This is a genomic window from Siphonobacter sp. BAB-5385 (assembly GCF_002261125.1).
Taxonomy (GTDB): domain Bacteria; phylum Bacteroidota; class Bacteroidia; order Cytophagales; family Spirosomataceae; genus Siphonobacter.
Genome location: NZ_NMPS01000191.1, coordinates 1 through 43,686 on the forward strand (window position 1 = coordinate 1; position 43,686 = coordinate 43,686).

Here is a 43,686-nt window from a genome sequence, read left to right on the forward strand (position 1 = left end):
AAGGGGTTCAATCTGAATAGCCCCGTATGCAATACGGGGATACGATCAACCCGGCAGGCACAGCATACCCCGGAAGAGGTTTAACTTGAATAGCACCGTATGAAATGCAGGTAACAAACCGTATTACTACTGAAACTATACTCGCCAACCCATAACTCCGTACGAACCCAAACTACCCAGGCATTCCCCTATCAAACATCAAACCACTTCAAACACAGTTCTTCAAACCTTCACTTCAACACTTCCAGATCATTCAGCTCCGGACCACCGCCGTGATTGGCCGAACCCGCTCCGATGTAAATTTTGCCCTTATAAACCACCGCCTGCGTCGCATGACGTCCTTTTTTTAATGTAGGACCTTTCGTCCAGGTATTGGTTTTGGGGTCCAGAATTTCGGCTTCGTTGTGAGCCAGTACCTGCGGACTTTCGCCGCCGATCACCCAAACCTTGCCCTGGTGCGTTACGGCCGTACCACCCGCCCGTTGTGTGGGAATGTTGGAGGTAGCGGGTAGGGTCTCCCACGTGCCTTTTTTGAAGTCGTATACATCCACTTCGGCAATGGTTGTTTCCAGAACTTTGTTAATCCGGGCCGTGGAGTTCCGACCACCCGCCAGATACATCTTGTCTCCCACGACCGCCGCCGCAATGTGGTCGCGGGTACGGGGGGCGTCGGCGAGTTTTTTCCAGGTATCCGTCTTCGGATCGTACTCATCCAGCCAGGCTACGTGTCCGTCGTAATGTCCATCCATGATGCCGCAGCTCAGGTAGATTTTATTTCGGTATACCACCACGCCCGTCGAACCCCGTAGCCGATCCTTGGGAATCGCCGGCCCTTTTCGCCACTCCCCTTTCGTAGGGTTGTAGATATAGATGTTGGGGATGGGCGTCTCGTGGGGAAATTTCCCTTCAAAGGCTCCCATCACGTAGATTTCACCGTTGTAGGTGATTGCCTGAAAATGATGCATCTCCAGAGGTGGCGACGGCAGGCGTTGCCAGACCAGCGTATTTAGGTTGAGGGCCTCCAGGGGCCGCGTACCCCGGCCACCGATGGCGTACAAACTATCCCCAACCAGCGTTGCCGCACTTTCGTGACGCGTTGCACACGTGTTTTGCGTGAGTACGGACTGCCATTCCTGTGCCTGAGCCGCCAGTCCCAGCAGGATCAAAGCTCCACTGTATAGCATTTTCATAGGTAGATCCATGAAGAGTGTGAACCGAAAAGACTACAAACGCCGAATCTTAATATCCCGTAACCAGACTTTTTGCCCGTGGTGCTGAAACATGAGTAGTCCATCCGTAGAGGTGGCAAACTTGGGATTACTCGAAAACTTGCTCTTGCGAATCAGCTCCTGTAAATCCTTCGAGCCAATTTCGTAGGTCACCACTTTTTCACCATTCAGCCAGTGCTCCACGTGATTCTTATTGACAATAAGCCGGGCATCGTTATACGTCCCTACGGGTCGAAGCTTTTTGTTCGTAGGCGTAATCAGATCATACAGAGAACCCGCCGAGCGTTTGGGCTCTTTGTCGTTGAAATTAATGTCGTCGAGAATCTGCATTTCGAAATTATCCAGCCAATTTGGACTGTTGCCATTTCCGGCCTGACTCGCGGCATCTTCTTTCATGTAATAAAAAACGCCGCTGTTACCTGCTTCCGACACTTTCCACTGAAAGGCCAGCTCGAAATCCTTGAATGATTCTTTGGTCACCAGATCAATGTTCGGTACGCCCGTTTGCGTTACTAGGGCCCCTTCTTCCACTTTCCAGGCATCCGTTGGGAAGGTTTGCATCCGGTATCCCCGCAGAGCCGCGGTTGATTTGCCATCGAACAAATAGATCCAGGTGGGCTTGGGCTTGGAAGCCGTACATACAGCCAACATGAGCAGGCTAAGGATTACTTTTTTCATGCGTTAAAACAGGATTTAGAGTGTGATTCAAAGGTACTCGCTTCTAGGATTCTTCGTTCAGGATTTGCTGAAAAGTCTGGGCGTCTTCGACCATGTGTCTATTATTGAAAAAGACGTAGGCCGGTCCTTCTTCGGGCAGCAATTCCTTCAGTTCACATAGTTCCTGCTCCTCGTACTGGTACCGCCAGCCCTCCCGTCCGTGCAAGCGAAAGTAAGCGGTTTCGGGCGTTGTTGTCTGCTGAACAAAAGGATCAACTGCGTGCCAAAGGTGCAGATCCTCGCACAAGCCTTCCACTACGTCCCATTCCCAGTCACCCCGGGGTTCCCAGGCCAGATGTAGTGTACCCCGATCCAGTTCCGAAAAAAAGCGTTGCAGCTGATGCACGTTTTCCGGCGTTTGTCGAAAGCTGGCCGGGCATTGAAACAGTACGACGCGAGCCCCCAGGGCCTCCGCACAGGCACGGGTCGTTTGCCAGGCCTCTTCGACAATGGCCGTGGGCCGAAAGGCACCCGCCTCTTGTTTCTCCTGATCCGTGAGTTTTCGTTTGAGTCGTTTGTAGGTCGGACTTTTCGCTTCGTGCGTAATGAGCTGCCAGGCTTTCAGCGTAAACTCGAAAGGGGCGGGTACTTCCTGCCGCCAGCGTTCGAGCGTACGCAGCTGCGGAGGCTGATAAAACGTATGTTGAACTTCCACACAGGAGAGTTTTTGAACGTATTCAGTTTTGGTACTATTGAATCCACAGGTTCCCACGTGAACGTTTTTCATAATCATCCATATAGTCAACGTATAGGGTAGTAACGAAAAACGTTCCATTCGGTTTTAATTCCGTTTTATCGGCTGGTAACAAAAAAATAATTTGGCCCGTTAGCCACGTGTCGCCAGTTTTGTGGGCATTCTTTCGTTACCAGCGTTCGAAAATTCGTTTCCCATTTTACCTGCCTGATTGATCCATGGATTCCAGAAGAGATTTTCTAAAAAAAGCAGCCTTATTATCCAGTGCAGCCGGACTGGCAGGATTGCTCCCCGCTTCCATTCAGAAAGCTTTTGCCATCGATCCCGAAGCCGGTACTACGTTTCTGGATGCCGAGCACGTGGTAATTCTCATGCAGGAAAACCGTTCGTTTGACCATACCTACGGCACTCTTCAGGGCGTACGGGGTTTTAACGATCCACGGGCCATAGAGCAGCCCAATCGTAAGAAAGTATGGTTTCAAACAAACGCGAAGGGGGAAACGTACGCTCCGTTCCGGCTAAACATGAAAGATACCAAAGCTACCTGGATGAGTTCGCTACCGCATTCCTGGGAAAATCAGGTGGATGCGTTTAATGGCGGTCTCATGGATGGGTGGCTGGAAGCCAAGAAATCGGGGCACAAGGATTACGCCGATATGCCCCTCACGCTCGGCTATTACAATCGCGAGGATCTACCCTTTTATTACGCTTTGGCCGATGCCTTTACGGTTTGTGATCAGAATTTCTGTTCGTCGCTGACGGGTACTACACCCAACCGCTTGTACCTCTGGACGGGCACCCTCCGCGATCCCCGCGACCCGAAAGCCCAGGCCAATGTTCGGAACGAAAACGTTGATTACGAGGATGAAGTAAGCTGGAAAACCTTTCCCGAACGTCTGGAGGATGAAGGGATTTCCTGGAAAGTATACCAGAATGAGATTAGCCTTTCGACGGGCCTGGAAGGCGAGGAAGATAGCTGGCTGGCCAATTTCACCGACAATCCGCTGGAGTGGTTTTCGCAATTCCGCGTACGTTTTCATCCGGCCTACCGCACTTATATTCAAAAACAGGTAACGGTTTTACCGGAGAAAATAAAGACACTGGAAGAAAGTCTGCGTAAACTGGAAACGAGCGATCCCACCTACGAAAAGACGAAACGTACGCTGGATTCTTATAAGAAACGGCTGCAAACGTTTCAGTCTGACCTGAAACAGTATACGCCCGAGGCCTTTACCAAGCTTTCAGCGAAAGAAAAAAATCTGCATCAGCGGGCGTATACCACGAATGTTAACGATCCGGACTACCACCAACTGACGACACTGAGCTACGAAGAAGCAGGGCAGCAACGTAATGTCCGCGTACCAAAGGGCGATGTTCTGCATCAGTTTCGCAGCGATGTCAAGAACAAAACGCTGCCGACGGTTTCCTGGGTAGTGGCTCCGGAAAACTTCTCCGATCACCCGAGTGCTCCCTGGTACGGGGCCTGGTACCTCTCGGAAATGCTCGACATTCTGACGCAGGACCCGGAAGTCTGGAAGAAAACCATTTTTATACTGGCGTATGACGAAAACGACGGCTACTTCGATCACGTACCGCCCTTCATTCCCGCCCATCCCGATCAGCCCGAAAGTGGCCGGACGAGTGCGGGTATTGATACCCGACTGGAATTCGTGACAGCCGAGCAGGAAGCTTCCCGCAAGGAGCACGGCCGGACGGGCCCGATTGGCCTGGGTTTCCGCGTACCGCTGGTGATTGCTTCGCCCTGGAGCCGGGGCGGTTACGTGTGTTCGGAGGTATTCGATCATACGTCCGTCGTACAGTTCCTGGAAAAATTTGTCAGTCATAAACGCGGTAAAACGCTTAGGGAAACGAACATCAGCGACTGGCGACGGACCGTATGCGGGGATCTGACTTCGGCGTTCCGTCCGTATGCGGGTGAAAAATGACGCTTCCCACCTTCGTATCCCGCGATCCCTTCGTTCAGTCCATTCATCAAGCTCAGTTCAAGCCGTTGCCGACGGGTTACAAGGCCTTATCTACGGAAGATCTCCGTCAACCTGCGACCGTCTTACCCCAGCAGGAAAAAGGGGTACGCCCTTCGTGTGCTCTGCCCTACGAGCTATACGCCGATGTAGTACCTTCGAAGCAAAGCCTTCAGCTCGTTCTTTCGGCGAAAAACAAATTGAAAGGCTCTACGGGTGCCCCTTTTCAGGTGCATGAACAAAGCGAAGGTGCTTTGAAAATCCGCTCGTACACGGTAACGGCGGGTGATACCTTACAAGATTCCTTTCCGGTCGAGGCTCAGCTTAAGGTATACGGTCCGAACGGTTTTTACCGGGAATTCAGCGGGGAGTCATTGATTCAGGTTTCCTGCGACTACCAGCGAAACCGACAGAAGCAATATACGGGCCAACTCGTACTACGCATTCAAAATCTTAACCCTACGGAAGATTGTCCGGTAAGCATTACCGATGAGTCGTACGGAAATCAGGCTATTTCGAAAACACTGGCCCGAGCCGGACAACCGGGTGATCGAACGGAACTGGTGATTGATTTACAGAAAAGTCATCAGTGGTATGATCTCAGCGTAAAAGGGGGTGATTCGGTGTATCGGTACGCGGGCCGGGTAGAAACGGGCAAGGCCGGGTATACGGATCCTTTGCTGGGTTAGTTTTCGGCCAATTTATTTTCCCCGTATTTCATGCGGGGCTATTCAGGTTAAACCCCTCCGGGGTTAGAGTATTTAGTTGAAAAAGAGGGAGGTAATGGGTGCAGGTTTCCAAACCTCTACCCACCATTGGGCCGTTTCCAACTGCCACCGCTCCGGCATTCCCCGCATGGCATGCGGGTCTAATTACATTAAACCCCTTCGGGGTTATTTAGCAATAGACACACACAAGAGCAATTATTACGCGAGAAATCCAGTAAATAGAGTGAAGCGATTTCTCCGTACATTCGGGTTCTATACATGCTCGAATGATGGAATCGATCGGACGCCGCATTACTGCTGCCCCTGAACTGACCGACCTGATCGGTCATTACTACGAAATTCAGACACCATCGGGGTTTGATCCGCAGGTCTATCATCTGTCTCCGTCGCTGGAAATGATGCTGGCGTTCAATTTCGGTCCACCGATACGATTTTCGTTTGGTAGCCAGTTGGATCGATCCATTCAGAAAATTTTTATTCTGGGTCCGTTACGTCATATGCTGACGTATGAGTTGAGGGCCAACGCCGATCTTCTGATTGTTAATTTTACCCATAACGGTTTTTATCGGCTCCTGTCTCAATCGATGCAAAACCTAAATCTGGAAGAATGGTCTGAATCGAAGCTTCTGGCCCAAACGCAGCAACTCGAAGAACTTTGGCAGAAACTGGCTTCGTTTTCCGACACGCATCAGCGGACTGAATACCTCAATTCTTATTTAGTTTCACGCCTGACACCCGACGAAGCCGAAGCAGTGCCTTTACTCACGCACGCAGCGGCTTTTCATTCGCCCGTGGTAAGTCCGGTAAAAATCATCGCCGCAGAAACGAACCGGACTGAGCGTACCGTACAGTTACGCTTCAAAAAATACGTAGGTTATTCGCCGAAAGAACTGCTGCGGTTTCTTCGTTTCAAGGAAGTCCTGCATACGCTAACGAACCGATCAGAGGCATCCGTCAACTGGTTTGAATTGATTGAACAGTACGGCTATCACGATCAAAGTCATCTCATTAAAGATTTCCAGTACTACACGGGTGTTTCGCCCCGGCAATTTCTGAAACTCAGCGATGCGTTTTGTAGCAGTAGGGATTAGAAATATTTTACAGGCTGTTTATTGGCCAAGCCTAGATTCCTGCACCCGTTTCCCTCTCTTCAAGCATACCTCCTAACCCCGAAGGGGTTCAACGTGATTAGCCCCGTATGCAATACGGGGAATGCCGGAGCGGTGGCAGTTGGAAAGGGCCCAATGGTGAGTACAGGTTTGGAAACCTGTACCAGTTACCTCCCTCCTTTTCAAACACCCACAACCCCGAAGGGGTTTAACCTGAATAACCCCGTATGAAATGCGGGGAAACGACACACGCATTACCTCCTGTCACGATGCTTCCAACAGAATGAACCCAATAAAAAAGGCTCCAACCCTTGCGGAATTGAAGCCTTTCGATAGTAAAAATGGTGTTTAGTATAATTGATTAAATAACCATTTGAAGGTTCCGTGCGACTGAGCCCGGAACGTAATTTCCGGTCCGAAGGCGTATAGTTTTCCCTGGCCCACTTTGGCTTCAAACGCGGCTACGCCATCCTGCAGATAGGCTTCACCCCAGGCCCAGCCACTGCGTAAAGGTTTATTGTTGGGAAACCACGCTAACGGCGTCAATTGACCTTTGGCGACCGCTTCCGAACTCAGATGAAAGACGGGGCTATTGTCAAAATATACATCGGCCTGACCGGGCAATCCCCAGCTGGCTTTCGCTGAAGAATCGACACTGACCCGCAGAATACTGCCGGGTACGTAGTATTTTCCACTAGGTAATTCACGTTCTTCACCCGTAGCGGTCAGCTCGGACAAGGCACTGCGTACCGGTAACCCGAGGTGATAGGCCAGGTTCGTGCTCGAACCAATTGTGACTACTTTTCCGCCTGCTTCGAGGAACGCTTTCAGTGGAGCGATGGATTGGCTGGCCGTAATCCGTCCCATGGTAGGATGAAACTCAGACGGAATCTCCTCTTCTTTCGTTTCCGTCCGGAAAGCGGCGTAGGGATCATTATCCGCTCCGCGATACACTGGAATGGCCCGGGTTACGAATACGATGACGTCATACTTGTTCTTCAAATTACCCGCGTCAATCTCCTTCGAATAAACGACGTTACAGGGAAAATGATACTGCTCCATCAACCAGCGTACCCAGCCCGAGGGCATCGAGCCGCCGTACGTATCCCACAAGGCAACGCGTAGGGGTTTTACTTTTTCCATCGCCTGCGTCGGTTTTTTGGAAAGCCCCGTCACTCGCAGTCCAGCACTTTGAGCAACCTGATCCAGCGTCGCCTTGGCTTTGGCACTGGCGGGTACGTAAAAATTACCCATCTCCGATCCCTGCGTAATCCGGAATACTTCCACACCCGCTTTCTGAAGATCATTCACGGCCAGGAACGCGTCATTCATTTTCGTACTCAGCACGTACCCCCCGGAACCCGCGGCTACTTTGGCTGGAATCGTTTGTAATTCTCCGTAGGGCAGGCGTTGGAACGGTCCGTCAAAACCTTCCAGCATGCGGTCAAAGGTGACGCCCATCTGATACGCCAGCGTCCATCCAGCGGCATCGTACGGACGAATCGGAGGGCCACCGGGATACTGGAAGTCATTGGGGTAGTTTTGGGGTTCAAACATGTCAATGATGTGTGGACGGAAAGCCTGAGCCGTTTTCACGATGAACGAACCCGCTGGATACTTCTTCCCGGCAACGGTGAAATCTGCCGTTGCTTTTTCTACACCAATGCCGGTACGGATGAGGGCATTGACGAATTTGGTTGCCGTAGCAAAATCGGCCTGGTTGGCAGGAATAATGTATCCCCGCGGATCGCGTAAGAGCGGTTCCCGCATGACGCTTTCGTAAAATTTAAGCGGCATTCCCGCACTCCGCGACCCCCAACCCATGGGATCTGCGGCAGCGGCCGCTACGCCGCCCCCGCGAGCCCCACGGGTCTTGGCCTGGTCGGCCTGGTAGGCCGTATTAATCGCTTCAATACGTTTAGGGTACGGCGTCCAGTAATCGGAGCTGCCCCGCTCGATGGAGTTTTTCCCCATCGAATAAATGTTATACAGCAGGTGATCGCTGTTGCGGGCGGCGTAATCCAGTACGGCGAAGTTCAGCGAAACCGAATAGTCGATGGATTGCTTGAAATGCCACTTCTGCGGCGTGACGGGGTTGGGCGTATTGTTATTGGGGATCAATCGACTAGGTACTAGCGGTACCTCTTCGGGCGTTGGGCCGCCGATGATTTCCGTCAGCAAACCAATCATGTTGTGAAAGTGGGTCGTCGTCCGTAAGCCACCGTTGTACCAGGTTGAAAAGCTTGATCCATTCAGGCGGGTAAAGCCGGGCTTTTTCTCGGCGTTCAGGCGGTTGTACATCGCCGCACCCAAGGCATCAATACCCGTTACCATCATCGGATCAAAGACGTAGTTGAAGGGATCGCGGTACGGTGGACCCGCTAAAACCGACCCCGCCGGACCCCGTTGGTGGTGGTTGTACATGATTTGCGGAATCCACTCTACGAATAACTGCCGACCTACGTTTTGCGATTCTTTCATGTTGAGCATGAAATAATCACGGTTGTTGTCGTGACCGATGTACTTATGGTACAGCCGGGGAATGGTTTCCATTTTGCGTTTTGTTGGATCTTTTTCCCGCATGTACCAGTTGGCCACCAGTTCCTGCCCGTCGGGATTGATGTGCGTAAAGAGAATCACCACATTATCCAGAATTCGCTTGGTTTCAGCATCGGTACGCGTTGTGACCTGATACAATGTTTCGATGAGCTGATGCGTAGCGACCATTTCCGTCGAGTGAATGCCGCCGTCGATCCATACAATGGCTTTTCCTTCCGCGGCCATCGCCCGGGCCTGCTCCTCACTCAGTCCTTCGGCACGAGCCATTTTGGTGGAGATTTCCTTATACCGATCCAGCTTTTTATGGTTGTCTGCGGACGTTACAATCATCATGATCTGATCGCGGCCTTCTTCAGTCTTGCCAATAACCTGTAGCTTCACCAGATTGGGTACGGCCTGAGCCACTTTCTTGAAATACGCCTCCGTTTGCGTGTAATTGGCCAAGTGATAATCATCGCCAATGGCAAAACCAAAATGTTCTTTAGGCGTCGGCACCTGAGCCCTGCTCACGTGCACGCTTACGCAAACCAAGATGAAAATCAGACGTTTAAACATAGGCTAGTGATCAATTAGATGCGTTGATTGTTTAGCGTTTGGTACAAGCTTTGAAGAATAGGTACTTATTTACTGGTTTTTGAAGCGTACACCGATCCGGCAGTCACAGGGTTCCCCCCGGGATTCGTCGCAGGCATTGTCCTGAAACTGGACGATGCGTTTTCCATTCTGCATCGTCAGGATGAACTTGAAGAGAAAATAATCATTAACGGCCACCTTACTCAGGTCGGTGTTGGTAATCTGAGCCAGTTGCGTCGGGGTGAATCGGTAGGTCTTGGGAAACTGCGTAACCGATTCGTACAAAATATCCGTTTTGGCCACCGTACTCGGTAAGGGAAACTGCCGTTCCGTGGGCTGTACCCCGGCCAGGGATAGCGTGATGGGATACGCCGGCGGACTCGATTCCCGCTTGTTATAGCTCACGTATACATCAATGGACTGTACCGGGCTATCCCCAATGTTATTCGCATCCAGGGTCCATTCGAATACTTGACTGGTAGCGAAGTTGGGATCTTTCAGGTTGAAAAAGGAAACCTTGGCCGTCTGCACCGTCGGTAAAGCGGATGTCTGCAAATTCAGCGTAGCCTTGGGCGTGGCCGTAGTCGTATAGTTTTCCCAATCGTAATCGACGGTTTTGCAGGAAGCCAAAGCCGCGAGCGTCGTCAGGATTGCGTGAATCAGGTATTTGTTCATAGAATATGGTTTCATCAAATGCCGTTTATTACTGGAGTTTAAACGTTTCAGCGGTTTATAAAAGCGTCAAATGAAGGGTCGTTAGGGGTTTGCTTCGTTTTCTAAATAGGTCCTTGTAAATAGATCAGGACTTGTCCTTGAGCGACGGCTGACTAGTAGCCCCTAAGCATTCCATGCGAACCAAAAGATCAACCTATTATATGATCAGCTTATTTTAGCCCAATAAGCCTTTCAAACCCTACTTATCCCAAAACACCGGCGTTAGCTGCTGAGCCCGTTGCACGGCATCCCGATTGGCGATCACCGAAGCATTGGAGGTCATTTCTGTTTCGGAATAGTAGAAGCGGAAGGGGAACGTATCCAGGGGCGACACCAGATCTTCGAGCTGCGGTAGACCCGTCCGGCGGTAATCGTTGTAGGCTTCAACACCGTTGCCGTACAGGGCAATCCATTTTTGCATCATCAGTAATTGCATCTTCCCCGCGGCATCAGCGGCATCGTACTGCTGACCCAAGCGGGTAATAAAGCCCGTGATGGTAGCCGCCGGAATGGCGTTTCCTTTATTACTGGCCGAAAGCGTACTGACGCTCGTGAGTTGAGCCGTTACGGCATCAAGCAACAGTTTGCGGGCATCTTCGCCCGTATTCAGCGTCAGGGCCGCTTCCGCCCGGATGAAGTTGACCATGGCATTGGTAATCAGCGGCAGAATACCCGCCCCCGTTCCATCGCCCGACGTAAACAAGGCAATCCGGAAAGAATTGGCCGTTGTACCAGCACTGGCTCCTTCGTTGTTCAACAACTGATTGGCGGAAGTCAATGTCGCAATGGTCCCGTTGTCGTACAAACCCGCGGCGGGGTAAATGCCGGAAATAGCCCGCGTACTGTGGTCGGCGGGGGAAGCCGCTCCATCGCCCGGATACCGTCCGTAGTACCCATCGCCGTTGGTGGCGTTGGCCAGACCAGCATTGGACCGCATCCGGAATACGTAGTACCGCAAACGAGGATCATCCTGTTGCTTGAGGCGGTTAATTAAGGTCATACTCATATAACCACTCCGACTGGTATTGTACGAATTGATGTACCAGGGATGGCGGGAGTTGGGCGTCACGTTGCTACCGTAGCGGAAGGTGAAATCATGAGCATTCTGCGTCATGAGCGGGACACCGCTGCTGAGCAGCGTCCGAATGCCCTGCTCGGCCCGGGCGGGGTCAGCCAGACGAATCTGATTGAACATTTTCAGTTTCAGCGAATGAGCCATGCGTTGCCAGCGTTCCTTCGAGCCCTGGTAAAACAAATCAGCACTGCTCGTAACCGTAAAGCCTTTTTCCATGTCAGCCAGGGCCTCGTCAATCAGCGTGAAGAGGCTGTTGTAAATATCCTGTCCCTTATCAAAAACCGGATCGGTATAGCTTCCACCCGCCTGCGTATAGGGAATGTTGCCCCATACGTCCACCATGATGCTGTAGAGATAGGCTTTCTGTAGTTTCGCGATGCTGACGTAGCCCCACTGTTGCTGCTCGGTACCGGTCTTAATGATCGTCTCCAGATCGGGAATGGCCCCGGTGTAGAAGCCGGACCAGGACGAAGAAAAGGTGCCCCCCGACTGATCCCAGCGGTTCAGGTTTCCCGAGCCCCAGTGCTGAACCACGGCTGAACCCCCACTGTTGATGCCCGTAAAATTGCCCGCAATCGATACCTGGGTACCCGATAATAACAGGCTCAGGTTAGGTTCCGTCGGGTTATTAGGGTCGCCATTAATGTCAACAAATTTCTTGCAGGCACTCGTCGTGAGGATCAACACAAAAGCGACTAAAAGCGAGATAGGACGATGCGTTCCGTTCATGATACCTGTGGTTTGCATTACGTTAAAAACTGGCTCTCAGGTTAACACCGAATCGGCGGGTGGTGGGTACGCCGAGTGAATCGAAGCCCGCGTTATTCGCCGCTCCCGTACTTACTTCCGGATCGTAATTCATGTACTTCGGGGTGTTGGGAGCCTTGTACCAGAGATTCCGACCACTCAGGGAAATGGATACGGAGCCAAAGGGCGTTTTTTGCAGGATATTGGAGGGAAGCTGATAGCCTAGCGACAGCTCCCGCAACCGAAATACGGTCGCGTCGAACACGTAGCCCTCGCCAATTCCCCCCGGACCGTAGCCACCACTGAAGAAGTAGTCGATGACCGTCAGGGCCGTGTTATTGGGAATTTTATTGCCGCTTTCATCCAGGATGGGTTCCAGCGTATTCACGTTGCCGAGTACACCCGGTCCGACCCAGAGCGTTTCGCGGTTTTCGGTATCACGCGTTACGCCCCGCGACAGGGCATTCCCGATGTTGGTCGAGTAAATCGCTCCACCCTGTTTCCAGTCAAAGAGTACATCAAACGTGATGCGTTTGTACGAAAAGCTGTTGTTCAGGCCCACAATGAATTTGGGATTGGGATTACCAATGGGTCCGCTCGTGGCCGCCGCAATGGGCTTGGCCGTCTGGGGATTCACCAAAATGTTCCCCTCGTTATCGCGGGCGTATCGACTGCCGTATATCTGCCCGTAGGGTTGTCCGGCGATGTGGATATTGTTTCCGTACACCAATTGAGCAAAGCCGCCCAGATCATCCACGTTATTTCGGTTACGGGTGAAGTTGGCGTTGATATTCCAGCGGAAACCCGAAGCCAGCGATACGGGCGTTGCACTGATTCCCAGTTCAATTCCCTTGTTGGAGGTTTGCCCGAGATTAATGATGCGATCCGTGAAACCCGTCGATGGAGCTGACTTTACGGTAAAAATCTGCGAGGTACTACGTTTGTGGTAATACGTCAGATCAATGGAAAGGCGGTTGTTAAAGAACTGTAGCTCGGTACCGGCTTCAAATTCTGTGATGAACTCCGGCTTCAATCGGGCGTTGGACAACACGTCGCCCAGCGTCATGGTACTCACATTGGATTGGACCGGATTGGAAAAGGGAGCGTCCAGATCCCCCGCACTCGCGTTGGCGTTAAACACATTCACGGTCTGGTACGGCTGAGCTTCATTCCCCACCTGTGTATAGCCCACGCGAACTTTACCGCAATTCAGGATGGGACTATTGAGTCCGAAGGCTTCGGTAAAGATGAACGAACCGTTTACACCTCCATACAGGTAGCTGCGGTTTTCCGGCGGCAGCGTGGAGGATACGTCATTCCGCCCCACGATATTGAGTGAAGCAAAGCCCTTGTAATCCAGCGTTATATCTGTAAAAAACGCGTAAAACCGCTGCCGGATCATCGCCCGATTATTAGGCAGCGTTCCCAGGGTAATCGTGGAAGTATTGTTGATGTTATTGATTCCAGCCGTGATGATATTGGTACCGACAAAGGCCGAGCGGTCGGTCATCCGCTGGTTGATGTTATTGCCGAAAATGGCCCGTAGTGAAAAATCCTGTTTAATGGTTTTCGTGATCGTCACCAGTAAGGTATTGTCCAACTCCTGCCGGTAGATATTATCCGTATTGATGGTACCGTTGGCGTATACCGACGAGCCCTTACCCAGTACACTCACCCGGCGATCCGTGTAGGCGTTGAAACCCGCTGTATTCTGAATATTCAGCCAGCTTAAGGGGTCAAAACCGAGTACAAAGTTTCCGTAGTACCGGTCCACGTTACTGGTCGCCGGACTGTGTCGGATGGACCAGTAGGGATTGTCAACCCCCGCGTAATCGTACACATTGGCTCCAGTGTTGGGATTTTCGTAGGGGTAACCCGTCAGATCATAGCTCGTCGGCAAATAATACATCGTGCTCATAATGGAACCGCTACCCCCAATTGGGGGCGATTTCTGATCCGTCATGACGTAATTGATGGTTCCACGCACATAAAATTTGTTATCCAGCCGGGCATTTCCACCTACGTTGATGGACGTACGGGCAATCTCATTACCCGGAACAATGCCCTGGTTGGTCGTACGGCTCAGGCCTACCGTAAAGTTTCCTTTTTCGCTACCGCTGTTTACCGTCAATGCATTTTCGTAGACGGAGCCGGTACGGAAGAAATCCCGCTGGTTTTTTCCCGCGTACGAACGGTAGGGTACCTGGACGGGAGTCACCCCATCGGCTTCATAAAACTGCGGAAAATCGGCGGCTGAAAAACCAGCCCGGGCCAGTGGATGCGGAATCGTCGCCCGCGTACTGTAGGCCGAACCCGATGAACCATATACGGCACTTCGGTAATCGCCGTTGGTTCCCTGCCCGTATAATTGCTGATACTCGGGTAATCCGGCGATCGTTTCGGCGGAATAAGAGGTGTTGTACGTGATTTCTGTACCCTTCCGGCTCTTTTTAGCCGAAGCTTTCGTGGTAATGATGATGGCCCCGTTCGCCGCCCGCGATCCGTAGAGGGCCGCCGCGGCGGCTCCTTTCAGTACGGTCATACTCTGGATGTTGTTGGGGTCAATGTCGAAGGCCCGACTGGCCGTACTCTGGTTGCTCTGCGTCTGGTTGTTGCCGGTTACCGGGGCAAACGTCGAATTATCGAAGGGTACCCCATCGACGACGTACAGCGGCTGGTTGTTATTGCCCAGCGACGAATTTCCCCGAATCGTAATATTCGTGGCTCCGCCCGCCACACCGCCCCCACCCTGGACGTTTACCCCGGCTACTTTTCCGGCCAGGGCCCGTACGGGATCGGGTTCGTTTTTCTGGGCCAGATCGGTCGTGCTGAGCGTACTGACCGAGTAGCCCAGAGCGTTGGCCTTCCGTTCGATACCAGCGGCCGTCACCACTACTTCCGTCAATTGTTTGGTCTCATTTTCCAGAACGACATCAATAGTGGTTTTTCCCGCTATGTCCAATTCCTGACTGGCATAACCAATAAACGAAAACACCAGAACGCTGGTCTCGCTGGGGGCCGTAATCAGGTATTCGCCCTGGGCATTCGTCACGGCTCCGATGCCCGTTCCTTTCACCCGCACGTTTACGCCGGGCAATTCGGTACCATCTTTGGCGGTTACTTTTCCTTTTACCTTGATTTCGGCTTTCGAAGTTTTTTTAGACTCCACCGATTCCCGAATCCGCTCGGAAATGATATAGGTCTCGCCGATTTTTTCATACGTCAGGTTGAGGGGTGAGAGTACCTGCTGCAAATTTTCTTCCAGACTACGTTTACCAGTACCAACGGTTGCCTGTATACGTTTGTCCTGCACCAGCTTCTTCTGGTAGGCAAACTGTACATGGTACTTCTTTTCCAGTTGCTGAAAAACTTCCGTTAGCCCTTTTGTAGCCGGGGTGGCGGGCCGGGGCCGCTCTTCCCTTTCGGCCTCCGCTCGGGCAAAGTACGCCGGGGTTTGTCCCGCAGCCGAACAAACGATCCCGGTTATCAGTAATCCGACTAATCCGCTGCTCTTCCTTCGTAGTAGTAATCCCATAGGTAGCCATTGGTTTGCGAAATGAGAATGGTCGTACTTCAGCGGTAAGACAAGCGTACCCCAGGACTAAGGTCCCCCTGCCATTAAAGATTTTTCATTTTATTTAATAGGTTATACTCTTTGTTTATATAATACAAATTTTGATAAAATACAAAAATGCAAAATATTATTTCGAAAGACCGTTTGTAGTCATTACAGAAAAAGGCCGTTGCAGCGTAGTACTGCAACGGCCTTTTTGATCCCTAGACGTTTTTTATTCAGTCGGAACGGCCATCCCACTGGCTTCGCGAATGGTCACCAACCCTTTTCGCTGGATAATCTCCACATCGAGCGTACGGGCCAGAATTTTCAGTACCTGCCCCAGATCCTTTTGCGAAAGTTTGCCGGTGAATTTAAGATGATCGAGATGATCCTGAATCACGACGTGGATGTCGTAATATGCCTCTAGTACACGGGCAATTTCGGTAAGCGTAGCATCGTCAAACACGAACAGTTCGTTCTTCCAGGACAGCCATACGTCTCCTTTCGCGGACTGAACGGTAAGGCGTTGCTGGTCATAGGTGGCTAATTGTCCAGGCGAAAGTTCGGCGACTTGCTGTTCTTTCTTGAGGGCCACTTTTCCTTCTTCAAGAAAAATACGGGTACTGCCCTTTTGCGTGCGTATATTGAATTGCGTGCCTTTTACCTCGACCGTCAGTTGATCGGGCGTTCGGACAATGAACCGGGGATGTTTTTTATTCTTGGCCACCTGAAAATACGCTTCTCCGGTCTGCATTTGCACTTCACGGGTATCACCCTGCCAGGGATCAGCGTATCGCAAGCTACTGTTTCGATTCAACCAGATCACTGAGCCATCCGACAGACTGACTTTCCGGATTCCCTGATTCTGCGTACGTACCTGCGTGTAAGGGGTGGGTACGGGCGAGCGAAAGTACGGGCGGGCATAGAAGACTCCCCCACTGACGAATGCCAGCGTAAGACAGGCGGCCCAAAGTATTTTTACTCGCGTGTGTTTCGGACGGAAGGTGACGGACTCGCTGGCTTCAATCTGCTGTTCGAGGTATGCATCCAGCACCTGTTCCAGCTCGCCTTGTTTATAGAGTTCGATGAAGGTTTCCAGTTCCGGCAAACTGGCTTTCGACTGGATGTATCGCTCGACAAGCTTCTGGCGTAAGACCTTGTTTTCTTCCATGAATTAGTAATAAGAGGGTTGATCTCCGCTTCGGAGGTTGAGGTTGCGGGGGTAAGACAAGTGAGAGCACCCGGAAGGTCCCCTTACCCGTTAAAATAATTGGGATACCGTTCCTTTTTATCCTTCGAAAAGAACCGTTGCCAGCACGCTGAATGTGATGCCCAGGTCTTTTTCGACGGCGATTTTCAATACTTTCATCGAACGTACCATGTGTTTTTTGATGATGTTGCGGGAAACGCCCAGTTCAGCGGCGACCTCCTCGTAGGAAAGCCCCTGTTGACGGCACAATTCAAAAACCCGCCGACTCTGATTCGGTAAGGTGGCGAGTACCGATTGAATAAACCGCTGGTATTCAATCGTCTGCCATTCATCATCTACAGATGCTGAGGTTTGTTCATACGTTTTAACGAAGGAACTGAGATTTTTTTCTTCCGATAAGACTTTTTTCAGAACGTTGAGACTCAGGTTTTTACCGGCCGTCAGCAGATACGATTTGAAGGCACTGATTTCCGGTAGCCGACCCCGATCTTCCCAAATCCGCAGAAATACTTCCTGACAAATGTCTTTCGTTACATCCGACGATTTCACAATGGAATACACAAAGCGGTACAGAAGCGGCCGGTAGCGGTCGTGCAATTCCGCAAAGGCTTTCGCGTGGCCTTCGGAGGCGAGCTGCAGCAGTACTTCTTCAGTCAGGAGACGCATAAGTAGAAGTATTGGTTAAGTAAGTCGTTGCAATCGGAACTAGACAACTGCCATAGCCTAGATCCTCTGAAAAGGAACTAGACTACGTTTGCTCGTACGTATACACGGGAGTCGCCTACGCTTGGGAAGGATTTTCGACGGACTCCGGTAACGTAAGGAATTAAGGTACTGAATGCGTACGATTCCAAAGGAAAGCTGCGGCTCTTGCCTGAGGGGAAGAGCTAATTAAGCAAGGAATTTGTAGAAATCAAAGGATTATATCCGAAACGATTTTAAGCGTATGTTCTATTTTATCGGGCGTATTGAAGCAGACGAGAGCAGGACCACTGCTTCGTTCGGCTCATTCGGCTTATCCTATTTTTTCCGGTATTGTCAAATCATTAGCTTCCGTAGCTGTAATAAAAACAGCCCAGAAGACCTAATGGGCGTCTTCTGGGCTGTGGCATTTTAAATATGATCAGGATTGCGGTGATAGTCGATCATCCATTGAATACCGTAGGCGTCCGTCAGCATGCCAAAGACTGTACCCCAAGATGAAGGTTCTAGCGGTACGTTTACCTTACCTCCCCTGGAAAGCCCCTCGAACAATCGCTGGGCTTCGGCCTGGCTGTCCGGCGTGAGCGTAAGGGAAATCTGGTTACCCGGAATCAGGGTATGACACATGGAATCGGGCACATTCGTACCCATCAGAATTACGCCACCCTTGCCCAGCGGCAAGGCGATGTGCATCAACTTATGCTGCTCATTTTCGGGGCATTTGTGGCTTCAGTCGTGTCTTTGAAGCGTAGTAACGTCAGAAATTCGCCACCAAATACACTTTTGTAAAAGCGAAAGGCTTCTTCGGTAGTACCGGGAAAGTTGAGATAGGGATGTGCCGTCAACATACGTAAGAAACGTTGAATAAGTAAAGGAATTTAATTTAGACTAACTGGGGAATGGAGCCTTGTATCGCCAAAGAGCAAATCATCCAACGAGTAACGTTAATTACTTTTCCCGAGCAGTTCCTGGGCAAAAGTAGGGTCTCTTCCACCGACGAGCGAGGGTAAATCCGTCCATCTGCAGGGTTGATTGCTACCAGTTTTTTCCCTAGTTTTACTCACATGAAGCACATCTCTATTCTGGTGCCGCAGGGAGCTATTTTAGGAAGTCTGGAAGGCTCCCGTCAACTGTTAACGCAGGTAAACTCGTTCGTAAAAATGCAGGAACAGTCGCCCCTGTTCAAGGTACAGCTGGTCGGTCTCTGCCGGGAAACACTAGTGAGTGGCGGCCTTTTTACCGTCCACGCCGATCACTTGCTGGAGGAAATCACGCATACGGATCTCATCATCATTCCGGCGGTAGATGGCAATATTGAAGAGGCGGTAGAAAAAATAAACGCTTCATTCCCTGGATTACGCAGCAGTATCAGCAGGGGGCGGAGGTGGCCAGTTTGTGTATGGGAGCGTTCATCCTGGCTTCGACGGGCTTGTTACGGGGGCGTAAGTGTGCCACGCACTGGATGGCGGCCAACGATTTCCGACGCATGTTCCCGGATGTCGAGCTGTTAACCGAAAAAATTATTACGGACGAACAGGGCATTTACTCCAGCGGTGGGGCCTTTTCGTACCAGAACCTGATTTTACACCTGATTGAAAAATACGCGGGTCGCGAACTGGCTATTCTTTCGGCCAAAGTTTTTGCGATTGAAATTGACCGGATCAGTCAGTCTTCGTTCATGATGTTTCAGGGGCAGAAAGATCATGAGGATGCACTGGTACGCAAGGCTCAGGACTTTATCGAATCTAATTTTACGGAACGAATCACCGTCGAACAATTATCGGATCAGTTAGCCATCAACCGCCGCAGTCTGGAACGACGCTTCAAAAAGGCGACGGGTAATACCGTCAATGAATACATGCAGCGGGTCAAAATCGAAGCCGCCAAGAAGAGTTTTGAAGTGAGCCGTAAAAACATCAATGAAGTGATGTACGACGTGGGCTACTCGGATACGAAAGCCTTTCGGGTGATTTTCAAGAAGACAACGGGCATGACGCCCCTCGATTACCGCAACAAATACAACAAACAGGCGGCGGCTTTGTAAGTAGATTCGTCTGCTTATAGTCCCCTTGAACTTCGTAAAAGACCAAGGGGACTTGCGTTGCTACCGTCCCGTATTTCCGCCAGCATTCGTTACCATTGTACTCGCCGTAAAACTGCCGGATTGGGTTCCCGCTGTATACGTTCCGCTCGTATAAAGCCCATTAAAAGTAGTGCTCGCGTTTACACTGCCTCCGCTATATACCCGGTACGACTGACCCGTTTTAAGCTTTGGACTGGAAAACAACAGCGTTGTGAAGGTTTTGGGAAGTTGAAGTGTCAGTACCTCTGCTCCCTCATTCGATTCAATATGCAACAGTTGATTAGCTGAACCGCCGCTCATAATGACAGAAGGCTGCGTACTGACGGAAGCCGTGGGCGTACTCGTCGCTCCGCCCATACCGACCAGAATGCCGCCAGTGATTTTAAACGTATTTCGGTCGCAATCAAAACCTTCTTCGGGGGCGGCGGCTCCAATGGATACTACTTTTCCACCCGTTACGGTCAGCTTGCCGTTGGAATCAATTCCATCGTTCGACGAACTGTTCGCATAAACGGTCCCACCATTAATGTAAATGAAGGTACCTGCGTTCAATCCATCATCGAAGGTTTTAACCGAAATGTTGCCACTATTGATGGTTAGTACGCTTTTGCTTTCAATACCCTCCCCCGCCGTTGAAGTGATGTTGATCGTTCCCCCATTGATCGTCAGGTACGGGTCGATGCTGGTATCGGTATCATAAGACGCCGCAATTCCCTTGTCGGCCACGTTGATAGTAAAAGTCCCGTCGTTAATGACGACGTAGCCCTCTTCACACTGAATCCCGTCACCCTTCGTCGTCATAGTTACGGTCCCGCCGTCGGCAATAAACGCTTCATTGGTGTGAATGCCATCCGATACTGCACTGGGTATGGAGAGGGTTCCACTGATAATGCGGACATAATCATCACTACAAATGGCGTGTTTGTAATTTCCCTGCACGCTCAAGCTTCCCTGGCCACTGAAGATCAGCTGTCCTTCGCTAAACAGAGTAGCTTTTTGATCTTCCGTAGCGTTGGCGGCGTACGTTGCACCATCGGTCAGGATATTGGTAGTTTGATCGGCCAGTACAATAAACGCTCGTTTGCTGGATTGGATATTCAAGGCCGGACCATCCGTATTCGTTAGCGTCAGGCCATTCAGGGTAAGCTTGAATTTTTTATCGCTGTAAATTTTCACTGAACCATTGTTACTGACACCACTCAGTATGTAAGCCACTTCTGCAACGGTAGAGGTGATGATCACATCGCCGTTACTTTCTGTGATCGCTACCCCCTTCCCCGCCAGCGGATTAGAGATAGTAACACTCGATCCAAATGCAATGCTAACTGTCGAGGAAAAAGTGGCATTAGCCAGCATATCCTCTGCATTGACGGCCCGGTCGGTGTTGCCTTCGGGACTAGTGGAAATGGTAGCGACACTGTCGATGGGTACTGCGTTACCAGCGTTCGTTGTGATCTCGGTGTTGTCCTTGGAACACGCCATCGTCAGCGTACTAAAGATCAAAAATGGGAGCCGACCCGCCCACGAGCGGCCAAAAATTAGGTTCATACGATTACGTTCCGTTTGGTGTTGCTCTCTCCGAGCTTTTCTGTAACCTTTACGCAGTACGGAACAGGCGTGTTGCAAACCTCATTATGAATAGTAGTTATTTTAAACAAGAAACGTCCGACAAGAAGCTCTTGCCGGACGTTTCTCGGGTATATTATCCAATTATTAAACTTTCAATTTTCCTTCAATCGAATCATCCAGTGTTTTACCCACCAGAGCTCCCACGGCCGTTTTAACCATAGCTACAGCATTACCATGTTTATTGTCCCAGTAGTAACCTTCCTCAGCGGATACCTGAATAACTGTGATGCGGGGATCGTCTTCACCTTCGGTAAACCAGGCTTTTAAAATAGGATTCCAGAGTTCTTTGATTTTTTCCTTGTCTTTGGAAATGGTTGCCCGCCCGTATACGCTCAGGAAATCAGAATGAGCAGAGCCCTGGAATAACAGGTGAACGTAGGGATCTGCCTGAATATCCGCGTTTTTGTTACTGTCATCAGAACTCAGGAACCAGAAATTGCCTGATTCATCGACTTCCTGCACGGACATGGGTCGTACCTTTAGTGGCTGACCAGTCGTTATTCGGGTACAAAAATGACAGGTGCTGTTTTTTTCGGCCAGTTCGTTGATTTTCTTTCCGGCCTCATTCCCTGCTAAATCTTCCTTGTTCTTTTCAGGTTGCTGTTGATTGATACTGTCCATGATGTTAGCGTTTTATCTGTTCGCATAACCTTACAAAGACTGTTCCAGTACCTTACCGAACGAATCGCCGGGTCAGGGAGAACTGATCCATCAACCGGGCCATTAAATGACTTATGCCCAAAAACCGAAAGGGCCACCCTCAGCATGTGTAGCATCGGTTGCAATGATCCCATACCAACCCAAAGGTCGTAGGATATATCCACAAAAATGAAATGCACCAGTACATCCCAAACGTCAGATACGCCTGACGCGACTATCTGGCGGAAGGCGGAAAGCCTGGCTTCTGCTTTCTCAACAAAGCGAAATACGGGGAACGCCATCAGGAAAGCGTTGTTACCGGCGAGATACGACACGATTTCCAAATAGACGTAATTGCCGGGGAAGGACTTTGCATGAGCACGTACCTCCCAGCTGTGGTGGTATTAGCCGATTAGAAACATGGGTCTACTCACACCCAGGGTACGTTTCCAGTCCAAAGGAGGATAGGGTTTCAACCCTATCCTACCAGATGGATCGAGCCTATGGTTGTTCTTTGAGCTTCTGCTATGAACTTTCTTTTTTGATAGTAGGATTGGGTGCTTCGTTCACCTCAAGTACGGGCAGTCGTGCTACCCTCTCTAGAAAAACCGTATAGTAGATTCTCATGAAGTACCAGCGTTCATTCGAACCCGAGCAGTTACCTGCATGGTTTAGTATTCATTTGCCCTTAGGAACTGGCAATTTCAGTGGCCCGACCTTTTCATGCGATGTTATTCGCCCTATTTCATAAACAGAGCGTGTACGTACGCTCCTGTAACCATCTACGTAGGGAGCGATAGACTTTACCGAAATATAAATTAGAACCGCATGCATAAGTCTAGTCGAGAAGCAACGAAAGCGTTTTCTGGCTTTATAGAGGTAAAAGGAGCCTCCGAACATAACCTCAAGGCCGTAAACGTAACCATTCCCCGCGATGCATTAGTCGTCTTTACCGGGATCTCAGGATCGGGCAAATCTTCGCTGGCGTTTGGCACTTTATACGCAGAAGCCCAGCGGCGGTATCTGGATTCCGTATCGCCCTATGCCCGACGACTTTTCAATCAGCTATCAGTTCCCAGGGTGGAACAGATTGAAGGCTTGCCGCCGGCCGTCGCTTTACAGCAACAGCGGGGGGCGGTCAGTACCCGCTCCTCGGTGGGTAGTATCACGACGATTTCGAACCTCATCCGCATGCTTTATTCCCGGACTGGGGATTACCCTTCTGGACAATCGATCATTTACGCCGAAGGTTTTTCCCCCAATACGCCCGAAGGAGCCTGTCCGCACTGCCACGGCCTGGGAAGAGTCTATGAAGTAACGGAACGATCCATGGTGCCGGATGACTCCCTGACCATCCGCGAACGGGCCGTTGCGGCCTGGCCTTCGGCCTGGCAGGGCCAAAATCAACGGGACATCTTAACCACTTTAGGGTATGACATTGATGTACCCTGGAAAGATCTTCCGCAAAAGACCCGCGATTGGATACTCTTCACGGAGGAACAGCCCGTTGTGCCGGTTTATGCCAATCGTAGTCGGGAAGCAGTCAAAGAAGCGATAGCGAAGAAGCTCACACCTGACTACGTGGGCACCTTCACCAGTGTGCAGCGTTACGTCATGCAGACCTTTGCTACCACTCAAAGCCCCCTGATGAAAAAGCGGGTGGCTCAGTATATGTTGAGCAGTGTGTGTAAAGTATGCCAGGGAAAACGGCTCAAAAAAGAGTCGCTGACGGTAACCTTTGCTGGCCTGGACATTGCCGAAATGGCTCGCCTGACTATGGAAGAAATGGCTCAGCTGTTTGCTACATTTCTTCAGAAAAAGAAAGACCCGGAATGGGAGTCGGCACACCCGGAAAAGATTCTGGTGGCGGATCGTATTGTCGAAGATGTACTGGCCCGGCTTCAGGTAGTTTTGGATTTAGGGCTGGGCTATCTCACGCTTGAACGGACCACGCCAACGCTTTCACCCGGCGAATTGCAAAGACTTCGCCTGGCTACTCAGGTGTATTCCAATTTGTTTGGCGTTGTGTATGTACTCGATGAACCATCGGCGGGACTTCATCCGGCCGATACGCAGGCCTTACTCCGAACCCTGGATAAGCTCAAAGCCGCGGGTAACTCCCTGTTCGTCGTCGAGCACGAACCGGAAGTAATCCAGCATGCCGACTGGATTGTAGATGTAGGGCCAGCCGCGGGGGAATTGGGCGGACAGGTCTTGTACAGTGGTCCTTTGGAAGGCTTACAAAAGGTAGACGCCTCCGTTACTGGAAAATACATCTTTGGTAAGGTCCGTTTCCCTAATCAAAAACGTCAACCCGCAGGCTGGCTTAAGGTAGCGGATGTCACCCGGAATAACCTGAACCAATTAGCTGTGGATTTTCCTTTAGGCGTATTTACCTGCGTTACCGGCGTATCGGGCTCTGGCAAAAGTAGCCTCGTCAGTCAGGTACTGGTGGAGCTGGCAGGCAAAGCTCTGGGAACCACCTTGCCCGAAGCCACGGAGGTGGAGGACGAAAACCCTTTGGAACAACAAACGGTCGAGACTTTAGCAGGAACGATTACTGCAGGAATGGAATTCATCAAACGGCTCATCGTCGTGGATCAGAAACCCATTGGCCGAACACCCCGATCCAATCTGGCTACCTATACCGGCCTTTTTGATAACATTCGTAAGTTGTTTGCGGCTACTAGAATGGCTAAGGCCCGAAAGTACGATGCGGGCCGATTCTCGTTCAATGTCACCAAGGGCCGGTGTCCGCACTGCCAGGGGGAAGGTTCCGTTATGGTAGAGTTACTGTTCTTACCGAGCGTTTATTCCCCCTGCCCTACCTGTCAAGGGAAAAGATATAATCCCGAGACGCTGGAGGTTACCTACAGGGACAAGGACATTGCCGAAGTACTCGCCCTATCCGTCGATGAAGCGTTTGCGTTTTTCAAAGAAGATAAAACCGTCGCTCATACGCTTCAGGTGATCCGGGAGGTTGGGCTAGGCTACCTGCGACTGGGACAACCCGCTACGGAGCTTTCCGGAGGGGAGGCTCAACGGATTAAACTGGCTACCGAACTGCAACGGCAGCAGCAAGGCAGTACGCTTTATATTTTAGATGAACCCACTACGGGCCTGCACCCTTCGGATGTTGAAAAGCTCATGACTCAATTGCAGGGGCTTGTAGAAGCAGGCAATACCGTGATTGTCATTGAACATGATATGGCTGTAGCGGCCGCCAGTGACTATGTCATTGATATGGGGCCAGGGGCGGGCAGCAAGGGAGGAAACGTGGTGGCTCAGGGCATTCCTACGCTGGTAGCCCAAAGTTCTGAAAGTCGCACCGCTCCCTATTTAGCTCCTTATCTCTCGTAAGCCATCTGGATTGGCTTTCTTCCTGCGAAACGTACGTAGCATACCAGGTGGACGGCAGGTGTATCGAATAAAAAATGGGCTCATCAGGTGATACAACGGCAGGGTGAGCCCATGCTCAAAATATCTGTTTGGTACAAGTTGTTGTATGGATTCATCCTCGAAACAGGATAGGAAACCAGCTAGAGGAGCTGGCTCTCAAGCACTACTGGACTATTCATTTGGAAGCCAGCCATTACGTGTGCAGCGTACAACCAGCCAGGTTTTCTCGCTCGCTCCTGAAAGACGGTACTGGCAAAAACTTCCTGAACTCACTTTGGTAAACGGGGTAGGTTTGACAATTAACCCCATAAAGGGTCAGTTTTTATTGGCCAGATTTTTTTAAATACCCAGGGGTCTCAACTCTTGAAAAGTCAGCGTTACATCAACGCCGGGGTTGCTCCAGGTACTATAGATTCAGACGCGTAAAACGGTTTAATCATACCAGGTAAAGAATTGAGATAGAGCTAGATCATTAACGGTTAGCTTTTACTACTACAATGTTTCATACAACAGGTATTTAACCCATGAAAGTAACCAATATCTCAAGACGCAATCTTGTAAAAGGACTGGGAGCTACGGTATCAACCCTGGCCATCAGTGCTCCACTTAGTGCAAAAAATACGATGACAAACGCCAATGGTAACGAGCTGAACGCTCTGGAAGATCCCCGGGGAAAATACCCCCAACCACCCTACAAAAAACAAAATCAGCCGCATCCGGGCTTAGCTTCCCGAATGGATCCCTTACCCGATCATGGCGAAAAGTCCTATAAAGGTAATAATAGGCTCGCAGGACGTAAGGCCCTCATCACCGGTGGCGATTCGGGCATTGGCAGAGCGGCGGCCATTGCTTATGCCCGGGAAGGAGCCGATGTAGCCATCAACTATTTGCCTGCGGAAGAAAGTGACGCCAAAGAAGTGGTTGCTCTGATTCGTGCGGAAGGAAGAAAAGCGGTTGCGGTGCCCGGAGATATTACGGATAAGGAATTCTGTAAAAAGCTGGTTGACGAGGCCGTTAAACAACTGGGCGGTTTGGATATTCTGGTCAACAATGCAGGGTATCAGAAAAGTAATTTATCCATTATGGATATTAGCGAAGAGAGTTTTGATGCTACGATGAAAACGAACATCTACGCGTTGTTCTGGATTACGAAAGCGGCTCTCTCGCATCTAAAACCCGGTTCCTGTATCATCGCTACCACTTCGGTGCAGGCCTATGATCCTTCAGAAAATCTTTTTGATTACGCCCAGACGAAAGCGGCGAACGTAGCTTACGTTAAGTCGCTGGCCAAACAGCTGGGACCCAAAGGCATCCGGGTCAATGGCGTGGCTCCGGGACCCGTTTGGACACCCCTCCAGGTTTGTGGTGGACAAGAACAGGAAAAGCTGGTCAAGTTTGGCGGCGATACTCCGCTGGGTCGGGCGGGCCAGCCAGCCGAACTAGCTTCTATCTTCGTTCAATTAGCGGATAATACGGGTAGTTATTCAACCGGTCAGGTCTTTGGAGCTGCTGGTGGGGGTGGACATCCTTAATCAATCAAAGTAAGCGGCCCAGATTTCCCGATAGTATGATAGAAATCAATTCAGTGATCAAAGGGAGTTCGCTACACAAAACAGTAGGAACAGCTTCATAGAAGCAGTCGTCGATAACGAACGGAGCCCGATTGAATAATCGGCTCCGTTCGTTATCATTCAGCCAAGCTACTACAAGTTATACAGACTTGCTACTTACGGAGCTTTTTAAAACTGAATGGGTCAACGTACTCGCACCAGTTGCATATCCAGCGTATCCTGAAGCATAACGCCTCTGAGTCGTATGGTTTTGGCCGTGTAATCACTGACCGTGGCCTGAAACGTTTCGTTTGAAGAATAAAAGGACACGCTGAGGGTGTTTTTCAACGAATCAAAGGTATAGCTTCCGTGAAAACTTTCACTCGGGTCGTAGCGATAGGGATTCGGACTAAAAACGCACCCATCATTCCCGGAAAAATAGATTCGGCTCCAGGCGGTAGGGGTCGTTAGCCAATCCGTGGGGTATTGAATCCTGCCGTTGCGAGTTAACTGTTCCACTTTCCAGGTTCCCCGAAGCGTCTGCTCCTGCGGGTGCAGAGCCATCAGGGCCTTAAGTGCTACAAAAGCGATGACAACCGGCACCAATCGCAGGCCATATTTAAGCCAGCTCCCTAGTGATGGTACTGAAGAAAGAAGCTGAACCCCTGAGGCAAAGACCTCCTGGATCATTTTGGGTGGAATCAAAAACAGAAGACCGAGTACAAAAACAGCCGAGTTGAAGAAGGCACCCGGACTAATTGAGAAAAAAGCGTTGATCAAAACGATCGTTACCATCACGGGTAAGAGGATGAACACCCCCAGTAGAGTGGTTCTGCGGTAGAGTAGCAGTATCGACCCTCCGATTTGGAAAAGGCCCAGAATAACAGCAAACGCATAGGAGTAGCCAAAGTAGTACCAGGTCAGGGAAAAGCCATCGACTGCCTGTAGAGGCAGGTCCAAAACGTGTTCGGGAGTAGTAAACTGTGTTTTCAGAAGTTTAGCAAAGCCATAACTTGAGATCGACAGAGCCAGCCAGAAACGGATGATGGACTGCAAGCGGGCATGACGTTTATCGCTTGTAGTATGTTGACTTTTTTCCTGCGTCTGCCATCGCCAGGCAAATACCAGACTAGCCAGTAAAGCGACTCCGACCGTACCCGCTAATAAGTGCGGAAAATAAGAGCCATACGCCTCCAGCAGGGAATGGGGTAAAAATTCCAGTGGGAACAGTAGTAACTGGAGCAGAGCAGTGGCTGCTAACAAAGATGCCACAAATTGATACAACCTGGAAGAAGTAACGCGAACAGGGGATGAGGTCATAGAGGTAAAGCTAGCGAGTAAATCCGTAGGGGTTTGAGCACGTTCGATGATGAAACCATTATTTTTTCATCATCCGGCAGATGCGTATCCAGGCGGAGTTGTTGCATCAGACCTTGTTATTTCCAGAGCTATCGGGCCAAGGCAGCGTCACCGATTGCGAAAGGTTGCTCTTGCCTACACCCTTTTCTTACCCGTATGAATCTGTCTTCTGAAAACCACAGGTAAATCAGATTCGTACAGTGACTTTTATGGGTTTCAACTATTTACTGAAAACGGACTTAGGGACTATTATTCCTCCTTTTTCAGATCGCTTAGTAATGCTTATCAATAAATTAAAGTGACCCTTCCTAAATACCGTTTAACCAAGGCCTTATACTGCTTTACTTGAAATTCAATCAAATCCATCTATTTAAACGTATAGTCCATTCATTTTAACAGTTGCAAAAAGGCTGTTAATTCAAACCTCTATTTTACTACTATTTCCAAATAACGTACTCAAATAAACGTCTACTCAGATGTATACGATTAGCTTATTTATCTAGTCTTATCGGCCTAACTACGCAAGCATTCTCCCTTACTTCTGTATTCATTTTGTCATCTTTTAGGTTTAAATCAAGAGGGTATGATTGTATCAAATGTGATGATAAATCTACATAAAGTGTAAAAATAGAACCTCTATCTTTGATCAGCCTTAACGCGTCCAATGCTAGTCATTCTATGCGTTAACCTCTATACAAAAGTGCATTCAGTTCTTTTTAAACAGGCGAAAACCTGTTGTTTATCAGTGCATTAACAGTTGTTTTGATCGATTAACCGTTTGGGTTTATTGACGGTATCTTCTGTTTTCCCTGAATTATTTATCCATCCCTTTACAATCAATACTTACCGAATGCATGACTCGCTATTCTTACTCATTTATAGCAGGAATAAATCATCTTAACGCATTCATTCTGGATTGACATCAGGCATTGGGTTCGTCCCTGATCTAATAACCGCCAAGACCGAACATCTGTACCGTATCCACTCTTCTTTTTTTATCAACGTATGCAAGCTGCAAACGGCTTGAAGCGTCTGATACCTTGTCACTTAAACAATTTTATGAAAAAAAGTTTACGCATTTTTTATGCCTTTGTACTGGTGTTGTGGTATGGCTTTCCCGGTTTGGCCCAGTATGTTCCCGGAGATACGGTTACGCACAACGGAAAAAAATTCAAAATAGTAAGTACAAATTTGATTCCAAATCCTGGATTCGAAAACGGCTTCAGCGATTGGACGGACGCTACGTCTGCCGCAGCTCCGCTCCAATCCAGTAAATTTACGGTTATGACTATGGGTGGGGTAAACAACTCCAAATACCTGGTCGGAACAACCAATGAAGGTTCCAGTTCTTCGGGTTCACTGGGTACAGGCCGGGCTATTCAGGCGGGAAAAATCCATTACATTTCTTTTCAGACCTAGTATCAGAATGCCAGTACGGCAGCAGGTTCAGAGGGTTACTCCAGCGTCTCACGAACCAACAAGCGAACGGCCTCAGCAGAACCGTTGCTGGTACTGAATGCGACCCAGGTCAATGGAGATGGGCAGTGGACGGCCAATAGGTCGTTTCTACGAATACTTCCTCCTATGCTTACGTAGTGGCCCCTTTCCGGTGGTTAGCGGGTCGGGTGGGTTATGACGACTTTTTCCTCCATGAAGTCACGGAGCTCACTAATACGGCCGACTTGCAGGCTACCATTCAGGCAGCTAACGCCCTTTATCATAGAATAGATAAAGCCTTGATAGTAATACAAATCATTTGATAAGCTTCCGGAAACAGTGAAATGTCCCATTTTACTGAAATGACCCTCTTTTTTGATTAAAAAGGGCTCGGTAGGTGTGCCTTTCCTGTTCTAAAATTGCACAATGTTTATTCCAAGTTTACTTATTCAAATAAAAGGAGCAATACGTTTCTGCTTCTAAACAAACCTCTTCATTTATGATGCACTTTAGACCTGCCCTTCTTTTTAATCTATTGGTTAGCCTATGTAGCTCTACAGGCCTGGCTGAGCCCCCTAAGCCACCTGCCCAGACGATTCCCGGCAAGACTCTACTAGCCACAAATTCTTACCCAAACCGAATTGATAAGGTACACGTCTCAAAAGTCCATGTAAACGATGCTCCAAAAGCCAACCCAGTTGACGTAACGGCTCGAATCGTCAACCCCAGTTTCGAGTCTTCCTTTACAGGGTGGACTAACCAGGGCCTCTATACACAAACCAACGCGGATTTTAACCCTCAGAAAGCCGGCAACACCTACGCCGAGCGTTGGGTAGGCGGCCCGCCCCTGCCCAACGTAAGCCTTTCTCAGAAAATTACCGGTTTGCCCAACGGGCAATATACACTAGTAGTAGGAGCCCAAAACATTACTCAAAACCCAGATACGGGCCAGCCGGGCGGTTTCGTCTTTGCCAATAACGCTCAAACCGAAGTTGGAGCAAGGGGAGAATACTCGGTTGATTTTCTGGTTATCGACAGCACCGCCGTTATTGGCTTTAAAACGGAAAATTCCCGCGGTAACTGGATGGCCTGTGATAACTTTCGACTCCACTATAAAGGGGCGGCTACGGACCTAATGAATGCAAGGCTACAGACGCTGGTGGATTCAGCCACCACGGTGCTGGGTAAAAAGATGCAGAACGCCCGTCGTACGGCTCTTGAAAGTGCGGTTTCCGCTGCTCAGCAAAGTCTGTCGCAAAATGCAGCTGGAGGTGAACTGGCGAATCGAATTGTACAGATGCAAACGACGTTAGCCCCGGCCCGCGTATCGGCTGAGGCCTACCGCCAGCTACAAGTCGCTATTGACTCGGCAATGATTGTGTATGGCAATGGTACAGCCAACCAAGCGGCTGCGTTCCTGGCGGTTATTGACCAGAATAAAGCTCTCGCGGCTAATCTAAATGCGGAGTTAAGTGAGGTTGAGAAAGCTCCTAAAGCAATCTACGCGGCAACCTTGGCCTTTCGCTATGCGAATGCCTCCAGTACGGCTCCGCTGGACATGACCAAATATATCGTCAATCCGGGCTTTGATAACAACAACGCAGAAGGCTGGAAAGGCGGGGGTACGGTTGGGTATCATGCGGTTGAGTTTTACCAGCGAACCTTTAACTTCAACCAAAGCATCGCTGGGCTTCCTGCCGGAAAGTATGTGCTCAAAGCACAGGCCTTTGAACGCCCCAAACACAACGATGCCGGGGCTGCCTATACCGCTGGTACCGAAACGATTCATGCCCGACTCTATGCCCAAAGCAATCAATTCTCGGAGAAAAACATACCTTTTCCCTCGTTGTACCAACATCCCTATTCGGGCAGTGGCTCTGATAAGGGCTACATTAACACCATGGCCAGTGCGGAAGTAATGTTCACGGGTTCGAATCGTTCCAACTATCAGGTAGCCTTGACAAACATCCTCTTGGACGAAAATGACGTGCTTACCATTGGAGCCAAAAGCACCTTTCAACAAGGCGGATCCTGGGCCCTGATGGATCATTTCCGACTCGAATACCTGGGTGGTCTGGACGATGCCGACTACGTTGCCCTAATTAACGACCGGATTGTCAGAGCCCAGCAGCTCCTGGCGGAACGAATTCAGTCTTCGGCCCGGCAATCCCTGCGATCCGCCATCTCCGGTGGTCAGCAGGCCGTCGGAGCCAGTCCCCGGGTAACGGGCGATCTGGTGCAGGCCAAACAGACACTCAACGCCAGCATTGCCGCAGCCCTGGGATCGAAGAGTACGTACGATAGTCTGCAGCGTACGATTGCCTATGCTACTAAAGTGTTGGGCTGGTACACCAATGTTCCCGCTAAAAAAGATACACTGCAGCCAGCGATAAGCAGAGCTACGGCGGCTCTGAACGATTCGACGCTGACCGGAGAGCAGCTGCGGCAGGCTTCGCTCGACCTACGAAACGTCACCCGATACGTCGACAAGAAGACCTATATGGCCGGATGGATGATGGGAGACATGAACAATCCCGATAACAACTGGAGCTATACGCGAAGCGTAGAATCGAAAGACTGGATCATCGTCTGGGAAAAGGGTTTTAATACTACTAATCCGGATAGTCTCTATTATGGCAGCACCAGGTGTGATGTAAATCAGGCTTTCGAAGTCGCTCAGCGAAGTTTTGACTTGTATGCAGACTCGCTCAAGTTCATCACCCGGGGTAATTCCAAATCAGATACGTACAAGATGGTCATCCGGCTTCGGTACGCCGCAGGTTGGGAAGCCAACGGCTCCGGCGTAGACGACATGATTGGCTTACTGACGTTAAGTCCCTGGGCTTTCACTTCGGCAGAGACCATCGCTCACGAAGCCGGTCACTGCTTTCAGTATCAAACACACTGTGACAACTACGACTGGAATGGTTGGCTGTATGGTTTTGGGCCTGATGCTTCCGGTGGAAACGCTTGGTGGGAACAATGTGCCCAGTGGCAGGCGTATAAGGTGTTTCCAGAGCTGCAATTTAATAACAGATCTTTTTGGGCTTATCTAAATACGGTTCACAAGCATCTACTTCACGAAGCACCCCGGTATGATAATTTTTTCATTCAGGACTATTGGGTCAGTCGGCACGGACTCGACATCATTGGCCGCCTGTGGAACCAGTCCATCAAGCCGGAAGATCCCGTTGAAGCCTACCAGCGGATTACGGGTATCAGCCAGAAGCAGTTCAACGACGAAATGTATGACTGTGCCGCCAAGTTTGCCAGCTGGGACCTTAGCCGCATCCGGTCCTACGGTGCCAGTGTCATTGCCTCCCGTCCACAGCCCAAACTCAACGATGCAGGCGGCAACTACTGGCGAATCGATCCCTCCGTGTGTCTGGAAAATTACGGTCATAACATCATTCAGCTTAATGTACCCACGGCGGTAGCGGGCGGCCGGACCAAAGCGGATGCCTTCACGACCGTTCGGGCTTCGTTTCAGGGCTTAGCGGGCACGAGTGGCTACCGGGCTAATTACGTATCGGAAGCTGGCTGGCGGTACGGTTTCGTGGCGTTGCTCAGTGACGGTACCCGCCTCTACAGTCCCATGCAATCGGTGGACATGACCACGAATGCGGGCGTAGATTCCCTGAGTTTCCAGGTTCCCACTACGGCTACCCGATTGTGGCTGATCGTTTCGGGGGCTCCTAAATCGCACTGGCGACATGCCTGGGATGACAACGATAGCAACGACGAACAATGGCCCTATCAGGTACGATTCGCGTATACGAATCTGCTCAATGAGCCCAATGTGATTCCAGCCGAACAGCCGACACCCGTCAGTCTGGTCAGTTTCGCAGCCGAAGTTCAAACCAATAAAACGGTGGAAATCAATTGGAAAACCGCTGGCGAGCTTAACAACAAAGCCTTTATCGTGGAACGTAGCCTGGATCTGAGCACGTTCGAGAAAGTAGCCGAAGTACACGAGGTGGCCGGCACCAGTACGCAGCAGCATACCTACCGAATCGTTGATGAGAAACCGTATCAGGGCACGAGCTATTACCGACTCATTCAGGTGGACCGGGATGGTACGCCCCACCCGTACCGACCGAAGTCTGTACTCATCGATGGCTCTTATCTAGTCTATCCGAATCCCGTTCAGGGTTCCAGCTTCCGGGTATCGCTGGATGAGCCGTTGAAAGCAAACGTATCGCTGTCCACCGTAGAAGGACGAGGAATCCCTCTGAAGCGAACGGTCGAAACGGATCGTAGTTTGCTTTTAAAGGCAGAAGGTCATCTCAGTCCGGGCGTATACCTGCTGAAGGTGGAAGAACGAGCCCACGTACGAACGCATAAGATTGTAGTTAAGTAATGAAGCAAGTAGGCAGAAAGCAGGGGAACATTTGATCCCCTGCTTTTTCTATTGTATGTAGAGGACTGTTTCGGGGAAGAAAACAAAAGTCGTTTCCGTAAAACTCTCCCACGTTACTAGCGGAGCCTGGCCCCGCATCGCTCTTTATCTTTTCCAGCCCACTCGGCCATCGCATTGATTACACCTTTCAGCTCCTCACCCGCTTCGGTCAACGTGTAGGTAACCACCGGCGGAACCACGGCCTGAGCAGTCCGAATGAGCAGCCCATCCGCTTCCAGTTGTTTTAGATGCTGAATGAGCATTTTTTCGGTTATATGCGGCATGGCTTTCCGAATCTCGCTGTACCGCTTGCTACCCGCTAGCAGATGATACAGAATGATCGGTTTCCAGTGCCCACCAATCTTATTCATCACATACGTAACCGGACATTCCTGTAAAACAATTTCCCGATTGGCATTATACGTTGAAGTTTCCTTGATCTGGGTCATGGGTACATACTTTAGGGTAAGTACTTGTCAAAAAGTAAGTACAAAGATACCTTTGCTCCCACTAAAAACAAACGCACCATGAACTATGTAATTACGGGTTCACTCGGCCACATCAGCCGGCCCCTGACCCAAAATCTGGTTAAAGCCGGACATAACGTTACAGTAATCAGCAGCAATTCCGACAAGAAATCTGCTATTGAACAATTGGGAGCTACTGCCGCCATCGGTTCCGTTGCCGACGAAGCCTTTCTGCAAACAACGTTTCAGGGAGCCAATGCCGTGTATTTAATGGTACCGAGTGATTTTTCGATAGCAGATTATCCCAGCTATCAGCGAACGGTAGCGGATGTATATGTGAAAGTGCTGGCGGCGAGTTCGGTTACGCATGTAGTACTGTTGAGCAGTATCGGAGCGGATTTACGCCACGGAGCTGGCCCCATTGACGGCATCGCTTACCTGGAGGAAAAGCTGGAAGCCCTTTCCCAACTAAACGTGAAAGTGTTACGGCCTTCGTACTTTTTCTATAACCTGTTTAGCCAGATTGATCTGATTCGTAACGCCGGTATCGCTGGCAATAACTTCGGTAATACCGACGAAAAACTGGTACTCACCCATACCGACGACATTGCCGCAGTAGCCACGCAACAACTGCTGGATTTGTCCTTTACGGGTTATAGCATTCAGTATATCGCCAGTGACGAACGCCATCCGACTGAAATTGCTGACGTATTAGGCAAAGCCGTTGGTAAGGAGTCAACGCCCTGGGTGCCGTTTAGCGACGAAGATTCCAAGCAAGGTATGATTAGTGCTGGCTTACCCGAAGGTTTCGCGGATTTGTACGTGCAAATGGGCAAAGCCATTCGGGAAGGAAAATTACAGAAAGATTACTGGCAAAACCGCCCGGCTACTCTGGGAGCCGTGAAACTGGAAGACTTCGCCAAAGAATTTGCGGGGGCTTATCAGCAAGGATAGGTTTTTACGAGTTATTAGTTATCAAGGGTTGAGCTTATTGAAAATAACATCCGTTTATCGAAACCTTTGATTTAGATACGCAAAAACCCCGTAAGTGAAAGCTTACGGGGTTTTTGCCTCAAAAAAGCTTTACTTATTGGGGATTCTGTACGACAACCCCGTTGGAGTTGTTGATCTCATCCTGCGGAATCAGAAACTGCCAGCGAATGTCTCCGGCGGGCACCTCGAATACGCCGTTGTTATAAGCCGCATTGTGGTTTCCACCGTTCCGGTTCAGGGGAGCATTGGTGCGTTTCAAATCGTAAAAACGGAAGCCTTCCCCCCAAAGCTCCATCCGGCGTTGCGTCATGATTTCTTCAATCAAAGCATCACCCGTTTTTGTGGATTTCACGTATTGCGGATCGCGATTAACGGCCAGGGGGTACAGTACATCCGCTGCCTCGGCATTTTTTCCCTGCCGGGCCAGGGCTTCGGCTTCAATCAGATACATCTCTGCCACCCGCATGTAGGGAACGTCTCCGATACTCAGGGATTGGTCTGCTACGCGGAATTTCCTGGAATGATAGGCATACCGCTGGAAGTTGGAAGCAGGCAGGGGGAATTCTGCCGTATTCCTGCCCGTGGGATCCCAGAGCTTCTTCCGAATATCCGTTGTGGAAATTTTGTCGTACAAGGCAGAAAAAATCAGTTTCGGGGCCGAACGGATGGCCGTCGAGTTGTAATTGTTGGACATGTACGCGAAAAACGAATAGAAATAATTCGTCTGATCGGCCACAATGCGGGAAGACCACATCCACTCCGGATTGCTGTAGTTGTTAAAACCCGACAGATAATCTTCATTCGTCATGAGCGTAAACCGGGCCCGGGCCTCTTTCGCAAACTGAGCCGCCGTCGCGTAATCCTGCTGGGTCAGTGCTACCCGGGCCTTGATGCCTTTCGCTACGTTAATGTCAAAGTGCGATTTGTTGGTGCGGGTATAGCCATCGAATAGTCCAATCGCTTCCGTCAGGTCCTTGTGAATCTGGGTGTATACTTCCGCTACCGTGTTCCGGGGCGTCGGTGTCGTTTTGGGTTCTAATACCAGCGGAATGCCCAGACCACTGTTCGGCTGTCCGGCTACGTAACGTTCCCCGTACAACTGCACCGCCTGAAAATACGCCCAGGCCCGGTACGTCAATGCCTCCGCCTTGATGGCTTTTTTATCGGCTTCCGGACCTTCGGCGTTATCGATACCAGCCAGCAGCATGTTTACGTTGCCAATGATGACGTAGTAAAACGTGTAATTATAGAAGGAACTGCTACTCGATGGATTCCGGTGGTTGATCCAGCGGTACTCATTCAGCAAACCATTGTTGGAGGCATTGGGAAACACGACGTCCTCTCCCATAATGTCCATATACATCATATTTCCCGACTGTCCCCCCTGTACCTGCGTACCAAAGATTTGGGAATACAGAATCCGGTGAATCCCGTTGAGAGCCGCCCAGGCATTCTTCGTCGAGGTAAACGCGTCGTCCGTCAGTACCTGATCGGTGGGTTTTTTCTCCAGAAAATCTTTATTACAGGAGGCTAACAAGCTCAGTGCCAGTACGCCCATCATTCCACTTTTCACTATATTTTTCATGATTCAATGCTTCTGTTAAGTGGTTTACTAAAATCCCAGGCGGGCTCCGATGGACAATACGCGGTTAAAGTTGTAGGTATTGTCAACCGTTCCGTTGAACGAACCCGTTACGTTCATACCGCGACGGGTCGAGAACAGAGCCAGGTTTTCTCCCGCGAAATACAGACTGGCCGATTTGGCTCCAATACCTGATAACCAGCTCACGGGCAGCGTGTAACCCAGGGTAATGTTGTTGAGCTGCAGGAAGGACGCATCGGTCAGGAAGCGGGTGCTTTCGCCGGTCAGGTTCGCCACATCGCCGTTATCGAAACGAGGTACATCCGTTACGTCACCGGCTTTCTGCCAGCGTTTGAACGCATCTTTGTGCAGAGCCGTGCCGTACGTGCCGCCGTGCATCAACTGACGATACGCGTTGTCATACACTTTACCTCCTACCTGGAACGTTAGCACAAAACTCAGCGAAATGCCTTTGTAGGACAGGTTATGATTCATGGAACCATAGAACTTGGGAATCGACGAAAAGCCGGTATAGCGGTAGTTGGCTTCTGAAATTACCCGCGTCAGCGTATCCGCACCCACGATTTTTGCGTTGGTCGTCAGGGTGTTGGTTTTGTACATCGCTAAACCCGTTTCCGAATCAATCCCGTGGAATTCCCGCATGTAGAAATCATAGATGGAATGACCCACGCTGTACGCTTTGGTACCCGTCTGAATCAGGGGCTGACTTTCGGGCATCTTGGTAATTTTGTTCTTGAAGGACGTTAGGTTGAGCGTTACGGCGTAGCGGAAATCCTGCGTCCGAACCACCTCGCCCGTCAGTTGAAGTTCAACGCCCCGGTTGTATAAACTACCGATGTTGCGGTTTACTTCAAACTCTCCACTGGTCGTACCGCCATTCGCCAGGGCCAGGGGTACGCTAAAGATCAGTCCGTCGGTAGCCCGGTTGAAAAACTCCACGCTACCCGATACCCGGTTCCGTAGTACGCTGAAGTCAATGCCAACGTCGAAGTTCTTGGCCGTCTCCCAGGTCAGCTGGTAGTTGGCAATGGAAGCCTGCGTAAAACCCGGCTCGGCGTTGTTGTTACGGGCCAATTCATACAAACCCTGGTAGGGATAATAGCCGAGATCGCCCAGGTCTTCGTTACCGACCACGCCGTACGAGGCCCGCAGTTTCAGCATACTCAACCAGTTGATATTTTTCAGGAAGTCCTCTTTTTCGATGTTGTAAGCCGCTCCCAACGACCAGAACGTAGCCCAGCGTACGTCTTTGTAAAACTTGGAGTTCCCATCCCGCCGGATCGACGCATTCAGTACGTATTTCTTGTCGAAATCGTAGCTGGCCCGGGCAAAGTAACTTTCAATCCCGTAGTTATCTTCCCGCGAGGAAACGTTGAGTACCGTGGCGAAGTTGGGCAATTCCGTAATACCATCGACGATGATCCCCGCCCGGGCTCCAACCATGTAGTTGTATTTGTACGTATAACTTTCGTGGCCGCCCAGTACATTCAGGTTGTGCTTACCGAAGGATTTATCGTACTCCAGCAACTGATTGAACGTACTGCTCATGGTCCGGTACAGGTAGTGGTACGAACGGCCCGCCGGAGCACCATCGCCAATAATGGGGTTGTCGTAGGTACGACGGTGACGATCCTGCAAATCGAAGCTGATGTTGGACGTAGCTTTTAAATTGGGTAAGATGTTGATCGTGGCATACGCCCGGCCACCGATAATGCCCGTTTCTTCTTTTCGGTCATTCAGCTCATTTTCCCAGACGGCGTGACGGCCACTGGAGAAAGGACGACTGTCGCCCATATCGTATACTTTGTTGCCGTCTTTGTCCAACACATACGCTCCCGTGGCCGGATCATGCTTGTAGACCAGATAAATCGGCCCCATGAAACGGGTGATGTAGAAGGGATTAATGAAAGACGTTCCACCTGTACCAGCGTCGGTATTAGACCGACTGTAGCTTCCGTTCAGATTAATACCCGTTTTGAACCATTTGGTCGGCTGCGTATTCATATTAACGCGAGCCGTAAAACGCTCAAAATCAGATTTCAGCAAATAGCCTTGTTCTTTCGTATACCCAACCGAGGCGAAGTAATCGGATTTATTCGCTCCTCCGTCGTAGGAGATGTTGTAATTCTGACGACTCTGTCCACCCCGCTGAATGGCTTTAACCCAGTTCAGATCTTCGGGATACAGCAACTGGGCATTGGGATTCAATATGCCATTCGCATCAACAATCTGATTATTCGCCACATTGAAGGGATTATACTTCAACAGATCGTAGATGCCCGTATAGTTTCTTCCCAAATACTGGGTGGTCTGACCAGCCGCAATGCTTCCCGCTACTTCTTGTGGAATTCTCAGCGAACCGTATTGCAGCGTGTTCCGCTGTACTTCCCACATCAGGGGATAGTATTCCTGAGCCGAAACGGTTTCGTATTCGGGCAAGCCCCGGGAAATGGTTCCTACGGATGCGTTGAAGTTCAGATTGTTACGATTATTCTTTCCTTTTTTGGTCGTAATCAGGATTACCCCATTGGCTCCCCTGGATCCGTAGATAGCTGTTGTAGAGGCGTCTTTGAGTACGTTAATGGACTCAATATCATCCGGATTGAGACTGCTGGTATTCATGTTGAAAGGCACGCCATCTACCACGTACAGAGCAGAGTTGGAGGCCGAAATGGAACCGAATCCCCGAACGCGAATGGCAGGTGCCGAACCCGGAGCCCCGCCCGACTGGATGGTCTGACGCCCGGAGCCGCTCCCACCAGTGCGTTGAGTGCATTGGATACGGGTCGCTTGGCAATGTCGATGGCTTTTACCTGAGCGGACGATCCGACGTGTGTTTCCTTACTGACGGTACCGTAACCCACAACCATTACTTCATTGAGTACCTGCGATTCTTCCTGTAGGATGACATCAACCGTGGTTTTGTTAATAATGTCGATTTCGGACCTGGTAAAACCAATGTTACTGAAGACCAGAACAGTTTGCCCTCTGGGGACAATCAACGTATAACGTCCTTCGACATTGGTGACGGTTCCGGTAGTGGTGCCCTTTACGGCCACGCTGACACCCGGTAAGGGTACGCCTTCCTGCGAAGAAGTCACGACCCCTTTTACAGTAGTTTGTGCATAGAGAAAGCTTCCTGTCAGAACTAGGAACAGAAAGCTGAGTAGAGATTTACTCATAGAGCGAGTGAATTAATAGTGGTAAGGGAGTACGAAAGAGCCCTAAAACTAGGTTCACTTGCAGGTAAATAAAAATTTGTCAAATAAGTTATTCGAAAAATCTTATATTAAGTTTATATATTAAAATAAAATTAAATTTCGTCTTTTCAACAAAGACCATACATATCCTTATATGAAAGTAGTGAATACATACTATCTATAGTTTAAGATGGCTACCAAGCAAAAACTCCCGCCAACGCTGGTTGACGGGAGTTTAACGGTGTGGAATTCCACGCATTACCTTATGAACTATATCCGCTATACGAAACCGTAAGCATTCGACTGACCACCATCAATGGCGATGGTTTGACCATTCACATAGCCACAATCTTCGCTTAACAGAAAAACAACCAGTTTCGCTACCTCTTCGGGCTGACCCAGCCGTTTGGTGGGGTTAAACGATGCGTATTCGGCTTCGGCCTTTTTCGGATCTTCGGGATTGATCTGATTGAAAGCCTCGGCCACCATCGGCGTCAGGATAGCTCCCGGAGCGATGGCGTTGGTCAGGATACCGAACCGACCGTATTCGAGTGCCGCATTCTTGGTGATGCCACTGACGGCGTGTTTGGTAGCAACGTAGGGCGTTTGGTTCATCACACCCCGAATACCTCCGACGGAAGCCACGTTCACAATGCGTCCGTACTCCTGCGTTTGCATGACCGGAATGATGTAACGTAGCCCATAATACGCACCCATCAGGTTGATGTCGATCACCTTCTGGAATACGTTCAGATCGTAATCCGTCAGTGAAGCCTGACGCCCCTCAATACCTGCATTGTTATAAAAACCGTCGATTCGACCGTATGCATTTACGGTTTCCTCGACGTAATTCTTCACCGCCTCTTCGCTGGAAACGTCCGCTACGACGGTCAGCACTTTCGCTTCCGGGTAGCTCTCTTTAATCTGCTGCTGGGCCTTTTCCAACGCTTCAGCATTATAATCCACTAACGATAGGATGGCTCCTTCTTTGGCCGCTTCCAGGGCGGTGGCCAAGCCTAAACCCATGCCCGCACCCGTTATGACGATTACTTTGTTTTCTAGCTTTTTCATATCATTATAGTAATTGTACTTACTAAATAACCCTTTTACCAGCAGTAAGGTTTAGATCTTTTGAAAATTATCTGTATCTACATATAATTTAACCTTAATATTGAGCGGATCTAATGCTGGATTCCTTAACCCTGAGTATCAGAGAGGTCTGGCCAGGATTGTCTAACTTTACTAACGTTTGAGGTCTTTTGTGAGGTTGGCAAATACGTAATCATGCTCCTGACGGATCCCGAGTTTTTCCAGGGGCTCCCAATACCAGCGGGGCGTCAGTACGGACGTATAGGTGGTAATGCGGGTTAGTTTACAGGCCTTACCCTCTACGGCGTCGAAGTAATAGATGGCTTCTTTGAAACCCAGCCATTTCCGGCCAATGAGGTTATAGTCGATAACATCCATTTTCAGCACTTTGCCTCGTTTCAGTTCGGTAATTTTCTCGACGATGGTTCCGCCACCAAAGTCGGAATTACTAAGTTTGCCACCTTTGAAATAACAGGTCCGCAGGCCCCCGACTGCTTCTTTTTCCAGGACACATTTCACGGGAATCGGTAAATCAAAATGCATCAGAAAGGGCTTTTCAGCATCCAGGGTATCGACGGATTTGATGGCGTCGTATACCTGTTCGGGCGTGTAAGGAAAGACTTGCTCCGTCCGTACTTCAATAATGGCTTCTTTGTCAGTATTCAGAAAATGTTCCGCAGGGGCGGCAATCAGGAACGGAATCAGGGGAAGCAACAGAACCGATACCCGATCGGTACTTTTCATCTGATCATACCGTTTCACCAGATGCGAAAGTACGTAACCGAAGAAGATCAGGGGTACGATCAGGGGCAGGGTCATAACAATACAAAGCAATCCGGATAAGCCGGGTATATACAGGGCCAGCAGCACGATCACGGTTGTACCAATCGCTCCCCAAAGCAGATACTTCTTGTTAGGCATAGCCCCGATGGAAATTCCCAGGACGATGGGTAGTAGAATAAATAAAACCCAACCATAGTTAACCAGACCCAGGAACAGAAACGCAATGCCCGTACCCAGAAAAAGAAGCGTCACCAGAATGGAAATGCGAAAACTGCGGTCCGCTAAAATAGCTTTCATAAATCAGAAAATCGTTTTACCTGTCAGGACTAGAGGGCATCGGAGATGCAGAGAGGATTCAAAGTTACCACTTCTATCACTTGGCAGAACAAGACATTCAGTTATGAATTCATTAAGTTTTGAAACCCGTACGCTTCATTGAATTCAATCTGAAATTTTTCCAGTAAGCTTCGGTATTCGTCCTGAAACGTCTGCGTAGCGTGGTGCTTTTCCTGGTTCTGGATGTAATGATAAACGCTCGCGATTTGTGAATGGCTGTAAGAAAAGACGCCATAGCCCCGCTGCCACTCAAAACGCTCCGGCGTCAGTTGCTGGTCATTGATGTATTTAGAAAATTTGGCCTTGACGGTTTTCATTAACTCGGAGATCGATACGACTGGCTTCAGACTTATCAGGCCATGGACATGATCGGCTACCCCATTTACCAGAATCGTTCGGCAACCAGATTCGTTGATCAGGTTGCCGATTACTGCAAAAACTTCCTTCCGCCAGTCGTTGTGTAACATTGCCTGCCGATATTTTACAGCAAAGACCAAATGCAGGTAGACTTGATGATAGGTATTAGCCCTAATCATAGGGTTGAGAGGGCTAATGTATCGGTTGGGAAAGGGGGGTTGGAAGGGGTATTGGAAATTTTGATTGAAGGCTAGTTGGAAGGGAGGAGCGTCAGGAGTGGGATTTGGTCTTGGTATGTTTTGTCTTTAGATGTGGAGAAAGGGCGTTAAAATGCTGATAAAAAGGACGTAGGGTTGAAACCCTACCCTACAGGATGGTTCGAGCCTACGGCTCTTGTCTGGATCTTTTTTTATAGGAACTTACTTTTCTTGATGCCTCTTTATCTCACAACCCAATCAAAAAGAGCCATAGGCTCGACCCATCCTGTAACCTTGGATTTTAATCCAAGGAAAGACTCTACAACATAGATTAAGGATCAAGTCTACCTGTGCTCAATCAGGTAATACCTTGATTTTCAATTATATATTCTTCCTACCGCTTCAAAATATGATAGTACATTTCACGCCTTCCGCATGTACTATAACCCATTCAAACCCGCTCATAGAAAAAGTATTTTCATAAATAGTAAAAATAAATTAGCTATTCGAGAAAAAGTGTTTACCTTTGTATCACAAAACACCGCGGGATGGAGCAGTTGGCAGCTCGTTG

Annotated in this window: 30 protein-coding genes; 9 read left to right on the forward strand and 21 right to left on the reverse strand. The window is 49.8% G+C overall.

Annotated features, from left to right (window positions below):
* Nucleotides 1–230: 230 nt before the first annotated feature.
* Genes BWI93_RS18920 through BWI93_RS18930 form a run of 3 tightly spaced genes read right to left on the reverse strand, consistent with a single transcriptional unit; the run spans nt 231 to nt 2,721 of the window.
* On the reverse strand, nt 231–1,190 hold the full coding sequence (locus tag BWI93_RS18920) for a kelch repeat-containing protein (protein WP_094814164.1): 960 nt from the start codon (nt 1,188–1,190) through the stop codon (nt 231–233).
* Nucleotides 1,191–1,223: 33 nt separating this feature from the next.
* Entirely contained in the window at nt 1,224–1,907 is a 684-nt protein-coding gene (locus BWI93_RS18925; protein WP_094814166.1) for a DUF1080 domain-containing protein, read from the reverse strand.
* A 43-nt stretch (nt 1,908–1,950) separates the two neighbouring features.
* Nucleotides 1,951–2,721 carry a DUF72 domain-containing protein gene (locus tag BWI93_RS18930; RefSeq protein WP_255157954.1) on the reverse strand — a complete coding sequence of 257 codons (771 nt, stop codon included), beginning with the start codon at nt 2,719–2,721 and terminating at the stop codon, nt 1,951–1,953.
* Between the two features lie 137 nt (nt 2,722–2,858).
* Between BWI93_RS18930 and BWI93_RS18935 the strand changes: the two genes are divergently transcribed.
* The 3 genes from BWI93_RS18935 (at nt 2,859) to BWI93_RS18940 (ending at nt 6,441) form a co-directional block, all read left to right on the forward strand.
* Nucleotides 2,859–4,586 (forward strand): phosphocholine-specific phospholipase C, encoded by a 1,728-nt coding sequence (locus BWI93_RS18935; protein ID WP_369679187.1) that lies wholly within the window; start codon nt 2,859–2,861, stop codon nt 4,584–4,586.
* Entirely contained in the window at nt 4,583–5,311 is a 729-nt protein-coding gene (locus BWI93_RS29725; protein ID WP_369679188.1) for a phospholipase domain-containing protein, read from the forward strand. Before BWI93_RS18935 ends, BWI93_RS29725 begins: the two co-directional genes overlap by 4 nt.
* A gap of 305 nt (nt 5,312–5,616) precedes the next feature.
* The gene (locus BWI93_RS18940) at nt 5,617–6,441 is read left to right on the forward strand and encodes a helix-turn-helix domain-containing protein (RefSeq protein ID WP_094814168.1); all 825 of its coding nucleotides are present in this window, start codon (nt 5,617–5,619) and stop codon (nt 6,439–6,441) included.
* A 366-nt stretch (nt 6,442–6,807) separates the two neighbouring features.
* Here BWI93_RS18940 and BWI93_RS18945 read toward each other — a convergent pair whose 3' ends face one another.
* The 8 genes from BWI93_RS18945 to BWI93_RS29000 form a co-directional block, all read right to left on the reverse strand.
* Entirely contained in the window at nt 6,808–9,573 is a 2,766-nt protein-coding gene (locus BWI93_RS18945; RefSeq protein WP_094814170.1) for a M14 metallopeptidase family protein, read from the reverse strand.
* Between the two features lie 69 nt (nt 9,574–9,642).
* Nucleotides 9,643–10,281, reverse strand: coding sequence for a hypothetical protein (locus BWI93_RS18950; RefSeq protein WP_255157955.1), 639 nt, complete (start codon nt 10,279–10,281; stop codon nt 9,643–9,645).
* A gap of 223 nt (nt 10,282–10,504) precedes the next feature.
* Nucleotides 10,505–12,109 carry a SusD/RagB family nutrient-binding outer membrane lipoprotein gene (locus BWI93_RS18955; RefSeq protein WP_094814174.1) on the reverse strand — a complete coding sequence of 535 codons (1,605 nt, stop codon included), beginning with the start codon at nt 12,107–12,109 and terminating at the stop codon, nt 10,505–10,507.
* Between the two features lie 22 nt (nt 12,110–12,131).
* Nucleotides 12,132–15,662: a SusC/RagA family TonB-linked outer membrane protein gene (locus BWI93_RS18960; protein ID WP_094814176.1), complete on the reverse strand. Its 3,531-nt coding sequence runs from the start codon at nt 15,660–15,662 to the stop codon at nt 12,132–12,134.
* Between the two features lie 253 nt (nt 15,663–15,915).
* The gene (locus tag BWI93_RS18965) at nt 15,916–16,854 is read right to left on the reverse strand and encodes a FecR family protein (RefSeq protein ID WP_094814178.1); all 939 of its coding nucleotides are present in this window, start codon (nt 16,852–16,854) and stop codon (nt 15,916–15,918) included.
* A gap of 117 nt (nt 16,855–16,971) precedes the next feature.
* A complete protein-coding gene (locus BWI93_RS18970; RefSeq protein WP_094814180.1) occupies nt 16,972–17,559 on the reverse strand; it encodes an RNA polymerase sigma factor in 588 nt (195 codons plus the stop codon).
* Between the two features lie 447 nt (nt 17,560–18,006).
* Nucleotides 18,007–18,288: a hypothetical protein gene (locus BWI93_RS28995; RefSeq protein ID WP_255157956.1), complete on the reverse strand. Its 282-nt coding sequence runs from the start codon at nt 18,286–18,288 to the stop codon at nt 18,007–18,009.
* Nucleotides 18,288–18,443, reverse strand: coding sequence for a hypothetical protein (locus BWI93_RS29000; protein WP_233207951.1), 156 nt, complete (start codon nt 18,441–18,443; stop codon nt 18,288–18,290). The genes BWI93_RS28995 and BWI93_RS29000 overlap by 1 nt, the downstream gene beginning before the upstream one ends.
* A 536-nt stretch (nt 18,444–18,979) precedes the next feature.
* On the opposite strand from BWI93_RS29000, the gene BWI93_RS18980 reads away from it, so the two are divergent.
* Nucleotides 18,980–19,639 carry a GlxA family transcriptional regulator gene (locus BWI93_RS18980; protein ID WP_369679189.1) on the forward strand — a complete coding sequence of 220 codons (660 nt, stop codon included), beginning with the start codon at nt 18,980–18,982 and terminating at the stop codon, nt 19,637–19,639.
* Nucleotides 19,640–19,699: 60 nt separating this feature from the next.
* On the opposite strand, the gene BWI93_RS18985 is transcribed toward BWI93_RS18980, so the two are convergent.
* Together BWI93_RS18985 and BWI93_RS18990 are read right to left on the reverse strand one after the other, a co-directional pair.
* Nucleotides 19,700–21,226: a carbohydrate-binding domain-containing protein gene (locus BWI93_RS18985; RefSeq protein WP_094814182.1), complete on the reverse strand. Its 1,527-nt coding sequence runs from the start codon at nt 21,224–21,226 to the stop codon at nt 19,700–19,702.
* Nucleotides 21,227–21,391: 165 nt separating this feature from the next.
* The gene (locus BWI93_RS18990; RefSeq protein WP_094814184.1) at nt 21,392–21,928 is read right to left on the reverse strand and encodes a pyridoxamine 5'-phosphate oxidase family protein; all 537 of its coding nucleotides are present in this window, start codon (nt 21,926–21,928) and stop codon (nt 21,392–21,394) included.
* A gap of 846 nt (nt 21,929–22,774) precedes the next feature.
* Here BWI93_RS18990 and uvrA point away from each other — a divergent pair.
* Both uvrA and BWI93_RS19000 read left to right on the forward strand, forming a co-directional pair.
* A complete protein-coding gene (gene uvrA / locus BWI93_RS18995) occupies nt 22,775–25,306 on the forward strand; it encodes an excinuclease ABC subunit UvrA (RefSeq protein ID WP_094814186.1) in 2,532 nt (843 codons plus the stop codon).
* Between the two features lie 662 nt (nt 25,307–25,968).
* Entirely contained in the window at nt 25,969–26,877 is a 909-nt protein-coding gene (locus BWI93_RS19000; protein ID WP_369679190.1) for an SDR family oxidoreductase, read from the forward strand.
* A gap of 222 nt (nt 26,878–27,099) precedes the next feature.
* On the opposite strand, the gene BWI93_RS19005 is transcribed toward BWI93_RS19000, so the two are convergent.
* Entirely contained in the window at nt 27,100–28,215 is a 1,116-nt protein-coding gene (locus BWI93_RS19005; protein ID WP_094814190.1) for a hypothetical protein, read from the reverse strand.
* A 1,098-nt stretch (nt 28,216–29,313) separates the two neighbouring features.
* Here BWI93_RS19005 and BWI93_RS19010 point away from each other — a divergent pair.
* Nucleotides 29,314–29,673 carry a hypothetical protein gene (locus BWI93_RS19010; RefSeq protein WP_094814192.1) on the forward strand — a complete coding sequence of 120 codons (360 nt, stop codon included), beginning with the start codon at nt 29,314–29,316 and terminating at the stop codon, nt 29,671–29,673.
* Nucleotides 29,674–30,190: 517 nt separating this feature from the next.
* Nucleotides 30,191–34,051, forward strand: coding sequence for a DUF6055 domain-containing protein (locus tag BWI93_RS19015; RefSeq protein ID WP_094814194.1), 3,861 nt, complete (start codon nt 30,191–30,193; stop codon nt 34,049–34,051).
* Between the two features lie 116 nt (nt 34,052–34,167).
* Here the strand turns inward: BWI93_RS19015 and BWI93_RS19020 are convergent, their stop codons facing one another.
* Complete coding sequence (locus BWI93_RS19020) at nt 34,168–34,539, reverse strand: helix-turn-helix domain-containing protein (RefSeq protein ID WP_094814196.1); 372 nt, start codon at nt 34,537–34,539, stop codon at nt 34,168–34,170.
* 78 nt (nt 34,540–34,617) lie between these two features.
* Here BWI93_RS19020 and BWI93_RS19025 point away from each other — a divergent pair, with 78 nt between their 5' ends.
* Nucleotides 34,618–35,511 carry an NAD(P)H-binding protein gene (locus BWI93_RS19025; protein WP_094814198.1) on the forward strand — a complete coding sequence of 298 codons (894 nt, stop codon included), beginning with the start codon at nt 34,618–34,620 and terminating at the stop codon, nt 35,509–35,511.
* Between the two features lie 133 nt (nt 35,512–35,644).
* Here BWI93_RS19025 and BWI93_RS19030 read toward each other — a convergent pair whose 3' ends face one another.
* The 6 genes from BWI93_RS19030 to tnpA all read right to left on the reverse strand — a co-directional run bounded on the left by BWI93_RS19030 (nt 35,645) and on the right by tnpA (nt 43,097).
* Nucleotides 35,645–37,135, reverse strand: coding sequence for a RagB/SusD family nutrient uptake outer membrane protein (locus BWI93_RS19030; RefSeq protein WP_094814201.1), 1,491 nt, complete (start codon nt 37,133–37,135; stop codon nt 35,645–35,647).
* Between the two features lie 27 nt (nt 37,136–37,162).
* Complete coding sequence (locus tag BWI93_RS19035) at nt 37,163–39,886, reverse strand: SusC/RagA family TonB-linked outer membrane protein (protein ID WP_369679191.1); 2,724 nt, start codon at nt 39,884–39,886, stop codon at nt 37,163–37,165.
* Nucleotides 39,793–40,335: a carboxypeptidase-like regulatory domain-containing protein gene (locus BWI93_RS19040; protein ID WP_094814205.1), complete on the reverse strand. Its 543-nt coding sequence runs from the start codon at nt 40,333–40,335 to the stop codon at nt 39,793–39,795. Before BWI93_RS19040 ends, BWI93_RS19035 begins: the two co-directional genes overlap by 94 nt.
* Nucleotides 40,336–40,632: 297 nt before the next feature.
* On the reverse strand, nt 40,633–41,424 hold the full coding sequence (locus tag BWI93_RS19045) for a glucose 1-dehydrogenase (RefSeq protein WP_094814207.1): 792 nt from the start codon (nt 41,422–41,424) through the stop codon (nt 40,633–40,635).
* A gap of 171 nt (nt 41,425–41,595) precedes the next feature.
* A complete protein-coding gene (locus BWI93_RS19050; RefSeq protein WP_094814209.1) occupies nt 41,596–42,522 on the reverse strand; it encodes a polyketide cyclase in 927 nt (308 codons plus the stop codon).
* A 101-nt stretch (nt 42,523–42,623) separates the two neighbouring features.
* Nucleotides 42,624–43,097: an IS200/IS605 family transposase gene (gene tnpA / locus BWI93_RS19055; RefSeq protein WP_094814211.1), complete on the reverse strand. Its 474-nt coding sequence runs from the start codon at nt 43,095–43,097 to the stop codon at nt 42,624–42,626.
* Between the last annotated feature and the right edge of the window lie 589 nt (nt 43,098–43,686).

What these genes read in the sequence shown, in the direction of transcription:
- BWI93_RS18920 (WP_094814164.1), bottom strand. Translation starts at nt 1,190, where the DNA reads ATGAAAATGCTATACAGTGGAGCTTTGATCCTGCTGGGACTGGCGGCT.
- BWI93_RS18925 (WP_094814166.1), bottom strand. Translation starts at nt 1,907, where the DNA reads ATGAAAAAAGTAATCCTTAGCCTGCTCATGTTGGCTGTATGTACGGCT.
- BWI93_RS18930 (WP_255157954.1), bottom strand. Translation starts at nt 2,721, where the DNA reads ATGGAACGTTTTTCGTTACTACCCTATACGTTGACTATATGGATGATT.
- BWI93_RS18935 (WP_369679187.1), top strand. Translation starts at nt 2,859, where the DNA reads ATGGATTCCAGAAGAGATTTTCTAAAAAAAGCAGCCTTATTATCCAGT.
- BWI93_RS29725 (WP_369679188.1), top strand. Translation starts at nt 4,583, where the DNA reads ATGACGCTTCCCACCTTCGTATCCCGCGATCCCTTCGTTCAGTCCATT.
- BWI93_RS18940 (WP_094814168.1), top strand. Translation starts at nt 5,617, where the DNA reads ATGATGGAATCGATCGGACGCCGCATTACTGCTGCCCCTGAACTGACC.
- BWI93_RS18945 (WP_094814170.1), bottom strand. Translation starts at nt 9,573, where the DNA reads ATGTTTAAACGTCTGATTTTCATCTTGGTTTGCGTAAGCGTGCACGTG.
- BWI93_RS18950 (WP_255157955.1), bottom strand. Translation starts at nt 10,281, where the DNA reads ATGAAACCATATTCTATGAACAAATACCTGATTCACGCAATCCTGACG.
- BWI93_RS18955 (WP_094814174.1), bottom strand. Translation starts at nt 12,109, where the DNA reads ATGAACGGAACGCATCGTCCTATCTCGCTTTTAGTCGCTTTTGTGTTG.
- BWI93_RS18960 (WP_094814176.1), bottom strand. Translation starts at nt 15,662, where the DNA reads ATGGGATTACTACTACGAAGGAAGAGCAGCGGATTAGTCGGATTACTG.
- BWI93_RS18965 (WP_094814178.1), bottom strand. Translation starts at nt 16,854, where the DNA reads ATGGAAGAAAACAAGGTCTTACGCCAGAAGCTTGTCGAGCGATACATC.
- BWI93_RS18970 (WP_094814180.1), bottom strand. Translation starts at nt 17,559, where the DNA reads ATGCGTCTCCTGACTGAAGAAGTACTGCTGCAGCTCGCCTCCGAAGGC.
- BWI93_RS28995 (WP_255157956.1), bottom strand. Translation starts at nt 18,288, where the DNA reads ATGCACATCGCCTTGCCGCTGGGCAAGGGTGGCGTAATTCTGATGGGT.
- BWI93_RS29000 (WP_233207951.1), bottom strand. Translation starts at nt 18,443, where the DNA reads ATGTTGACGGCACATCCCTATCTCAACTTTCCCGGTACTACCGAAGAA.
- BWI93_RS18985 (WP_094814182.1), bottom strand. Translation starts at nt 21,226, where the DNA reads ATGAACCTAATTTTTGGCCGCTCGTGGGCGGGTCGGCTCCCATTTTTG.
- BWI93_RS18990 (WP_094814184.1), bottom strand. Translation starts at nt 21,928, where the DNA reads ATGGACAGTATCAATCAACAGCAACCTGAAAAGAACAAGGAAGATTTA.
- uvrA (WP_094814186.1), top strand. Translation starts at nt 22,775, where the DNA reads ATGCATAAGTCTAGTCGAGAAGCAACGAAAGCGTTTTCTGGCTTTATA.
- BWI93_RS19000 (WP_369679190.1), top strand. Translation starts at nt 25,969, where the DNA reads ATGACAAACGCCAATGGTAACGAGCTGAACGCTCTGGAAGATCCCCGG.
- BWI93_RS19005 (WP_094814190.1), bottom strand. Translation starts at nt 28,215, where the DNA reads ATGACCTCATCCCCTGTTCGCGTTACTTCTTCCAGGTTGTATCAATTT.
- BWI93_RS19010 (WP_094814192.1), top strand. Translation starts at nt 29,314, where the DNA reads ATGAAAAAAAGTTTACGCATTTTTTATGCCTTTGTACTGGTGTTGTGG.
- BWI93_RS19015 (WP_094814194.1), top strand. Translation starts at nt 30,191, where the DNA reads ATGATGCACTTTAGACCTGCCCTTCTTTTTAATCTATTGGTTAGCCTA.
- BWI93_RS19020 (WP_094814196.1), bottom strand. Translation starts at nt 34,539, where the DNA reads ATGACCCAGATCAAGGAAACTTCAACGTATAATGCCAATCGGGAAATT.
- BWI93_RS19025 (WP_094814198.1), top strand. Translation starts at nt 34,618, where the DNA reads ATGAACTATGTAATTACGGGTTCACTCGGCCACATCAGCCGGCCCCTG.
- BWI93_RS19030 (WP_094814201.1), bottom strand. Translation starts at nt 37,135, where the DNA reads ATGAAAAATATAGTGAAAAGTGGAATGATGGGCGTACTGGCACTGAGC.
- BWI93_RS19040 (WP_094814205.1), bottom strand. Translation starts at nt 40,335, where the DNA reads ATGAGTAAATCTCTACTCAGCTTTCTGTTCCTAGTTCTGACAGGAAGC.
- BWI93_RS19045 (WP_094814207.1), bottom strand. Translation starts at nt 41,424, where the DNA reads ATGAAAAAGCTAGAAAACAAAGTAATCGTCATAACGGGTGCGGGCATG.
- BWI93_RS19050 (WP_094814209.1), bottom strand. Translation starts at nt 42,522, where the DNA reads ATGAAAGCTATTTTAGCGGACCGCAGTTTTCGCATTTCCATTCTGGTG.
- tnpA (WP_094814211.1), bottom strand. Translation starts at nt 43,097, where the DNA reads ATGATTAGGGCTAATACCTATCATCAAGTCTACCTGCATTTGGTCTTT.